Below are 53,991 nucleotides of genomic sequence, written 5' to 3'. Positions count from 1 at the left end.
GCAGAGGGGGCACGCCAGGGGGAAGGCCCGCCCCAGGGCCAGATAGGAAGGGGGGCCGGGGAACGAGAAGGAGACCGCCGGCGGGGTTCCCGGCGCCGCCGCCGGGCGGTCCGGGCGGGCCCGCTTGGCGGCGCCGTAGTCCAGCGGCCAGGGCCCGCCGCCCAGGCCGAGCCCTTCCAGTCGGCGGGCCAGATGGTCGAGCCGTTCCACGCTCCAGTACCACTCGCCCTGGTAGTGCAGGGTGCCGGTCAGGTAGTGGCCGTCCACCAGGAACTGGTCACGGCGGGCTTCCAGGGCCAGTTGGGCCTGATCCTCCGGCTGCTGACCGTGCTCGCCGGTGAGTTCCGCCAGCCGGGTTTGGTCGTCGGCCCAGAGCGCCTGGCCCAGGGCATGGGCCAGGCTCCAGAAGCGCGGGTCGCCTTCGTGTTTGAGCAGGCAGCGGGTGGCCGCCAGGGCCAGGGCCGGGTCCGGCGGGGTGGCCGGCTCGGGAAAGGTGAGGCCGTGCAGGCCGGCCAGGGCGGCGGCGTCCCGGGGAGCCAGGGCGCGCAGCATGTCCGGTTCCGGGTAGAGGTTGGCGTCCAGATAGAGCATCACCCGGGGCGTGATGCGCAGCCCGAAGTGCTCGCCGAAGGCCGGCAGCACCTGGGCCATCAGCAGGGAATAGGGGTCGTCGATGCGGAAGTAAAACACCGCTTCATGGGGCCGCCGCCGCAGCCGCCGGCGTGCTTCCAGCAGACGGCGGCGCCAGCGTTCCCGGCCCGGGCTGGTAAGCAGCCGGGCCAGGTAGGGCATCAGGCGGCGTTGCAGGCTCATCCCTGGCCCTCCGCGGTTACTGGCCGATCTGGCTGAGATCGCGCACCGCGCCGCGGTCGGCGCTGGTGGTCAGGGCCGCGTAGGCGCGCAGTGCCGTGGACACGTTGCGCTGGCGGATTTCCTTGGGCTTCCAGGCCAGCTTGCCGCGCTTCTCCATGCGCTCGCGGCGATCGGCCATTTCCTGGTCGCTCACCGCCAGCCGGATGGTGCGTTCCGGGATATCGATCTCGATGGTGTCGCCTTCCTCCACCAGACCGATGGCGCCGCCTTCCGCCGCTTCCGGGGAGGCGTGGCCGATGGACAGGCCGGAGGTGCCGCCGGAGAAACGGCCGTCGGTGAGCAGCGCGCACTGCTTGCCCAGGCCCTTGGATTTCAGGTAGCTGGTGGGGTAGAGCATTTCCTGCATGCCCGGGCCGCCTTTCGGGCCTTCGTAGCGGATCACCACCACGTCGCCGGCGACGATCTGGTCGCCGAGGATGGCGCGCACCGCCGAGTCCTGGGACTCGAACACCCGGGCGCGGCCGGTGAATTTGAGAATCGAGTCGTCCACGCCGGCGGTCTTCACGATGCAGCCGCGCTCGGCGATGTTGCCGTACAGCACCGCCAGGCCACCGTCCTTGCTGTAGGCGTGCTCATAGTCGCGGATGCAGCCTTCGGCGCGGTCCGTGTCCAGGCTGTCCCAGCGGGTGTCCTGGCTGAAGGCGGTCTGGGTGGGGATGCCCGCCGGGCCGGCGGTGAACATCTTTTTCACGCCCTCGTCGGCGGTGCGCATCACGTCGTAGTGTTCCAGGGCTTCCGCCACCGTGGCCGAGTGCACCATGGGGATGTCGTTGTGCAGCAGCCCGGCCCGGTCCAGCTCGCCGAGGATGCCCATCACGCCGCCGGCGCGGTGCACGTCTTCCATATGGTATTTCTGGGTGGCCGGCGCCACCTTGGACAGACAGGGCACCTTGCGGCTGAGCCGGTCGATATCGCTCATGGTGAAGGGCACTTCGCCTTCCTGGGCGGCGGCCAGCAGGTGCAGCACGGTGTTGGTGGAACCGCCCATGGCGATGTCCAGGCTCATGGCGTTCTCGAACGCCTTCACCGAGGCGATGTTGCGCGGCAGCACGTTCTCCATGTCCTGCTCGTAGTAGAGCCGGGCCAGATCGACGATGCGCCGGCCGGCTTCCAGGAACAGCTCGCGGCGGTCGGCGTGGGTGGCCAGCAGCGAGCCGTTGCCGGGCAGCGACAGGCCCAGGGCTTCGGTGAGGCAGTTCATGGAGTTGGCGGTGAACATGCCGGAGCAGGAACCGCAGGTGGGGCAGGCGGAGCGTTCCACCTCGGCCACGGTGGCGTCGTCCACCTTGTCGTCGGCGGCCATCACCATGGCGTCCACCAGGTCCAGCTTCTGTTCGCCCAGTTTGGTCTTGCCCGCTTCCATGGGCCCGCCGGACACGAAGATCACCGGGATGTTCAGGCGCATGGCGGCCATCAGCATGCCCGGGGTGATCTTGTCGCAGTTGGAGATGCACACCAGGGCGTCGGCGCAGTGGGCGTTGACCATGTACTCCACGGAGTCGGCGATGATGTCGCGGCTGGGCAGCGAATAGAGCATGCCGTCGTGGCCCATGGCGATGCCGTCGTCCACGGCGATGGTGTTGAACTCCTTGGCGATGCCGCCGGCCCGCTCCACTTCGCCGGCCACCAGCTGGCCCATGTCTTTCAGGTGCACATGGCCTGGCACGAACTGGGTGAAGGAGTTGGCGATGGCGATGATCGGCTTGCCGAAATCGTCGTCCTTCATGCCGGTGGCACGCCACAGGGCGCGGGCGCCGGCCATGTTGCGGCCATGGGTGGTGGTGCGGGAACGGTACTGGGGCATGGGATCCTCTGCTGCCGGGTGTTCAGGGCCGGATAGTGTAGCGCAGGCCGGCGTGGAAGGGGGAATGCGGCGTATCCGATGGCTTACGGGAAAAGACAGGGATTTCCTACAGACCGGTGCGGAGCCGCGCCTTAGGCTGAAGCATGGGTTTGGCGGAAGGAGCAGGAGCGTGTATATCCCGTTGACATATACATCCGAGGCGGCAACACTACGGGCGTCATCCTTGATGCCGGAGGTGCCCGCCATGGAAAAAACCACTGTGTTCAAAAGCAATCGTACCCAGGCGGTGCGTCTGCCCAAGGCGGTCGCCTTTCCCGATGATGTGCGTCAGGTGGACATTATCGCCGTGGGGCGCGCACGCATCATCGTGCCCGCCGGCGAGGCCTGGGACAGCTGGTTCGACGGCCCCGCCGTGAGCGCGGATTTCATGAGCGACCGGGAGCAGCCCGGCGAGCAGGAGCGCGAGGGGTTCTGATGCTGAAGTACATGCTGGATACCAATATCTGCATCTTCACCATCAAGAACCGGCCGGCGGCGGTGCGAGAGTCCTTTCGGGAGCGCCAGGGTTCCTTGTGCATCAGCAGCGTGACGCTGATGGAACTGATCTACGGCGCCGAGCGGTCCGCCCGGCGCCGGGACAATCTGGAGGTGGTGGAAGGCTTCGCCGCCCGCCTGGAGGTGTTGGACTACGGCACCGAGGCCGCCGCCCACACCGGAGACTTGCGCGCGGAGCTGGCCCGGGCGGGCACGCCCATCGGGCCCTTGGACCAGATGATCGCCGGCCACGCCCGCAGCCGCTCGCTGGTGCTGGTGACCCACAATACCCGCGAGTTCGACCGGGTGCCGGGGCTGCGCATCGAGGACTGGGCCTAGGTTACAGGCTCTTCACGAACACCTTGGAGTTACGCTGCCAGTTATACAGCGCCTGGCGCTGGGCCGGCAGCGCTTCCACGCCGGCGGGCTCGAAGCCCTGCTCGCGGAACCAGTGGGCGGTGCGGGTGGTAAGCACGAACAGTTTTTGCAGGCCCTGCTCGCGGGCGCGCCGTTCCAGGTAGCGCAGCAGTTGCAGGCCCCGTTCGCTGTTGCGGTAGTGCGGGTGCACCGCCACGCAGGCCAGTTCGCCGATGCGGTCGTCGGGAAACGGGTAGAGCGCGGCGCAGCCGATCACCATGCCGTCCCGCTCGATCAAGGCGAAGCGGTGGATTTCGTTTTCCAGCAGTTCCCGGGAGCGGCGCACCAGGGTGCCGTCCTCTTCCAGGGGGGCGAGCAGTTCCAGGATACCGCCCACGTCGTCGATGCGGGCGCCCCGCAGGGTTTCGTAGCTTTCCCGGGTGACCATGGTGCCGCAGCCGTCGCGGGTGAACAGTTCGCGCACCAGGGCGCCGTCCTGGCTGGTGTCCAGCAGGTGGGCCCGGGCCACGCCGTTGCTGGCGGCATGGCAGGCGGCGGTGAGCTGGCGGTCCACCGGGTCGGTGCTGAACTTTTCCTGGATCAGCAGACGGCCCGCTTCCTGGGGCGTCAGCTCGCGTAGCAGGCGGCCCTCGTCGTCGTCCACGCGCAGGCCATCGCCGAGCACGATCAGCTTGTCGGCGCCCAGCGCGATGGCGGCGCTGGAGGCCACCTCTTCCGCGTTCAGATTGAACAGCTCGCCGGTGGGCGAGGCGCCCAGGGGCGACAGCAGCACCACGTTGCCGCTGTCCACCTGGCGGCGGATCGCCTCCACCTGAAGGCGGCGCACCTCGCCGGTGTGCTGGTAGTCGAACCCGTTGCGCACGCCCACCGGCTTGGCGATCACGAAGTTGCCGCTGATCAGCTGGATGGTGGCGTTGTACATGGGCGAGTTGGCCAGGCCCATGGAAAACAGCCCTTCCAGTTTCAGGCGCAGGGCGCCCACGGCGGCGGTCACTTCCTCCAGGGCGGCGGCGTCGGTGATGCGGGTGTGGTTCTCGAACCGGCTTTCCAGACCGGCGGCCTCCACCCGGCGGCTGATCTGCGGCCGTGCCCCATGCACCAGCACCAGCCGCACGCCCAGGGCGTTGAGCATGGCCAGATCATGAATCAGCGCCGGCAGACGCGGGGTGTCCAGCACCTCGCCGCTGATCATCACCACGAAGGTGCGACCGCGATGGGCGTTGATATAAGGCGAAGAATTGCGGAACCAGGCGACCTGGTCGTCGGTATCGGACACGGGGCTCTCGGGGCTGGAAGTCATCGGGGAAGTATAGCCACCGAGGGGGCGCGGCAGCCACCGTAGGAACGGCTTCAGCCGCGAATTTCCCGGCGCCGGGGGCATCGCGGCTGAAGCCGTTCCTACGGTGATCCGAGGGCGGCTTGGGGGATCAGGCGCCGAACAGCCCCTTGAAGAAGTAGAAGAACAGAATCGAAAGCAGCGCGCCGGCGGGCAGGGTCACCACCCAGGAGGTGAAGATGGTGCCGATCACGCGCAGGTTGAGCGAGCCGATGCCCCGGGCCATGCCCACGCCGAGCACCGCGCCCACCAGGGTGTGGGTGGTGGAAATCGGCAGGCCGGTGCCGGAGGCCAGTACCACGGTGGTGGCGGCGCCCAGTTCGGCGGCGAAGCCCCGGCTGGGGGTCAGGGCGGTGATCTTGGTGCCCACGGTGGCCATCACCCGGGCGCCGAGCAGGGCCAGGCCGAACACGATGCCCATGGCGCCCACCAGCAGAATCCAGCTGGGCATGGCGGCTTCCGCGCCGATCACGCCTTTGTTGACGATCACGCTGTTGATGGCGGCCAGGGGGCCCACCGCGTTGGCCACGTCGTTGGAGCCGTGGGCGAACGCCATGGCGCAGGCGGTGAAGATCATCAGTACCGCGAAGATGCGCTCCACGGAGCTGAAGCGGAAGTCCTTGTCGGCTTCCGGGTCCGGCTGGATGCGCGACAGGATGGCGCCGCCGATCAGTGCCACCAGCAGGCCGCCGATCAACGCCCAGGCCAGGCTGGCGGCGAAGCTCACGTCCAGACCGATGTGCTTGAGGCCCTTCACCAGGGTCACGGCGGTGAGCACATAGCCCACCAGGAACATGTAGAAGGGCACCACCCGTTTGGCGCTCTGGAACGGGTCGTCCTGGTTGAGCACCAGCTTCTGCACGCTCTTGATCAGAAAGAAGGAAATAAAACCGGCCAGCAATGGCGAGGTGATCCAGCTGGCGACGATGGAGCCGACCTGATCCCAGTGCACCGCGTCCACGCCCACGCCCACGGCGGCGAAGCCGACGATGGCGCCGACGATGGAGTGGGTGGTGGACACCGGCCAGCCGGCCCAGGATGCCACCACCAGCCAGATGCCGGCGGCCAGCAGGGCGGCCATCATGCCGTAGATCAGGTAGTGGGGCGCTTCGCTGAACACCCCGGCGTCGACGATGCCCTTGCGCACCGTGGCGGTGACCTCGCCGCCGGCCAGGTAGGCGCCGGCGAATTCAAAGATGATGGCGATCAGTACCGCCTGTTTGACGGTGAGCGCGCCGGCGCCCACCGAGGTGCCCATGGCGTTGGCCACGTCGTTGGCACCCACGCCCCAGGCCATCAGAAAACCGAACGCGCCGGCGATAAGCAGCATCAGCATGCTGTGTTCTAGCATCCACTCCATTGAGAAACCCCTGGTCTGAGTGGCTATTAACGTGGACGGGCCCTAACGGGCCAGAAGCAGCTGCAAGCGGCCGCCCACCTTCTGGGCGCGGTCGGCCAGGTCGCCGATCCAGTCGATAATCTTGTACAGGAAAATCACGTCCACCGGCGGCAGCTCGCTTTCCAGCTTGAACAGATGGGCGCGGATCACGATCTGCTGCTCGTCGTTGGCCCGCTCCAGGCGGTCCAGTTCCTCGATCAGGTCTTCCACCAGGCGGATCTCGCGGCCACTGAAGCCGGTTTCCACCAGCTCATCCAGCTCGTTGATCGCCTTCTGGGCCTGGGCGGAGGTGTCGATGGCGCCTTGCAGGTAGTCGCCCATGGCGCCGGCCAACGCCGGGGGGATGGTCATCTGCCGGCCCAGCATCAGCCCGGCGATGTCCTTGGCCTTGTTGGCCACCTTATCCTGCACGCTGACCAGCTCCAGCAGATCGGAGCGGGGCACCGGCAGAAACAGGCTTTTCGGCAGTTTGAGGCGGAATTCCTTCTTCATGCCGTCGGCCCGGTTTTCCAGGTCGGCGATGCGCTGACGGGCGGCCTTGGCCTGTTCCCAGTTGCCGCTGCTGACGGCGGCGAAGAAGTCGCCCAGGCCCACCGCGCATTCGTGCACCGTGTCGTAGTGCTGCTGCAGGGGTTTGATGGGGGAGTGGCCAAACAGGCCGGCGATCGAGCTTCCGAAGGACATGGGGGGCACCCTGTAACGGAAAGGTCATAATTTGGGGCGCGAGTATAGAGGGGATGCCGCGACCCGTCCACGGCGCCTGGCCGCCACCGCGGCCGGCACCGGTTCAGGTTCCGCGCATTCGGGGATGGCGGCAAGCCCCGGCGCGGACTACAGTGGCCGGAAACCTAGATCGAGGGGGAATGCCGTGGCCGTCTCCACCGTGCCCGGGCACCGCCAGGGCCAGGAAGTGGACGTTCGCTGGGTGATGCGTGAACTGCTTGAGGAGCAGCGCGTCAGCCGTGAGGACTTCAATGTCATTTCCACCACCCCGCGGGAGAACAAGGAACTCAACTGGCACCCGCTGGAAGTGGTGGCCAAGTACCAGCTGGTGGACCAGAGCCACGGCCAGCGGGTGCTGGACGTGGAGTTCCTGTCCGGCTGGCTGGCGGAAAAGGGCGGCCTGCCGCTGTATCACATCGACCCGCTCAAGGTGGACGTGGACGCGGTCACCCGGGTGATGAGCTACGCCTTCGCCGAACGGCACGGCCTGGTGGCGCTGGAAAGCCGCCGGGACCGGGTGGTGGTGGCCTGCGTACAGCCGTTCCTGCTGGACTGGCGCGAGCATCTGCGCCAGGTGCTCGGCGAGCGCGAGCTGGAAACCGTGTTCGCCAACCCGGAACAGCTGCGCCGCTACCGCATCGAGTTCTACAACCTGAGCCGCTCCATCGCCGGCGCCGCCCGGGCCGGCGGCCAGGAACTGTCCGGCATCACCAACTTCGAGCAACTGCTGGAGGTGGGCAAGGGTCACCACGACGCGGACGACCAGCACATCGTCAATATCGTCGACTGGATTCTGCAGTACGCCTTCTCCCAGCGGGCCAGCGATATTCACCTGGAGCCGCGCCGGGAGCAGGGCCGGATGCGCTTCCGCATCGACGGCGTGCTCCACGATGTCTACGAACTGCCGGCGGCGATCATGGCGGCGGTGACCAGCCGCTTGAAGATTCTCTCGCGCCTCAATGTGGCGGAGAAGCGCAAACCCCAGGACGGCCGGCTCAAGACCAAGTCCCCGGACGGCGACGAGGTGGAATTGCGTATCTCCACCCTGCCCACCGCCTTCGGCGAAAAGATGGTGATGCGTATCTTCGACCCGGACGTGCTGGTGCGCAGCTTCGCCCAGCTCGGTTTCAGCCGCGAGGACCACGACCACTGGCGGGCGATGACCGCCCACACCCACGGCATCGTGTTCGTCACCGGCCCCACCGGCTCCGGCAAGACCACCACCCTGTATTCCACCCTCAAGCAACTGGCCACCAGCGAGGTCAACGTCTGCACCATCGAGGACCCCATCGAGATGGTGGAGCCCAGCTTCAATCAGATGCAGGTGCAGGCCAACATCGAGGTGGACTTCGCCCATGGCGTGAAAGCGATGCTGCGCCAGGACCCGGACATCATCATGATCGGCGAGATCCGCGACCTGGCCACCGCCGACATGGCGATCCAGGCGGCGCTCACCGGCCACCTGGTGCTCTCCACCCTGCACACCAACGACGCGCCCTCGTCGATCACCCGGCTGGTGGACCTGGGCGTGCCGCCCTATCTGCTCTCCGCCACCGTGATCGGCGTCATGGCCCAGCGCCTGGTGCGTACCCTGTGCCCCCACTGCAAGGCGGAAACCGCCCCGGACCCGGACGCCTGGAAGGAGCTGGTGCGGCCCTTCAAGATGGCCATGCCGGACACCGTTTGCCAGCCGGTGGGCTGCCTGGAATGCCGGGGCACCGGCTACCTGGGCCGCATGGGCGTGTACGAGACCATGCCGTTCAACGGCGCCCTGAAAGGGCAGGTGGGGCGCGGCGGCGATCTGGAGGCGCTCACCCGCCAGGCGGTCAAGCAGGGCATGAAACCGCTGCGCATCAGCGGGGCCCGCAAGGTGGCCCAGGGCCTCACCACCATCGAGGAGGTGATGCGCGTGACCCCGTCCCAGGATGTGTTGTTGTGACGGCCGGTGGGCGGTGCTGTATCGGGTTTATCTTCCCATTGCCCTCCCCCCTAAAGGCCGTGGACAATAGCCGCCCATGACAGAACCCGACTATTCGAGCCTGCCCGACGAACTCTCCGTGCTGGTGACCCGGCATTGGCAACGGTTCCAGGAAGTGGGCCACACGCTTCCCGACACGCTGCTCAGCGACCTGCCCCGGGTATGGGCCGGCTCCGACTATGTGGCGGAGCAGTTCATCCGCGACCCGCGCCTGGGCGAATGGCTGGCCGCCAGCCCGCTGCGCCGGCGCCTGGACGGCGGCGACCTGGCCGAACAGGTCCGCGAGGCGGTGATGGCCTGCCAGGACGAAGACGCCCTCAAGGCGGCCCTGCGCCGTCTGCGGCACCGCCATATGGTGCGGCTGATCTGGCGTGACCTGACCGGGCTGGCCGACTACCACGCCACCGTGGCCGACCTGTCGCTGCTGGCGGACACCCTGATCAGCACCGCCCTGGAGCGCCTTTACCAGTGGGCCTGCGAACGCGGCGGCGTGCCCCGGGACGAGGACGGCGAGCCGGTGAAGCTGGTGGTGCTGGCGATGGGCAAGCTGGGGGCCCGGGAGCTGAACCTGTCCTCGGACATCGACCTGATCTTCGCCTACGAGCACGAAGGCGAGATCGCCGGCGAACGGCGCTCCCTGTCCCACCATCAGTTCTTCCTGCGGCTGGGCCAGCAGCTGATCAAGGCGCTGGACCAGAACACCGCCGACGGCTTTGTGTTCCGGGTGGACATGCGCCTGCGCCCCTGGGGCAAAAGCGGTGCCCTGGCCATCGGCTTCGACGCCATGGAGCACTACTACGAAAACCAGGGCCGCGAATGGGAGCGCTACGCGCTGATCAAGATGCGCCCGGTGGCCGGTGACCTGCAGGCCGGCGCCCGCCTGATCGAGCGCCTCAACCCGTTCGTCTACCGGCGCTATATCGACTATGGCGCGTTCGAGTCCCTGCGCGAGATGAAGGGCCTGATCGAGCGCGAGGTGAACCGCAAGGGCATGCAGGCGGATGTGAAACTGGGCGCCGGCGGCATCCGTGAAGTGGAGTTCATCGTCCAGGCCTTCCAGTTGATTCGCGGTGGCCAGTTGCCGGCCCTGCGCGAGCCCAATCTGATCAAGATGCTGCCCCGGCTGACCGACGAGGGCATGCTGCCCGAGGACGTGGTGCAGGAACTGCGCGAAGCCTATGTGTTCCTGCGCGACGTGGAGCACCGTCTGCAGGCGGTGGCCGACCGCCAGACCCAGCGGCTGCCGGACGACGAGCTGGGCTGGCAGCGTCTCACCTTCGCCATGAACTTCTCCGCCCGGGCGCCGTTCGAGCGGGCCCTGCGCCGCCACCGGGAACAGGTGCGCTACCACTTCAGCCAGGTGATCGCCGATCCCCAGGAAGAGGCCCAGGTCTCCGAGGGCGACCAGGAGCTGCTGGACCTGTGGCTTGGCCAGCTGGAACGGGACGACGCCATCGCCCGCCTGCAAGGGGTGGGCGTGCAGGAGCCGGAAGAGGTGCTGGCGGCCCTGGAAGGGCTGCGCGAATCCCGCGCGGTGATGAACATGCAGCGCATCGGCCGGGAGCGCCTGGACCGGCTGATGCCGCTGCTGCTGGAAGCGCTGGGCTACCAGGGCCACGGCCGGGTCACCGCCGAGCGGCTGGTGGCCTTCGTGGAAGCGGTGGTGCGCCGCAGCGCCTACATCGCCCTGCTGGTGGAAAACCCGGGCGCCCTGACCCAGCTGGTCAAGCTGTCCGGCGCCAGCCCCTGGATCGCCGAGCGGCTGGCCCGGCACCCGGTGCTGCTCGACGAACTGCTGGACGTGAGCACCCTGTATTCGCCGCCGGGCCGGGACGAGCTGGACGACGAACTGCGCCAGCAGCTGCTGCGGGTGGCCGAGGACGACCTGGAACAGCAAATGGAGGTGCTGCGTAACTTCAAGCAGGCCCACCTGCTGCGGGTGGCCGCCTCCGAGGTCACCGAGGTGTTACCGCTGATGAAGGTCAGCGACTACCTGACCTGGCTGGCCGAGGCGATTCTCAAGCAGGTGGTGATGCTGGCCTGGGAGCCGCTGGTGGAGCGCCACGGCCGGCCGGAACGCACCGACGGCCAGCCCTGCAATCCGGATTTCGTGGTGGTGGGCTACGGCAAACTGGGCGGCATCGAACTGGGCCACAACTCCGACCTGGACCTGGTGTTCCTGCACGACGCCGCCTCCGGAGGCAACACCGACGGCGACCGGCCGGTGTCCAACGAGCAGTTCTACGCCCGCCTGGGCCAGCGCATCGTGCACATTCTCTCCACCCGCACCATGAGCGGTCAGCTCTACGAGGTGGACACCCGGCTGCGCCCCAGTGGCAGCGCCGGCCTGCTGGTTTCCTCCATGGACGCGTTCCGCAAGTACCAGCTCAACGACGCCTGGACCTGGGAACACCAGGCCCTGGTGCGCGCCCGGGTGGTGGCCGGCTGCAGCCGCGCCCGGGAGCGTTTCGAGGGCATTCGCCATGATGTGCTTTGCCGCTCCCGGGATCAGGACGCCCTGCGCCGGGACGTGCTGGCCATGCGCGAAAAGATGGTCGATCACCTGGCCGCCCGCCAGACCGGCCGTTTTCACCTCAAGCAGGACCCGGGAGGTATCGTCGATATCGAATTTATGGTGCAATATGGCGTACTTAGATGGGCCTCCTCCCACGGTGAACTGACCCGTTTCACCGACAATGTGCGGCTTCTTGAAACCCTCGCCGCTCTGGAATTGATGCCGGCCCAGGATGCCGGCCTGCTGCGGGAAGCCTACCTGGCCTACCGGTCCGCGGCTCATCGCGCTTCACTGCGCAAGGAAAAATCCATCGTCGACGACACGGAATTCCGCGATCTGCGCGAAGGCGTGCGAGCGATCTGGGACCAATGGTTCGCGGACGCCTGACGACGGCACGACGACGTTTGGCCGAGGCCGCGGGGCCGGGGCCACTTTTGATTTAGGAGACGAAGCGCCATGTCCATGGCTGATAGAGACGGTGTTATCTGGTTGGACGGTGAGCTGATCCCCTGGCGCGATGCCAAGGTGCATGTGCTCACCCATACGCTGCATTACGGCATGGGCGTGTTCGAGGGCGTGCGTGCCTATGAAACCGGGAGCGGCCCGGCCATCTTCCGTCTCAAGGAACACACCGACCGGCTGTTCAACAGCGCCAAGATCCTGTCCATGAAGGTGCCCTTCGACAAGGACCAGATCAACGAGGCGCACACCACCATGATCCGCGAGAACAAGCTGCCCCATGCTTACCTGCGGCCGCTGGTGTTCTACGGCAGCGAAGCCATGGGCCTGCGCGCCAACGGGCTCACCGTGCACGTGGCGGTGGCGGCCTGGGAATGGCCGTCCTACATGTCGCCGGAAGCGCTGGAACTGGGCATCAAGGTGCGCACCTCCAGCTACACCCGTCACCACGTCAACATCACCATGTGCAAGGCCAAGTCCACCGGCAGCTACATGAACTCCATGCTGGCGCTCAACGAGGCCCTGTCCGGCGGTGCCGACGAGGCCCTGCTGCTTGACAACGAAGGCTACGTGGCGGAAGGCTCCGGCGAGAACGTGTTCCTGATCCGTGACGGCGTGCTGTACACCCCGGAACTGACCTCCTGCCTGGATGGCATCACCCGCAAGACGATCTTCCAGCTGGCCGAGGAACGGGGCTACAAGGTGCGCGAGAAGCGCCTCACCCGCGATGAGTTCTACATCGCCGACGAAGCCTTCTTCACCGGCACCGCCGCCGAGGTCACGCCGATCCGGGAACTGGACGGCCGCATCATCGGCGAAGGCAAGCGCGGTCCCATCACCGAGGAACTGCAGTCGGTCTATTTCGATCTGGTGCGCGGCAAGTCCGAAGAGCACCGGGAATGGCTGACCTATCCGTAATCGGCTGACGGACCCGAGGCAGTGACGGACCCGGCGCGCCCGCGCATCCTGGTCGTCGGCCCGTCCTGGGTCGGCGATATGGTGATGGCGCAGACGCTGTTCGCCGATCTCCAGGCGCGGGCTGCCTGTGACATCGATGTGCTGGCACCGGCCTGGTGCCGGCCGTTGCTGTCGCGCATGCCGGAAGTGCGCCAGCCCCTGGACCTGCCGTTCGGCCATGGCGAACTGAAGCTGCGCCAGCGGCGCGCCGAAGGGCGCGCCCTGCGCGGCCGCTACGACCACGCCTATGTGTTGCCCAACTCCCTGAAATCCGCGTTGCTGCCGTTCTGGGCCGGCGTGCCCCGGCGTACCGGCTGGCGCGGTGAGATGCGATACGGGCTGCTCAACGACGTGCGCCGGCTGGACAAGGAGCGCTACCCGCTGATGGTGCAGCGCTTCGTGGCGCTGGCCCGCCCGGCGGACGCGCCGGTGCCGACCCTGGATGAAATCCGCCCGCCCCATCTGGAGGTGGACCCGGCGTCGGTGGCCGCCGCCCGCCAACAGCACGATCTGGCGGCGGACCGGCCGGTGCTGGGGCTGTGCCCCGGCGCCGAGTTCGGCCCCTCCAAGCGCTGGCCGGAACACCACTACACGGCGGTGGCCGCCGACTGGATCGAACAGGGCGGCCGGGTCTGGCTGTTCGGTTCCGCCAAGGACCGGCCGGTGGCGGACGCCATCGTCGCCGGCCTGCCGGCGGCCGCTCAGGATCAGGTGCGGGTGCTGGCCGGCGCCACCAGCCTGGAGCAGGCGGTGGATCTGCTGTCCGCCACCGACGCGGTGGTCAGCAACGACTCCGGGCTGATGCACATCGCCGCCGCCCTGGGCCGGCCGCTGGTGGCGGTGTACGGCTCCACCTCGCCGGGCTTCACGCCGCCGCTGGGGGAGAGGGTGGCCATCGAGCGCCTGGGCCTGGAGTGCAGCCCCTGTTTTCAACGAGAATGTCCGCTCAAACATCATAACTGCATGCGCCTGCTCGAGCCGGCGCGGGTAATCGCCGCTCTGCGGGGGCTGAGCGTCAAAGGGAGCTGACCCATGGCAACGCGCTGTTTTCTCGCCAGTGACTGGCGTGTCGTTTTTCTGACTCTCGGCCTGGACGATCTGGATGCCTGGTGGAACCTGCCGGACGCGGAACGGGTGGACGAGCCGAACCTGCGCTATGGCGGCGAGATGAGCGTGTTCCGGGTGCGGCTGGCGGACGGCGAGGGGCGGCTGCACAGCCTCTATATCAAGCGTCAGCGGGATCAGTTGCGCCGTGGCCTGGCCCACCCGTTGCGCGGCGAGCCCACCCTGGTGAAGGAATTTCGCGCCCTGAACCGCTGCCTCAGACGGGGCATTCCGGTGGCGCGGCCGGTGTTCTTCGACAGCGTCACCGGCGCCGACGGGCACCGCTACACGGTGCTGGTGAGCCTGGGGCTGGACGGCTTTGAAAGCCTGGACCGGCTGGACCGCCTGTCGCTGTCGCCGGTGCAGCGCTGGCGGCTGGTGCAGGACGTGGCGGATGCCGTGCGTTATATGCACAACCAGGGCTTCGCCCACCGTAACCTCTACCCGAAGCACATCTTCGTTGCCTGGCGGCCCAGCCTGGGACGCTTTGATGTGAGCTTTATCGATATGGAAAAAGCCCGCCACCCGGCCGGCAATGCCCATCGCCTGCGTGACATGGAAAGTCTGTCGCGCCGCAGCAAGGGGGTGGGGCTGCACGACCGGCTGCGTTTTTTGCAGCGCTACCTGGGCGCTTCCCACCTGAGCGACCTGGACCGCAAGCTGCTCCGGCAACTGACGCCGAAACAGCGGCGATCGTAGACACGGCATGCATGTCCTTCTGATCAAGACCTCGTCCATGGGCGATGTCATTCACACCTTGCCCGCCCTCACCGACGCCGCCGCCGCCCTGCCGGGGCTGCGCGTGGACTGGGTGGTGGAGGCGCCGTTCGCCGATCTGGCCGGCCGGCATCCGGCGGTGGAGCGGGTGCTGCCCTGCAGGCTGCGGGAGTGGCGCCGCCATCCGTTGCGGGCCCGCCGCGGCGGTGAATGGGGCGCCTTCAAGGCGGCCCTGGGTGAGCGCCACTATGACGCCGTGATCGACGCCCAGGGACTGATCAAAAGCGCCTTTCTCACCCGCCTGGCGCGGGGTCCCAAATACGGGCTGGACCGGGCCTCGGCCCGGGAACGGCTGTCCGCCCTGGTGCTCGACCACCCGCTGGCGGTGCCCCGTGGCCAGCACGCCATCACCCGGGTGCGGCGGCTGTTCGCTGAAGCCCTGGGCTACGCGCCGCCGGACGACGAACCGGACTACGGCCTGATCCGCGAGCACGTTCCCCGGGGCCTGTCCGCCCCGGGCAGTGATCTGCTGTTCTGCCATGGCACCACCTGGCCCACCAAACATTACCCGGAACCTTACTGGCGGGACCTGGCGGAACGGGCCGACGCCGCCGGGCACCGGGTCTGGCTGCCCTGGGGCAATGACATGGAAAAAGCCCGCGCCGAGCGCCTGGCCCGGGATCTGGCTGGCGTGCAGGTGCTGCCCCGGCTGTCCCTGGCGGCGCTCACCGACAAGCTGTTGCACTGGGACGCCTTCGTGGCGGTGGACACCGGCCTGGCCCATCTGGCCGCCGCCGCCGGCCTGCCCGGCATCGCCCTGTATGGCCCCACCGACCCCCGGCTCACCGGGGTGCGCGGCCCGCTCGCCCGCAGTCTGGCGGCGGATTTCCCCTGCGCGCCCTGCATGCAGGAAAAATGCACCTACCGGGGCAGCCTGGGGCGGGGCGTGGAGCCGCCGTGCTTCAGCAGCCTCAAACCGCACCGGGTGTGGCAGAGTCTGATCGAGGTGGCGGGCCCATGAACCTGGCATTCCTGTTGTTCGAATACTTTCCCTATGGCGGCCTGCAGCGCGACATGCTGGCGATTGCCGAGGCGGCGGTGGCCCGGGGCCACCGGGTGACGGTGTTCACCCGCGCCTGGCACGGCGAGGCCCCGCAGGGGCCGGCGTTGGAAACGGTGCCGGTGGGCGGCGCCAGCAATCACGCCCGTGACGCCGCCTTCGCCGCCGCCATGGGCGAGCGGCTGGCCGGGTTCGACCGGGTGGTGGGTTTCAACAAGATGCCCGGGCTGGACTGGTACTACGCCGCCGACGGCTGCCTGGCCGAGCGCTACCGGGGCCTGAAACGCTGGCTGCCCCGCTACCGCAGCAAACTGGCCATGGAGGCGGCGGTGTTCGGCGCCGGCGCGGACACCGGCATTCTCTCCATCTCGCCGCGCCAGCGGGCCCTCTACCAGCGCCACTACGGCACCGCGGACGCCCGTTTCCTGGACCTGCCGCCGGGCATCCGTCGGGACCGGCTGCTGCCGGAGGATTTCCCGCTGCGCCGGGCGCGCCTGCGCACCGAACTGGGGGTGGCGGAAACCACGCCGATGCTGCTGTTCGTCGGCTCCGGGTTTCGCACCAAGGGCCTGGACCGGGCGATTCGCGCCCTGGCCGGGCTGGCCGACGACGTGCGCCTGTTCGTGGTCGGCGACGATGACGCCGGCCCCTATGAGCGGCTGGCGGGGCGTCTCGGCGTCAGCAGCCGGGTGCGTTTCATGGGCGGGCAGGACAATGTGCCCGAATGGCTGTGGGCGGCGGACCTGCTGCTGCACCCGGCCTACGCGGAAAATACCGGCACGGTGCTGCTGGAAGCCGCCATCGCCGGGCTGCCGGTGCTGACCACCTCGGCCTGCGGATACGCTGGCTATGTGCGCGACGCGGAGATGGGCGCGGTGCTCGACGATCCGTCGCCGGAGGCGCTCACCGCCGCCGCCTCGGAACTGCTGACCCGGCCCCGGGCACTGTGGCGCGAGCGCGGCCGGACGTTCGCCGACAGCGCCGATATCTACAGCCTGGTGGAGCATGCGGTGGATGCCATCGAGGCCGCGCCCGCCGGGGAAGCCCCCCACCAGGAGGCACCATGACGCTCTACATGCGCGAGGATCTGGCCGAGGCCTGGCAGGGCCTGGACCCCCTGGAACAGGCCGCCCGCCAGGATGGCGACGTGTTCCGCGCCCGTGAGGGGCGCCGCACCCTGCGCTTCGTGGCCGGCGGCCACCACTACTTCCTCAAGTACCACGGCGGCGTGGGCTGGAAGGAAATCATCAAGAACCTTACCCAGGGCAAATTGCCGGTGCTCGGCGCCCTCTCGGAAGTGCGCGCCATCCGTGCCGTGCAGGCCGCCGGCATCGATACCCTGACCATCGCCGGCTATGGCGAGAGGGGCATCAATCCGGCCCGCCGCCGCTCGTTCCTGGTCACCGACGAGCTGATGCACACCGTCAGCCTGGAAGAGTTGGGTGAGCACTGGCGGCTGCACCCCGGGCCGGCGCCGTTCAAATGGGCGATGATCCGCCGGGTGGGCGAGATCGCCAGGGCCATGCACGACGCCGGCGTCAACCACCGGGATTTCTACCTGGGCCACTTCCTGATCGCGCGCACCGCGGTGGAGCGACACGACGCCTCGGCGCCCCTGCATCTGATCGACCTGCACCGCTCCCAGGTGCGCGCCCGGGTGCCACGGCGCTGGCGCACCAAGGACATTGGCGGCCTGTACTTCTCCACCGCCCGGCTGGACCTGACCCACCGGGATCTGCTGCGCTTCGTGCGCGCCTACACCAATATGCCGCTGCGCGAGGCGCTGGCCGACAAGGCGCGGCTGCTGGATGCCGCCCGCCGCGAGGCGGAGGGCATCTACCGCCGTTACTTCGAAACCGAGCCGGCCTTCCCGCTGCGCTTCAGCGAACATCCAGGCAAGGACATATGAGCGACCGTCCGGGCTTCTCCATCGTTATTCCCGCCTACAACTACGCCCATGTTATCGAGCGGGCCCTGGTGTCCGCGCTGCGGCAGGACTATGCCCCGTTCGAGGTGGTGGTGATCAACGACGGCTCCACCGATGACACCGAGGCGGTGCTGGCGGCGCTGGCGGAGCGGCGGCCGGAGCCGTTCCGGGTGGTGCACCAGGACAATGCCGGGCTGGCGGCGGTACGCAACCGGGGCCTGCGCGAAGCCCGCCACGACTGGCTGCTGTTTCTCGACGCCGACGACGAACTCTGCCCCGGCGCCCTGGCGCGGCTGGCGGAGACCATCCAGGCCCAGCCCCGGGCGCGGCTGATTATTGGCGGCCACGAAGCGGACAACGGCGCCCGCCGTGACCGCATCGCTCCGGCGCCGGTCAGCGACGACCCCCGGCAAAACTTCCGCGCCTATCTGGACAAGACGCTGACCATCTCCAACGGCGCCTGCGCCATGCACCGGGAGCTGTTCAGCGACACCGCCTACGACCCGGCCCTGCGCCACACCGAGGACCTGCCGGTGTTCGCCCACGCCTTGGCCCGTTACCCGGCGGCGATCAGCGCGGCGCCGGTGGCGGTGATCCACAAGCACCCGGACAGCATGCGCCACGATCTGGACGCCGCCCTGGCGGTGGGTATGGACCTGGAAGCGCTGATCTTCGACAACAACGGCCTGCCGGACTGGGCCCAGGCGGAGCGGCGGCGTTACCGGGCCCGGCGTGCCATCTCCCTGCTCAAGCTGGCCGACCGTCACGGGCGGCCGGATCTGGTGCGGCGGTTTTTCCGCATCGCGCTGCGGGCGGACTGGCGCCAGGCATTGCACCCCCGTTACCTGCGCCGCTATGTTGCCAGCCTGATGCCGGGCAAACGGGGTGGGGCTTGAGCACCGATATCGCGCAGGACTATGACGACTGGCGGGAGCTGGCCGGCCGCGACTGGAGCCGGGCGGGCCTGTTCACCGTGCTGGTGGACGGTGAGCCGTTACGCGCCGAGGCGATTCTGCGCCACCTGCCCGGCCGCCGGCTGGCGGTACGCGCCCACTGGCGCGGCGACACCGTGTTCGCCAAGCTGTTCTTCGCCGGCCACCAGGAAGAAGCCCGCCGGGAGGTGGCGCGTCACCGGGAGCTGATCGACGCCGGTCTGGCGGTGCCCGCCCTGCGCCACGAGAGTCAGGACGCCCACGGTGCCATTCTGATCACCGACTGGGTGGCCGGCCAGTCCGGCCAGGCGGCGCTGCGCGGTGAGCGGGGGCTGGCCCTGGGCGAGGACCTGCTGGATAGCCTGTTCAGTCTCTACCACGCCAATCTGCGCCAGCTCGACCTGCACCTGGACAACTTCCTGTTCGACGGCGAACGTTTCCTGGTGATCGATGCCGGTGAAATGGCGCCGCTGCCCGGCGGCCTGCGCCACGAACCGGCGATCCTCGATAACCTGGCGCTGTTCTGCGCCCAGACTCCCCTGGACCTGCGCGATGCGCTGATGGACAAGGTGGCCGAGCGGCTGCGGCGGGAAGGCCTGCGCGACGCCGGGCTTCCCGCCATGGTGCGCCGGCGCAGCAACCGCCGCCTGCGCAGCGCCATGAAAAAGTGGCGCCGGGAGTCCTCCGCCATCGGCGTCTGGGCGGAGCACGGCGAACAATGGCTGTACCGGCGGGCGCTGCCCACCGACCAGCGGGAGACCCTGGCCGCCGCCCTGCGCCACCCGGAATCCCTGCCGCTGATCAAGCAGGGCAGCCGGGTCAGCGTGTACGGCGACGACCTTTGGGTGATCAAGCACTACCGGGAAGGCGGCGCCAAGGCGCGGCTGCGGGCGCGCTGGTTCCGCACCCGGGCGGATATTTCCTGGGTAATGGGCTGGACCTGGGCGCTACTGGGCGTGCCCACGCCCCGGCCGGTGATGCTGCGGCGCCGGCCGGACGGCGGCGCGGTGATCGCCTTTCCCCGGGTGCCAGGCACCTCGCTGAGCGTGCTGATGGAAACCGACCGGGAACGGGCCCGGCGGGTGGCGCCGGTGGTGGAGCGCTGGCTGGCCCGGCTCGGCGACACCGGCTTCTGGCACGGTGACGCCAAGGCGCAGAACATTCTGGTGGACGACCAGGACCAGCCGGTCTTTATCGACCTGGACGGCGCCGGCTTCAGCGCCCTGCCGGCGCGCCGCCGCCAGCGGGCGGCCCGCGACCTGGCCCGCTTTGAGCGCAATTGGAGCCAGTTCCGCGCGCCGGAGTGATCAGGACGGCAGCGGCCGGCCCTCCATCAGCGCCAGGAAGCGGGCGTGGTAGCGCTCGATGCTGAAGTCCTGCTCGAACACCTGGTGCTGGGCATCGCGCACCGCGTCCAGCTCGCTCTGGTCGGTGCTGCCCAGCCAGGCCAGCTTGTCGCGCAGGGCCGGCACATCTTCCTTGGGAAACAGCCAGGACGGGTCGCGCAGAATCTCCGGAACGCCCCCCACCGGGGTGCCGAACACCGGCACCCCGGCGGCGATGGATTCCAGCATGGCGATGGGCAGGCCCTCGCGCAGGGACGGCATGATCAAGGCGTCGAAGGCGGACACGTAGCGATAGGCGTTGCGCCGGCCGCCGGCGAAGATCAACCGTTCCGACAGGCCCGCCTCGGCGGCGGCCCGGCGCAGCGGTTCCAGGGTCTCGCCATCGCCAATCACCACCACATAGGGCGGGTCGCTCATCTCCTTCATGGCGTCGATGAAGAAGTGGTGACCCTTCACCGGCCGCGCGCGGCCCACCGTACCGATCACCCGGTGGGCGTCCGCCGGCACGCCCAGATCCTCCCGTGCCGCCTGGCGGGGCATCAGGTGATCGCGCACGATGCGTTCGTCCACCGAGTTGGGAATGGCCACGGTGCGGTCCGCCGGGAAACCCCGTGCCAGCATGTCGTCGCGCACCGCCTCCGAACAACCCACGAAGGTCCAGTCGCGCATCAGCCAGCGGGCGAACCACAGCCGCCTTGGCTTCTTGAACTCCGACATATTGTGGATCACCGCGATCTTGCGGGTGCGCGGCAGGAACAGGGCCGCCCAGGCGGCGAACACGGCGGGCTTGATGCGGTGGGTAACGATCACGTCCGGCCGGTCGGCGCGCAGCGCGCGCAACACTTTCAGCACCGCCCCGGGGCGGATGCGCTTGATGTCCGACTTGCTCAGATCGAAGGTGCGGGTTTCGCAGCCCAGCCGCTGGCGCAGATCACCGTCGTCGCCATGCAGAATATAGAAGCTGGGGGCGTGGTCCCGGGCCGCGCGCAGCACCTCCTCGAACAGATCCACGCCTTCCACGTTGGTGTTGCGGTACTTGCAGATTTGAACCACTTTCATCGCGGGACTCCGGCGGGGTCGCTGTTCAATTGATGCACCACGGCCACCAGCAGGGCCATGGGAATCCAGACGCTGGGCCAGTTGTACAGGAACGGCGTATAGGGGTGAATGCCATCGAACAGCACCGCGGAAAAGCCGGTGGCCATGGCGGCCAGCAACAGCACCGTGCGGTGCCGGTAATGGGCCATGGCGCGCAGCGCCGCCGGCAACCACAGCAAGGTCCACAGCAGCAGCCCGGTGAAGCCGAGGAAGTACAGCAACGACAGGTAGTAGTTGTGCGGGTGGTCGTGCACCACCGGCTTGCCCTCGGCGTTGGTGATGTGCAGGTCAACGCTGCGGTTGGCCATGCCGTGGCCGAACACCGGCGCTTCCTTGATGGTTTCCCAACTGGCCGCCCACAGCGCCGGCCGCTCGCTGGCGCCGCGCTCGGTGATGATCTCCGGGTCCACCGCCACGATGGTCCCCAGCACCAGGGCCAGCACCGCCAGCGGTATCAGCAGGCGGCGGGTGCCGGTGAGGATTGGCAGCGCCACACAGCCCACCGCCAGCGCCACCAGGGTGGAGCGGCGCTGGTTGGCGGCCAGATACACCAGCAGGGTGATCGAGGTGAGCCAGGGCAGTACCCGCACCCAGCGGGCCGGCGGCAGCTGGCGGGAGGCGAAGAAGGCGAAGAACGGCAGGGTGATGCAGTACATGCTGGCGTACAGCTGATTGGTGTCGAGGATCAACCAGGGCGCGATCTCGAACCGCTCGAAGACGCCGTACAGCTGGTTATCGAAGGGCCGGCCGACGATAAAGTAATAGGCATAAAAATCCACCGCCGCCGCCAGCGCGGCGCCGGCGGTGCCGATCAGCATGGCCCGCCAGAACGCCCGGGGATAGCGGCGCACGAACAGTTCAAAGGCGCTGAACAGGGTGAACAGCTCGAGCAGCGCCCGCACGAAGCGGCTGGGATTGGGGGCCGGCGAATAGAACGTGGACAGGGTGGCGTAGAGCAGAAAGATCCACAGCAACGGCCAGCGGGTCACCAGTTCCAGCGGGCGGTGGCGGGCGGCCACCAGCACCACGATCAACGCCGGCAGGAAGAACACCGCGTCCAGGGCGTTCATCAGGCTGGTGCGCGAAGGAAACACCAGCAGCCCGGAGAACATCACGACCATGGACAGTCCGAGCCAGGCGGTGATCAGGCACTCGCGCGGCGCGGTGGACGGGGTGGGGCTGTTCATCCTGACGGCTCCAGAGGGGCTTATCGGTACGGGTTGGGCTGGCCCGGAGGTTGATGTTTGAAGCGCTTGTGCACCCACAGATACTGCTCCGGATGCTTGCGCACATAGTGTTCCACCGTGCGGTTGATACGCGCGGTGTCCGCCTCGTCGTCGCCGCTGGGAAAGTCCTCCAGCGGCGCGCCGAATTCGATCTGGTAACGGCCGCCGGGCAACCGGTAGTGGGCGCAGGGAATCACCGCCGCCTTGCCCATTTTGGCGATCCGGCTGGTGGCGGTGATGGTGGCCGCCGGCACCCCGAAGAACGGCACATACACCGCGTGGCGGGTGCCGTAATCCTGGTCCGGGGCGTACCACACCACCTCGCCCTGGCGCAGCAGCCGCACGGTCTGGCGCAGGTCGTTGCGGTCCACCGAGTGGTTCACCCAGGTGCCCCGGCCCTCGGTGATCAGCTTGTCCAGCAGCGGATTGTCATTGGGCCGATAGACCACGCTGAAACGGAAGAACTTCCCCAGCAGGCGGCTGCCCACGTCGATGGAATTGAAATGCATGCCCAGCAGCAGCACCCCCTGGCCCCGGGCCCGGGCCGCCTCCAGGTGCTCCAGCCCGGAGACGCTGAGCCGCTGGCCCAGGTCGATGCGGCGATTGTGGAAGGCACCGGCCATTTCCAGCAGGGCTTCGCCGGTACTGGTCATCACCCGCCGCGCCAGCGCCGTCCGTTCCTGCTCGGACAGCTCCGGGAAACACAACTTCAGGTTGACCAGCGTGACCCGGCGGCGGGCCCGGGCCAGATACCAGCCCAGTCGGCCCAGGCCCCGCCCGGCCGCCAGCAGCCAGTCCCAGGGCAACTGGCCGATCAGCCAGAACAGGGCCAGCCCGGCGCGGGTGGGCCACAGGCGCGGGTCCTTGGGGTCGGTGGGGCGGTTGCGACGTCTACCCATGTTCTGACTTAGCCCTGCTTGAGGGCGGGCCGGCTTTCGCGGGTGCTGAGGCTGGCCAGCATCAGCGCCAGCGGGAACCACAGGCACATCCAGCTGGGATGGAAGGGCACCAGCGTGTAGGCGCCGGCGCTGAGCATGGTGAGCAGGCCGGGCAGCACGCTGACCAGGAACACGGCGCCCTCGCGGTGTTTCTGGTCGTTGTCCGGCAGGTTCCAGGCGGGCACCGCCCAGGCGGCCAGGAACAGCAAAACGCCGACCAGGCCGGTGCTGTGCAGCACCGCCAGCAGCACGTTATTGGGGTGTGGCAGCACACGCAGGCCGCCGGGAATGCCCTCCAGCAGGGAATCGCCGCCCTCCTGGCTGAAGCCGTTGCCGAACAGCGGATGGCTGAAATACAGCTGTGCCTGACGCAGCACCTCGAAGTCCAGTGCCATGTACAGGGCCACCGCGCCGGCCAGGGCGGCCAGCAGCCGCTGGCCGTGGCGCAGCAGCACCCAGCCCAGCGCCATCACCAGCAGCATCAGGCCGGTATGCAACTGCACCGCCACCAGGAAGGTGAACCCCACCAGGGCCCCGGCGCCCCGGCGGGCGCCCTTGGGGGTGAGCCCTTCTTCCAGCGCCTGGGCCAGCAGAATAAAGGTGGGCGCCACCAGCGCCATGGTGCTGATCAGCGGGCCGGGCTGGGGCAGGTTGAAGATCAGGCTGGCGGGCTGGCTGAACAGGGGGCTGTCCAGGGGCTGGATGGTGAAATAGCTGACCATGATCACCGCCAGCACCACCATGGCGGTCATGGCACCGTTGGCCAGGGCCAGTTTCAGGGTGTGGCGGTAATAGAGGTGCAGCCAGCGCAGCATGCCCACCAGGATCACGATCTGCACCACCGCGCGCACCGTGCGCGAGCTGTTCACGTCCTCCGCCCAGCCCATGGTCAGCAGGGTCCAGCCCAGGAAGGCGTACAGCGGCACCAGCCAGGGGTCCAGCAGCAACTGGCGGTCGCCGCTGACCAGGGCACGGGTCAGCAGGGTCAGGGACGGCACGAAGAACAGCACGTCCACCACGTTCAGCAGGGCCACCCGGGAATGGAACAGAAACGGGCCGGTGAACATCACCGCGAACGAGACCGTCAGCCACAGTCTCAACCATTTGCCCTGTTGCGCGTTGTGGCGCAATGCCGTCATAGATTTCCGTCCCGTTGCGTATGGGTGCCAGTCCGGCGGGCGGGGCCGCTCGGCGAGCGGCAAAGTGTACTCAGCCCGGCTGCCGGCATCCACCGCTATGCTACACTTCGCCGCTGTCAGCACACTAGATGGAGTAGGGCAATGCCCAACCTGGAGATTCCCCCGTTCGGTCAGGCCCGGGTGCTGGTGGCGGGCGACGTCATGCTCGACCGCTACTGGCACGGCCCCACCGGCCGTATTTCGCCGGAAGCCCCGGTGCCGGTGGTGCGTGTCACCGACCTGGAGGACCGCCCCGGCGGCGCCGCCAACGTGGCGCTGAACATGGCCGCCCTGGGCGCCCGCGCCGAACTGGTGGGGGTCACCGGCGACGATGAGGCGGCGGGCATTCTCGAGGAACGGCTGGGCGCCGCCGACGTGGCCTGCGATTTCCAGAAAGTGGCGGGGCTGCCCACCATCACCAAACTGCGGGTGGTCAGCCGCCAGCAGCAGCTGCTGCGGCTGGATTTCGAGGAATCCTTCCAGGACCAGGACCCGGCGCCGTTCGCCGACAAGGTGCGTGCCCGGCTGGCCGGCTGCGGCGCCCTGGTGCTCTCCGACTACGCCAAGGGCGCCCTGCGCGACTGCCCGGGGCTGATCCGGCTGGCCCGGGAGGCCGGCGTGCCGGTGCTGGTGGACCCCAAGGGCAGCGACTTCGAGCGCTACCGGGGCGCTACCCTGCTGACCCCGAACCTGTCCGAGTTCGAGGCGGTGGTGGGCCCGGTGCCCGATGAAAAGACCCTGGCGGAAAAAGGCCAGACCCTGATGGTGGAGCTGGAGCTGGACGCCCTGCTGGTGACCCGCAGCGAGCGCGGCATGACCCTGCTGCGCGCCGGCCAGCCGGAGCGCCACCTGCCCACCCACGCCCGCGAGGTGTTCGATGTCACCGGCGCCGGTGACACCGTGATTTCCACCCTGGCGGTGGCCCTGGCCGCCGGCGCCACCCTGGAAGACGCGGTGGCGCTGGCCAATATCGCCGCCGGCATCGTGGTGGGCAAGCTCGGCACCGCCGTGGTCAGCGCCCCGGAACTGCGCCGGGCGGTGCACCAGACCGGCGGGCCGGGCCGGGGCGCCATGACCGAGGAACAGCTGCTGCTGGCCATCGAGGACGCCCGCGCCCAGGGCGAGACCATCGTCTTTACCAACGGCTGCTTCGACATCATCCACGCCGGCCACGTGGGCTACCTGGATTCCGCCCGCCGCCTGGGCGACCGGCTGGTGCTGGCGGTCAACAGCGACGAGTCGGTGAAACGGCTGAAAGGCCCGGGCCGGCCGATCAACCCGCTGGAGCGCCGCATGGCGGTGCTGGCGGCCCTGGAAGCGGTGGACTATGTGGTGGCTTTTGACACCGACACCCCGGAACCGCTGCTGGAGAAGGTCAAGCCGGACGTGCTGGTCAAAGGCGGTGATTACAGCGTGGACCAGGTGGTGGGCGCGCCCATCGTGCAGGCCTACGGCGGCCGGGTGGAAGTGCTCGACTTCGCCGAGAACATCTCCACCACCCACATCGTCCAGCGCATCCGCGGTGAACAGTAGGAGCGGCCTGTAGGAGCGGCTTCAGCCGCGATCAGCCGCGATCACCACCACGGTTGATCGCGGCTGAAGCCGCTCCTACAAGACCCTTTACAAGCCGCTGCGCCGGTACCTCGCCGGGGTCACCCCGGTCCAGCGCTGAAAAGCCCGGATAAAGGCGGCGGGCTCGCTGTAGCCCAGCCGGCCGCCGATCCGGTCCACGCTCAGTGACGAATCCGCCAGCAGGGCCCGGGCCTTGCGCAGGCGCACTTCATCGAGAAGGGTCTGATAGCTGCGGCCTTCCGCGCCGAGCCGGCGGCGGAAGCTGCGCTCCGCCAGGTCGAAGGCGGCGGCGGCCCGGGCGGCGTCCGGAAATTCCCCCAGGAACAGGTCCAGGTAGGCGGCGACCCGATCCGCCAGCCCCTCCCGGGCACCGCTCCGGCGGGCCAGCAGCGCGTCGCACTGGGAGCGGTACAGATCCTGGGCGGCCTGGTTGTGAAACGGCAGCGGCATGGCCAGGTCCCGGTTACGGATGCTGGCCTGGGCCCAGGGTTGGTCGAACTTCACCGGACAACGGAAATAGTCCTCGTAAAAGCCGGTTTCCCGGGGCCGGGGATAGGGCAACCACACCTCCCGGGGAGCCAGGTCCAGGCCCAGCTGGGTCTGCAGGTCGTTGACCAGCCGGAAGGTTCCGGTCATGTCCCGGTCGATAAGGATGCGGCGCACCGCCGGTGGCAGGGCGATGGGCTTAAGAATCAGCGCCGTGTCCTGCTCGCCGGGCACCAGCGACAGCTCGCCGTACAGATAGGTAAGCGCCTGGTAGCGCACCCCCAACTGGAAGCCCTCGAAGGCGGAGCGGCTGGTCATCAGCAGCATGGTCAGCGGCCCATAGCCGGCCAGCCCGAAACGCTGGCCCATCTCGAAGCCGAACGCCGGGTCCCCGGCCAGGGGCAGCAATTCCGTGAGCACCGCCAGCTCCCGGTCCCGCTCGATCTCGCCATTGGGGTCCAGGCGCGCCGGGTCCAGCCCGTGGCGGGCCAGCACATCGTCGCAGGCCACCCCGCGTTGGCGGAGCAGGTCCACGGTGTAGATCAGGGCGAGGATCGAGCGCTGGGACATATCTCTCTGGCCGGAATTATCAATTTTCGGGTCAGCTTAACAGCTTTTTTCCCCGCCCCGCCAAGGTAGTGTAGGCCCATCGAAAAGGCGCCCGGGCCAACCCGGCCGGTACCACCCGTGAATGGGAGAACAACATGAACAGTCGAGTAAACCCGAATAATCAGGCCGTGAAGGTGGCCATTGTCGGCGGTGGCTTCGGTGGCCTGTGCATGGCCATCAAGCTGCGCGAGGCCGGCATCGAGGACTTCGTGGTGCTGGAGAAGGCCGGCGAGCTGGGCGGCACCTGGCGGGAAAACACCTACCCGGGCTGCGCCTGCGACGTGCAGTCGCACCTGTATTCCTATTCCTTCGAGGGCAACCCGGACTGGTCCGCCCGCTATAGCGGCTGGAAGGAAATCCAGGATTACATCCTGGCCACCGTGGCCAAACACGGCATTCGCGAGCGCACCCGTTTCCACGCCCAGGTCACCGGCGCCCACTTTGACGAGGCCCGTGCCCGCTGGACCCTGGATCTCACCGACGGCAGCCAGGTGGAATGCCAGCACTGGGTACTGGCCAGCGGCCCGCTGCATGTGCCGCAGATTCCCAAGTTCCCCGGCATGGAGCGGTTCCAGGGCAAGGTGTTCCACTCCTCCCAGTGGGACCACGACTACGACCTGGCCGGCAAGAAGGTGGTGTCCGTGGGCACCGGCGCCAGCGCCATCCAGTATGTGCCGCAAATCGCCCCGTTGGTGGAACAACTCACCGTGGTGCAGCGCACTCCGGGCTGGATCATCCCCCGGGATGAGCGCCGCTACAGTGCTCTCAGCAAGACCCTGTTCCGCCGCTTCCCGGCCCTGCGCAAGCTGCACCGGGCGCGGCTCTACTGGAGCAATGAATCCCGGGTGCTGCCGATTTTCCACCCGCGCCTGGCCTCGCTGCTGGAGAAAGCGGTTAAGCAGTTCATCCGCTTCCAGGTGAAAGACAAGGACACCGCCCGCCGGCTCACCCCCAGCTACACCCTGGGCTGCAAGCGCATCATGATCTCCAACCGCTACTACCCCACCTTCAACCGGGACAACGTGGAACTGGTCACCGAGGGCGTGAAGGAAGTACGCGAGCACAGCATCGTGTTCAGCGACGGCAGCGAGCGGGACATGGACTGCCTGGTGCTGGGCACCGGCTTCGTGGTGGACCCGCGCATCTACATGCAGGGCTTCCCCATCGTCGGGCGCGGCGGCCGCACTCTCCAGGAGGACTGGAAGGACGCCTCCGAGGCCTATCTGGGCGTCACCGTGGCCGGCTACCCGAACCTGTTCCAGATGGTCGGGCCGAACACCGGCCTGGGACACAATTCCATTGTCTTCATGATCGAGTGCCAGGCCCGCTACATCGTCGATGCGATCCAGCAGGTGGACGCCCGGGGCGTGGACTGCCTGGACGTGAAGCGCTCGGAAATGGACGTGTTCAACGAGAAACTGCAGCGCGACGTGGCCGGCACCGTCTGGCAGCAGGGCGGCTGCAGCAGCTGGTACCAGCAGGCGGACGGCAAGAACGTGGCGATCTGGCCCTACGCCACCTGGCGCTACTGGCTCAAGACCCGCCAGGTGGACGCCGGCAAGTACCATTGGGAAAAAGCCCGGCAACCCGTCCCCACATTGTAGGAGCGGCTTTAGCCGCGATCCGGCGTGCGTAATGATCCCGGCGCCGGATCGCGGCTAAAGCCGCTCCTACAAGGCCAACGCCAAGGCCAACGCCAAGGCCAACGCCAAGGCCAACGCCAAGGCCAACGCCAAGGCCAACGCCAAGGCCAACGCCAAGGCCAACGCCAAGGCCAACGCCAAGGCCAACGCCAAGGCCAACGCCAAGGCCAACGCCAAGGCCAACGCCAAGGCCAACGCCAAGGCCAACGCCAAGGCCAACGCCTGGGCGCTGCGGCTTGGGTTCTTTCCGGGATGGGGTTAGGCTTGGGCTCCACGCTCAGGAGCGCCCATGGACGACCGCAAACCGGAAATCATCGACACCCGGCTGATCGCCAAAAGCCGGCTGTTCGGCATCGAGGAGATGCACCTGCGCTTCAGCAACGGCGAGGAGCGCACCTACGAGCGCCTGCGCACGCCGCCGATTGCCGGGGTGATGTGCGTGCCGATGCTGGACCGGGACACGGTGGTGCTGATCCGGGAATACGGCGCCGGCGTGGAGGACTACCAGCTGACCCTGCCCAAGGGCGCCGTGGAACACGGCGAGGACTGGCGCGAGGCCGCCAACCGGGAACTCAAGGAAGAGGCCGGCTACGGCGCCCGCAAGCTCACCCTGCTCAAGCGCATGACCCTGTCGCCGGGCTATATGGGCCACCATATCCGCGTGATCCTGGCCGAGGATCTCTACGAAGAGAAACTGCCCGGTGACGAGCCGGAACCGCTGGAAGTGATCCCCTGGAAACTGTCCGACCTGGACCGTCTGCTGGAACGGGACGACGTCACCGAGGCCCGGGTGATCGCCGCTCTGCTGATGACCCAGCGCCTGCTGAACAATCGTTGATGAACAACCGCTGATGAACCCCTTCTGATGGAAGCCCCCATGACCGACCTGCACGACCTGCTGGACCCGGTGGCCGGCATCGCCGCCGACGCCGCCGCCGCCATTCTTGAGATCTACGATCGCGGCGACGTGGACGTGGACCGCAAGGACGACGACAGCCCGATCACCGCCGCCGACCGCGCCGCCCATAACCTGATCGTCGCCGGCCTCACCGCCCTGACCCCGGACATTCCGGTGTTCTCCGAGGAATCCGGTGGCATCGACTACGCCGACCGCAAGGACTGGACGCGCTTCTGGCTGGTGGACCCGCTGGACGGCACCAAGGAATTCATCAAGCGCAACGGCGAGTTCACCGTCAACATCGCCCTGGTGGAACAGGGCCGGCCGGTGCTCGGCGTGGTCCATGTGCCGGTCACCGGCGTGGTCTACCTGGGCGGGGAAGGGCTGGGCGCCTTCAAGGAGGAGAACGGCCAGCGCAGCGCCATTCACTGCCGTGAACGGCACTCGCCGGTGATTCTGGTGGCCAGCCGCAGCCACGGTGGCAGCCCGCGCATGGACGTGCTGGAGGCGCTGATCGCGCAACGGCTGGGTGCCGTGGACAAGACCTCCATGGGCTCGTCCCTGAAACTGTGTCTGGTGGCCGAGGGCAAGGCCGACCTCTACCCGCGCCTGGCGCCCACCAGCGAATGGGACACCGCCGCCGCCCACGCCGTGGTCAACGCCGCCGGCGGCCATGTGGTCAACACCGACTTCCAGCCGCTGGTCTACAACAAGGAAGACATTCTCAACCCGCACTTCCTGGTGCTTGGCCAGCCGGTGGACGACTGGCGCTTTATCCATTCCGCCGTGGAGAGATAGGGCAATCGCGGCTGAAGCCGCTCCTACGGTGGCGCGCATTGCCCTGTAGGAGCGGCTTCAGCCGCGATCAAGATGGAACCAAATGCCCGTAGGAGCGGCCGGGCGGCGTTTCGCTTCAGCCGCGATCAGCCCCTCACCCCGCCCAAGCCGGCAGCATCCCCAGCAACGTGGGCTGCAGCTGCTGGCTCAACCAATGGGCCCCCACCGCCGCCATGGACAGCTGCATCATCGGCAGCATGATGCCCAGCGCCAGGACGTTCACCAGTATCTTCTGCCGAATCCGGCCACTCCACAGCATCAGAGCGACCACCGCGAACACCATCAGCGGTATCGCCAGCAGCCCGGACAGGTCCGGCAGAGCGGGCAGGGTAAGTGAAAAGGATGAGAGCGGCAGATCGGTCATGGGTGAACACTCGGTACGGTTAGTAAGTCAAGATTACCAAGTGCTGCATTAATGTAAGGTGAATGCCTTCAAAGTGTGTCACAAAATAATATCAAAGTGCTATTAGACGGCATGGGTCTTATTTATGGCACATGCGTGCTACTTTTCCGGCCGTTCCTCCAGATAGCGGCGCAGGGCCTCCCGGTCCGGCACCGTCACCCGCCCATAGCTGAAGGCGATCAGCCCCTCCCGCTCCAGGGCCTTGAGCACCCGGTGCACGCCCTGGCGGGTCATGCCCATCATGTTGGCGATGTGCTCGCGGGTCAGTTTGAAGGTCACCGGCCCGTCCCCGGTTTCACCGGGCTCGTGCATCTGCGCCAGAAACAACAGCCGCCGGCCCACCCGGCCGGGCATATCGCGCAGGGCGTTGTCCTCGATGATGGAGATCGCCGACCACAGCCGCCGGCTGAGCATGTCCAGGGTGCGCGGATAGGCTTCCGGGTAGCGGGCCAGCAGGTCCCGGTAGCCCTGGCCCGGCACCTCCACCAGCTCACCGTCGCTGTGGGCGGTGGCGCCGAACACCCGGGGCACGCCCGGGGAGAACACGGTGTCGCCGAACCAGGCGCCGGGCTCGAACAGGGTCAGCATGATTTCCCGGCCGTCACTGCTGGTGGAGCTGATCCGCACGCTGCCGGCGCCCACCACCGACAGGGCCGACTGCACCTCGCCGCGCGCGTAGAGCACCTCGTTGGCGCGGAACGGCCGTACCCGGGCCATGGCGGCGGCCTCGCGCAGCGCCTGCTCCGGCAGACCGGAGAGCAGTGAGCAACCGCTCAGGACCCGCAGATTGTGTTCCGACCGGCCGTCGGTGTGGGTTTCGGACATCAGGCGACCCGGTAAGTGTCAAACCGTTGACAGTCTGGCGGCCCCGCCGGTTCTAGACTGCCGGCATAGCAAAATAAAAGAGCCAGCGGGCCGTCGCCCGTACCGGGTACCGGTCCCTCAAGCCAGGAGAGCATCATGCACGAGCAAGAACCCCGCGCCCAGTTCAAACACATGGAAGAAGGCACCGCCGAGGATTGGCAAATCATTTCCCAGGCGTTTGGCGGCTTCGCCCGCGAACTGCCGGACCGGGTGATCGATCATCTGCGTTTGCTGGAAGGTGACTGCGGTGGCTTCCCGGTGGACCGCCTGACCCATTGTCTGCAGACCGCCACCCTGGCCCACCAGGACGGCCGCGACGAGGAATATGTGGTGTGTGCGCTGCTTCACGACATCGGTGACACCCTGGGCCCGTACAACCACGCCGACGTGGCCGCCAGCCTGCTGGAGCCCTTCGTCAGCGAGGAAAACCACTGGATGGTCAAGCACCACGCCATCTTCCAGGGCTACTACTTCTTCGATCACCTGGGCCTGGATCGTGACCTGCGCGAGCAGTTCCGAGACCACCCCTGCTTCGCGCGTACCGAGGAATTCTGCGCCAAATACGACGCCGCCGCCTTCGACCCGGACCAGGAAACCCTGCCGCTGTCGTTCTTCGAGCCGATGCTGCGCCGGGTGATGGCCAAGCCCAAGCGCTCCCTGTACAAGAAGAGCTTCGACTCCGAGCCCGCCGCCGCGCAAAACGCCTGATCGTTGCCGCGCCGCGCCGTGTGACACGGCGCGGTCCCCAGTTTGGGTGTACACACCAAACTGTCAGAAAGAACGAAATATTTCAGCCATCCCCGAGTCATAACCGGGCCGTAAGGTAAGCCCCGCGTAAACAGTCCTTACTCGGGAGACTCACCATGAATACCCTGCATCCGGCCCGGTGGCGTGCCACCTGGCTGACGTTTTTGCTGTGCCTTTTTCTCTCCGCCTGCGGCGGCGACAGCAGCTCCAGCGATGCTGGCGGCGGCGCCACGCCACCGGACGCCGGCGGCCCGTCCGCCAACGCCTTCACCCTGGCGGTGCTGCCGGATACCCAGAAATATTCCCGCTATTCGCCGGAGCGTTATACCGTTCAGACGCAATGGATCGCCGACCATTACCAGGAGGAGAACATCAAGTTCACCGTGCATCTGGGCGATGTGGTCGACCGCCCCGGTGTGCCCGAGGAATGGGTGGAGGCCCGCGCCGCCATGCAGATCCTGGAAGCCAACCCGGAAACCCCCTACAGCGTGCTGGCCGGCAACCACGACGTGATGAACAGCGGTCAGTGGGACGACCAGCGCACCCTGGCCAATGAACCTTTCCTGCAGCAGTTTCCGGCGTCCCTGCAGGCGTCCAACTTCAGCACCTTCCAGGGCACCGACGAAACCGGCTTCAACAGCTATCACCTGTTCCAGGCCGGCGACCGCGAGTACCTGGTGCTGGCCCTGGACTGGCTGCCGTCGCAGCAAACCGTGTCTTGGGTACAGGGCGTGCTCGATCAGCACCCGGACACCCCCACCATTCTCACCACCCATCAGCTGCTGGGCATCGGCTCCGACGGCAAAACCGCCGTGTTCACTCCGCTGGGCAAACAGCTGTGGGAAGACCTGATCAGCACCAACGACCAGATTTTCCTGACCGTCAGCGGCCACAACCACGGTGAAGCCACCCTGATCGGCAAGAACCAATACGGCCGCGACGTGGTGATGGTGGTGGTGGACTACCAGTCCGGTTTCTGGGGTGGCAATGGCATGATGCAGCTGGTGAGTTTCAACGAAGCGGACCAGCAACTGGATTTCCGCTCCTACTCGCCCTGGGTGGCGTCGATTCCGGAGGCCGAGCGTCAGCCCCAGGACGAGCTGTCCCGTTGGGAGTTCAGTGTGCCGATGAACTTCGAGCGCCGCTTCGCCGATCTCAATCAGGGCTCCGTGTCCGACTCGCCGGGCAACATCGAAGGCACCGAAGCCTACTGGATTCTCGACGACGACCACCGCATCACCCGCGCCGACGGTTCGGTGCAGTTCATGGATGCCTCCGGCCACGGCAACACCCTGGAGCTGGTGGACTACAACGATCCCCAGGGCGAGCAAAGCGACTTCTTCGAGCTGCGTGATGAAAAGCCGCCGTTCGGCTACGCCACCGGCACCGCCACCTTCCGTGGCAACAACGACATCGGGGGTTACTACCTGACCACCGGTGGTCCCGGCCTGACCTTCGAAAACAGCGCCTCCGGCAAACCCGGTTTCCTGCCGCAATACACCATTGAAGCCATCGTGCGGCTGCCGTCGGATTGGCAGCGGGATAACAACAAGTGGTCCGGCATTCTCAACCACGAACCGGGCATCACCCAGGTCTGCCAGTACCACGAAGTGTCCTGTTCCGGCAGCGATGCGTCCCTGGGCCTGAACGTTTCATCCCTGAAGGAATTCCAGTGGGTCAGCACCTCCCAGAACGGCAAGGGTCAGGACAACTGGTCCTGGGAAGTGGGCAACGATTACTGGTACCACATCGCCCTGGTGAACGATGGCGAGCGGGTGCAGATGTACGTGGACGGTTCTCTGACCATGCGTACCGGTGTGGATCAGCAGCAGGGGCTGATGGTGGAGCCGGGCCAGCCCTGGAACATCGGCATCAACAGCTGGCAGGGCAGCCCGGGCAATCTGTTCGCCGGCGACATCGCCGAGATCCGCATCAACAACCGGGCGCTGGATCGCAGCGAGTGGCTGTACAACCAATAAGGCACCGCCTCACCTCTTCAAGCGCCCTGCGGGGCGCTTTTTTTATGCGCTCGCTTTTGCGGGGGAGGTGCCCTCGATCCGGGCCGCGTCTCGGTGTGGGCCCCCTTCCGGGAACGCCGTGAACCCGTCCATGGGGGCTCCCTTTCGAACGTCCTGTTCTCAAGGGTCCCGGAAGAGGGCCCACACCGAGACGCTACGAGGTAGCGTCTCGCGCGGCTTTGTAGTTGGGGGAGGAGGGGCTGTAGGAGCGACTTCAGTCGCGATTGAAGATGGCACCGCCGCTGATCGCGGCTAAAGCCGAACCGCCGCCCGGCCGTTCCTACAGCAATACACGGCGGGCTCCAGGGGGGCCGGGAAGAATCCCTGTAGGAGCGACTTCAGTCGCGATTGAAGATGGCACCACCGCTGATCGCGACTGAAGCGGAATGCCGCCCAGCCGCTCCTACGGCAGATCCAAAAGGCCGAGGAGGGCGTCGGTGTCCAGGTGCTGGTCGATGATGTCGGCGAGGCGGTCCAGGTCGTGCTGGCGGTGGGCGTGGTAATCGACGGCGGCGGAGGCGTCGGCCAGGCCGGCCCAGCGTAGCAGGGCGTCGGTGGCGCCGGGGTGGTCGAACAGGCCGTGCAGGTAGGTGCCGCGGATACGGTCGTCGTCGCTGATGGCGCCATCGGCCCGGCCTTCCAGGCGCAGCAGCGGGTGGTCCAGGGCCGGGCCTTCGCTGACGCCATTGTGGATCTCGTAACCGTGGATCGGCACGCCGTCCGGCAGCAGGGTGCCGCTCACGTTGCGCAGCTGTTTACCGCCGACCAGGGTGGTGCGCAGGGCCAGCCAGCCCAGGCCGTCATCGCCGCCGGGTTCACCTTCCAAACCCTGCGGGTCCTCGATGCGTTGGCCCAGCATCTGGAAGCCGCCGCAGATGCCCAGCACCTTGCCACCGTAGCGCAGGTGCCGTTCGATCTCCCGGTCCCAACCCTGCTCGCGCAGGAACGCCAGGTCGGCGCGGCTGGCCTTGCTGCCGGGCAGGATCACCAGGTCCGCCGCCGGCCAGGGCCGGCCCATTTCCGCGAAGCGCAGTTCCACGCCGGGGTGCAGGCGCAGGGGATCGAAGTCGTTGTGGTTGCTCATGCGCGGCAGCAGCGGCACCGTCACCTTGAGCGCGCCGTCGCCGTGGTCGCCGCCGCCGGCCACCGCATCCTCCGCGTCCAGCATCAGACCGTGCAGGTAGGGCAGCACCCCCAGGACCGGTTTGCCGGTACGTTGCTCCAACCAGTCAAGGCCGCTTTGTAACAGCGCCGGGTCGCCGCGAAAGCGGTTGATCACGAAGCCGCGAATGCGCGCCTGCTCCTCCGGCGGCAGCACCGCCAGGGTGCCGACGATTTGCGCGAACACCCCGCCCCGGTCGATGTCCGCCACCAGGATCACCGGGCAATCGGCCAGCTCGGCGAAGCCCATATTGGCGATGTCGTTGGCGCGCAGATTGATCTCCGCCGGGCTGCCGGCGCCCTCGGCGATCACCACGTCATAGCGGGCGGACAGCGCCTGCCAGGCAGCGCGCACCGCGTCCCGGGCGGTGGCCTTGAAGGCGTGATAGTCCAGGGCATCCATATTGCCGTGCACTTGCCCGCGCAGAATCACCTGGGCGCCCCGGTCGGTCTGCGGCTTCAACAGCACCGGGTTCATATCCGAATGCAACGGCACCCCCGCCGCCAACGCCTGCAACGCGGTGGACCGGCCCACCTCGCCACCGTCCTCGCTCACCGCGCTGTTCAACGCCATGTTCTGCGCCTTGAACGGCGCCACCCGCACCCCCCGCCGCGCCAACCACCGGCACAACGCCGCCACCACCAGCGTCTTGCCAGCGTCGGAGGTGGTGCCCTGAACCATCAATGTCGTCATGACAGGCCGCCCTGGTTTTTTGTAGGAGCGGCTTCAGCCGCGATGGGGTGGGGACGAGTTGAAAGTTACAAGTTAAAAGTTAAAAGGTCCTGGCGGAAAGGCTTTCCCGCGGCCCACGGCCGTGCAAGCGGTGCGGTTCATCCCTATTACCCTCAAGCGCGGGCACGGCGGTACAAAGCCGGACACCCCGATCCGCGTTTCAACTTTTAACTTTCAACTGTTCTTACAACTCCACGCCCTTTTGAGCCCGAACCCCCTGATCCTTGAACGCATGCTTGACCACTTTCATTTCCGTGACCGTGTCCGCCAGTTCGATCAGCGGTTTGGGGGCGTAGCGGCCGGTGACCACCGCGTGTTGCATGGGCGGGCGGTTTTGCAGGTCGTCGAGGACCGTGTCCAAGTCCAGGTACTCGTAGCGCAGGGCGATGTTCAGTTCGTCCAGCAGCACCAGGTGGTAGCTCTCGTCGCGGAGCATGGCGCGGGCGATGTCCCAGGCCGCCTGGGCGGCGGCCAGGTCCCGTTCCCGGTCCTGGGTGTCCCAGGTGTAGCCTTCGCCCATGACGTGGTAGTCCACGTTGGGCAGGTCGCGGAAGAAGGCTTCCTCACCGGTGCTGAAGGCGCCCTTGATGAACTGCACCACGCCCACTTTCATGCCGTGGCCCAGGGCCCGGGCCAGCATGCCGAAGCCGGAGCTGCTCTTGCCCTTGCCCGGGCCGGTGAGCACCAGCAGCACGCCCTGGTCCTTGTCGGCGCGGGCGATGCGCTCCTGCATGATTTGTTGTTTCTTCGCCATGCGTTCGGCGTGGCGTCGCGGGGTTTTGGCGTCTTCGCGCATGGGGATCTCCTGTTATTCGGAACCGACGGAAAGGGAAAAACGGCCGTCGAAAATCGACGCCACCAGGGCCGGCGCCGAAGCAAAGTAACCGTGGAAGAAGCTGGCCACCAGACCGTTTTTCACGAACACTGGTTCGCCGCCGGTGCCGCTTTGTTTCTCGCTGAACAGTTGCGCCGCCGGCCCGTTTTCCAGGGTGCCGTGGTGGAAGGTATGGCCGCGCAGTTCGTCATCGCCCAGGCGCAGGGCGTGCATGCCCAACCCCTGGAGCTTGCCGGTGAGCCGGGCGGTGCCGGACAGCAGGCCGAAGCCTTGATGGGCTTCGCCATCACCGTCCACCACGGTGTCCATGCAGCTCATCAGGCCGCCGCATTCCGCCAGGATCGGTTTGCCGGCGTCATGGTGGGCGCGGATCGCCCCGTGCATGGAGGTGTTGGCGGCCAGGGTGGCACCGTGCAGTTCCGGATAGCCGCCGGGCAGCCACAGCGCGTCCACCGGCGGCAGGGCGGTGTCGTTCAGGGGCGAGAAGAAGTGGAGCTCCGCGCCCAGCTCGCGCAGCAGGTCCAGGTTGGCCGGATAGAGAAACGCGAAGGCGGCGTCCCGGGCCACGCCGATGCGCCGGCCGGCCAGCAACGGTGGTGGCGGGGTCGGTCGCGGGGCGGAAAAGGTGACCGGTTCCGGCAGCCGGTCCAGGCCGGCCTCGGCCAGCACCCGGGCGGCCTGGTCCAGGCGCTCGTCCAGGTCCGCCAGTTCACCGGCCTGTATCAGACCCAGATGCCGCTCCGGCAGGGTCAGGGCATCGTGGCGTGGCACCGCGCCGAGCAGGGTCAGGTCCGCCGGCAGGCCCTCGGCGAGCAGGGCGCCATGGCGCGGGCTGGCCACCCGGTTGGCGATTACCTCACGCACCGTCAGGTCCTCCCGGTAGCGGGCCAGGCCCAGGGCCACCGCGCCGAAGGTCTGGGCCATGCCCCAGGCGTCGATGACGGGAAGCGCCGGGATGCCCGCCAGCACCGCCAGGTCCGCGCTGGACGGGGTGCCGTCGAACAGGCCCATGGCCCCTTCCACCAGAATCAGGTCGGCCTGTTCGGCGGCCTCCGCCAGCCGCCAGCGGCATTCCGCTTCGCCGGTCATCCAGGGTTGCAACTGGTACACCGGCGCGCCGCTGGCCCGCTCCAGCACCATCGGGTCCAGATAGTCCGGGCCGAACTTGAACACCCGCACCTGGCGGCCGGCATTGCGGTGCAGCCGGGCCAGGGCGGCGGTGATCAGGGATTTGCCCTGGCCGGAACCGGGAGCGCTGATCAGCGCCGCCGGAGCGCGGCCGTGGAAATGGCCGGAGTCAGTCATGCGGATCTCCCAGGGCCGGGTCGGCGGGCACGAACACCGGCGCGCCGTCCACCCGGGCCATGGTCAGGGGTTGCCCGTACAGGCGCGCCAGAGCGCCGGGCTCCAGCATCGCCTCGGCGGGCCCGTAACAATGCTGGCCGTCCGGGAACAGCAGCAACAGATGGTCGCACCAGCGCGCCGCCAGATTCAGGTCGTGCAGGCCCATGACCACGGCGGCGCCGCGCTCGGCCTGATCGCGCAGCAGTTTCATCACCGCCACCTGGTGGTGCAGGTCCAGGTGGTTGGTGGGTTCGTCCGCCAGCCACACCGCCGGGGTCTGGGCCAGGGCGGTGGCGATGGCCACCCGCTGGCGCTCGCCGCCGGACAGGGTGGTCACCAGCCGGTCGGCCAGATGATCCACGGACAAAGCGGCCAGGGCCTGTTGTGTGCGGGCCAGGTCCTCGGCCCCTTCCCGCCGCCACGGCGACAGGAACGGGTGGCGACCAATCATGGCGGTCTCCAGTACCGTGGCCGGGAAACCGTCCTGGCGATCCTGGAACACCACCGCCAGCCGTTGCGCCACGGTCCGGCGTTTCAGGGCATCCAGGGGCGTGTCATCCAGGTGGACCCGGCCGGCCCGGGGCGCGCGCAGCCCCGCCAGGGTGTGCAACAGCGTGGTCTTGCCGACCCCGTTCGGGCCCAGCACGCCCCAGCGCTGGCCCGGCGCCACCCGCAGGGTGAGCGGCCGGCCACTGGCGCGGCCGGGAATATCGATGACCAGGTCCTGCGTGGTCAGCACCGTCATCAGCGGCTCCGGTACAACAGCAGCAGGAAGGTGGGCACGCCGAGCAGGGCGGTAATCACCCCCACCGGCAGCTGCTGGGGGGCCAGCAGGGTGCGTGCCAGGGTGTCCGCCAGGGTCAGCAGGGCGCCGCCGGCCAGCACGCTGGCCGGCAGAATCAGGCGCTGATCGTTGCCCAGCGCCAGGCGCAGCATGTGCGGCACCACCAGACCCACGAAGCCGACGCTGCCGGCGGTGCTTACCGCCATCGCCGTGAGCGCGCTGGCCAGCACGTAAACGGTGATCTCCAGAGGACGCACCGCCACGCCCAGGGAGGCCGCCTGTAGCGGTCCGCGGGCCAGCACGTTGAGCCCGCGGGCCAGCGGCAACACCAGCAGCGTTGCCGGCACCAGCAGCAGCCAGGCCGGCCATGGCGAACGGGCATAGCTGAGATCCCCCATCAGCCAGTAGAGCATGCCCGGCAGCCGCTCCGCCGGGCTGAGGGTAAGCAGGAAGGTGACCACCGCGCCCCAGCCGGCGGCCACCACCACCCCGGTGAGCAGCAGCCTGGTGGGGGTCCAGCCGCCGACGCCCTGGGCCAGACCGAACACCAGCAGGGTGGAAAGCAGCGCCCCGGCGAAGGCGGCGCCGGGGACCCAGATGGCGGCCAGTCCCACCAGCATGGCGCCCAGGGCACCCACCGCCGCGCCGCCGGACAGGCCCAGCACATAGGGATCCGCCAGGGGGTTGCGCAGCAATACCTGCATCAGCGCCCCGGCCAGCCCCAGCAGGCCGCCGGTGGCGAACGCCGCCAGCGCCCGGGGCAGGCGCAGGGACAGCACCAATTCCCGGTGCAGCGGGTCGCCGCCGCCGGTGAGCGCCGCCCAAAGCTGCGCGGCGCTGATCGGCACGCTGCCCACCGCCAGCGACAGCCCCAGTGCCAGGGCGCCGGCCACCGCCAGCAGCGCCAGGGCCAGCAGGCCCCGGCCATTAACGGCGGGCACGGGCCCGCTCCAGGTGGTCGCACAGTTGCCGGGTGCCTTCCAGCATCTGCGGGGTGGGACGCTGCAGGGTGGACGGCGGCACGAAGAACAGGTTGTCCCGTTGCACGGCGGTAAGCGCCGGGAAGCGTTTCCACGGTTCCAGCCAGGCCGGATTGTCCTCGCCCATGCCGCCGGCCACGATCGCTTCCGGGTTGGCGGCGATCACCGCCTCGGTGCCGACCCGGGGGGCCAGCCCGTGCAGGTCGGCGAACACATTGATGCCGCCGCAGGTACGGATCGCCTCGCTGATCAGGTGCTCGCCGTTGACCGTCATCAGCGGTTCTTCCCAGACCTCATAGAACACCGTCACCGGCGCGGCGTCGGCGAAGCGCCGGCGCAGCGCGCCGATGCCGTCCCGGAAACGGGCGGCGGCGGCGTTGCCGGCCTGCTCCGTGCCGGCCAGCACCGCCAGGCGCTCCAGGGTGTCGGCCACATCGGTGAAGCGCAGAGGTTCGCCGCGGTAGACGGTGAGCCCCAGGTCCTCCAGGCGGTCCACCTGGGTGCCCGGGTTGCCGCTGATCCAGGCCACCACCAGGTCCGGTTTCAGAGCGAGAATGGCTTCCAGATCCAGGCGCTTGTAGCTGCCCACCCGGGGCAGTTTCTTGGCCGCCGGCGGGAAGTCGCTGTAGCTCACCGCGCCCACCAGGCGCTCGCCGGCGCCGGCGTCGAACAGCAGTTCGGTGGCGCCCGGGGACAGGGCCACGATGCGCTCCGCCGGCTGTTCCAGGCACACCCGCCGGTCCGCGTCGTCGTCCACGCACACCCGCGCGGAGGCCGCCGTGGCAAGCAGCGACAGGCTCAGGGCGAGCAGCGCGGTGGGGCGAATCATGGCGGTCTCCGGTCAGTGCAGGTCGTAGCGCAGGCTCAGCATGACGAACCGACCGGCGTTGAGATAGTCCCAGCCGGCGAAGTTGGTGGCCGTGGCGTAGCGCTTGTCGAGCACGTTCTTGACGGTCAGGCGGGTGGACCAGCGGGGCGTGAACCGCCAGCCGGCACGCAGGTCGAGAATACCGTAGCCGCCCAGCGGTTCCTGGTTGGCCGCGTCGTTGTAGCGGTCGCCCTTGAGCACCAGGCTGCCGCCCAGGGACAGGTCACCCAGATCCCGGTCCAGGTCCAGCCGCAGGCTACGCTTGGAGCGCCGTTGCAGCACCTTGTCGGTTTCCCGGTCGCGGGGGGCCTGGGCGGTCACCGCCGCCGCCAGCCGCCATTGGTTGAGTTCCAACCCGCCGCTCAGTTCGGCGCCGCGGATGCGCGCCTCGTTGACGTTATAAGGCGCATAGAGGCCACCCAGGTTGGCGTAGGCGATCAGGTCCTCCACATCGGTCTGGTACACCGCCAGGTCCCAGAACCAGGTCTGGAACTGGCCGCGCACACCCAGTTCCACGCTTTCCGAGCTTTCCGGTTCCAGGGCGTCGTTGCCGAAGCCGGGGTAGTAGAGGTCGTTGAAGGTGGGCGCCCGGAAGGCGGTGCCATAGCTGGCGCGCAGACGATGACGGGGCGTTACCTTGTAGCCCAGCGCCACGCCGCCGGTGGTTTTGTGGCCGAAGGCCTCGTTGTCGTCATAGCGGCCGCTGGCCTGCAGGTCCAGGTCGCCGAAGTCGAGCAGCACCTGGGCGAAGCCGCCGGAGTTATCGCGCTCGTCTTCCGCGTACCGGGTGGTGCTGTCGATGCTGTCACGCAGAAAATCGCCGCCCACTACCAGCCGGTGCTCGCCCAGCAGAAAAATGTTCTGCCAGTTGGCGGCGCGGCTGCGGGTATTGAAGACGCTGTCCTGGTTGCCGTCGGTGAAGCTTTCGTTCTCGTCGCGGGCGTCGCTGATCAGCAGCTTGCTTTGCCAGCTGTCGGTGACCCAGAGGTTGCCTTTGACGCCGGCGACCTGCAGCACATAGTCGGTTTCCTTGCGCTGCTCCGGGGTGCTGCCTTCGAATTCCGTGGTGCCCTCGGCACGAAAGCCGAACACGCCCAGCTCGGCGTCGTTGTCGAAGCGATGGGTCAGATGCACGACGCCGGAGGTGTTGTCGTAGCCCCGTTCCTCGCTGTGTTCCCGGAGGGTATCGCCGTCGGTATCGAAGCGGTCCACGGAAAGGCTGTAGCGGGTGCCGTCGCTCTCACCGGCAGCGCCGGCGGCCAGCCGCCGGCTGTTCATATTGCCGGCGCCGGTTTCCACCCAGGCGCCCGGATTGGTGCTGCCGTCGGTGAACACCTGCACCACGCCGCCCACGGCGTCGGCGCCGTAGAGGCTGCCACGGGGCCCGCGCACGATTTCCACCCGCTGAATCAATGACGGCGGCAAAAACTGCCAGGACGGGCTGCCGGCGGTGGCGGAACGCAGCCGCACACCGTCCACCAGCAGCAGGGTGGAGCTGCTGCCGGTGCCGCGCAGAAACAGGCTGGAGGTCTTGCCAAAACTGCCGTTGCCGACCATGTCCACGCCGGGCTGGCCGCGCAGCACCTCGCTGAATTCCATTGGCTGCTGGCGGCGCAGTTGTTCTTCATCGATCACGGTCACCGACGACAGGGAGGCATCGGCGGTGCGGCTGGTCAGGGTGGGGGTCACCACCACCGGGTCCAGAGCGGCCACTTGCAGGGGCCTGTGGTCTTCGGTGTCGGCCGCCGTCGCCACGGCCGGTGTCAGGACGGAAACACAAACAGGCAGGACGGCCATCGCCGTCGAAGCACGGAAAAACATGATTAGAAAGATCCCCTCTCACCGAGCTCACCCGCACGGCGTGATTACGATTGTCGGGGGGAGCGGGCGGTAAACAGGGGCCGGGCGGCTCCGTGTCACGCCGCCGTCGCCCTCCGCGACGCCAGGTCGGCACCGGCGGGGCCGGTATCCGTCTCCTTGCGGCCGGTATCCGGGCTGATGAGAGGGATGCGTTCCCGGGGCCATCGCCTTCCCGTGTGAAACACACAGTGGCGACTCCGATGGCCTTGCTCTCAATCACCGTTGCGGGGGCAGCGTCGGGCTGGCGCGGGTGCGCGTCACCGACTTCCCGTTTAACCCCGCCGTCGCGGGGCACCGTAAGGAGCGCGAAAACTAGCAAGGGAAGGGGCAATAATCAACGACGGTGCGCGGTTTTACCGCCGTTATCACCGCGATCCGCCAGTTTAAAGCGCGATGAACGTCAGGCCTCGGCCAGCGCCGCCGCCAGGTGGCGCCAGCCGGCCTGGTCGCCGGGCAGCCCCAGGCGCAGGCCGTCGGGTTGTTGCCAGAGGCGGGTGAGTACGGCCTGGCGGGCCAGGCGTTGGTGGTAACCGGCGGCGTTGGCGGTGGGGCACCAGGCGAACAGGTCGCTGTCGCCCTGGGGGTTCAGGCCGTGTTCCTGGAGCAGGGCGTCCAGCCGTTGCCGGTCGTCGCGCAGCCGCCGGCGGGTGTCGGCTTGCCAGTCGCGGTCCGCCAGGGCCGTGGCCATGACGTGGCGGGCCGGGTGGCTGAGGGCCCAGGGGCCGAGCCGTTCGTCGAGAGCCCGGCACAGGGCGGTTGGGCCCGCCATCAGGCCGGCGCGCAGGCCGGCCAGGCCGAAGAACTTGCCCAGGGAGCGCAGCACCACCAGCCCCGGTGCGCCCAGGTGGGGCACCAGGGATGTGGCGGGGCTGGCTTCGATAAAGGCTTCGTCCACCAGCAGCCAGCCGTCCCGTTTCGCCAGTTGCCGATGCCAGCCGAGCAGGGTGTGGGTGTCCAGGGTGGCGCCGGTGGGGTTGTTGGGATGAATCCACACCAGGGCGTCCAGGTCCGGCAGGGCGGCGGGCACCTGTTCCGCCGTCAGCGGCACCAGCCGGTGGCCGGCCCGCTGCCAGGCGGCGGCGTGTTCCTGGTAGCCCGGCGCCGGCACGCCCACCCGGCCCGGGCGGCGCAGCCAGGGCAGGGTTTGCAGGGCGGCCTGGCTGCCGGCCACCGGCAGGCAGCCGGCGTGGGCGGGTAGGTCCAGCCAAGTGCGGGCGATGGTCTCCAGGCCGTCATCGTCCTCCGGCAGCCGCCGCCAGACCCGCTCCGGGATCGCCGGCACCGGGTAGCCGTGGGGGTTGATGCCGGTGGACAGGTCCAGCCAGTCCGAGGCCGGGATGCCCCAGTGGCGGGCGGCGTGGTTAAGGCGGCCGCCGTGGTCCGGGCGCGGGCCACTCATGGCGCCGCTCCGGCGCACAGCGCGATCAGCACGGCCACCGACAGCCACAGCAACATGGCCCGTCGTACCAGCGCCAGCGCCGCGTCGATGGTGGCCGCGTCCGGCGCCGGGCCCTGGCCCAGCCGGGGGCGTTGCTTGAGCGCGCCGTGGTAGGGCGCCGGGCCGCCCAGGGTGACGCCCAGGGCGCCGGCCCCGGCGGCCATCACCGGGCCGGCGTTGGGGCTGTCCCAGAGCGGTGCCTGGCGGCGCCAGCAGCGCAGCGCCGGGGTCAGGTGGCCGCACAGGCCATAGCTGAGGGCGGTGAGCCGGGCCGGCACCCAGTTCAACACATCGTCCAGCCGCGCGGCGGCCTTGCCGAAGCGTTCGTAACGGGGCGTGCGGTAGCCCCACAGGGCGTCCAGGGTGTTGACGATGCGGTGCAGCAGCACCCCGGGCAGGCCCGCGACCAGAAACCAGAACAGGCTGGCGAACACCGCGTCGGCGCCGTTTTCCAGCATCGATTCGGTGGCCGCCCGGGCCACGCCTTCCGGGTCCAGGGCATCGCTGTCGCGGCTGACGATGCGGGCCACCTGGCGGCGCGCCTCCGGCAGGTCGCCGGCGGCCAGCGGCGCCGCCACCGCCCGGCCGTGCTCGGCCAGGCTGCGGGCGCCCAGGGCCAGCCACAGGCCCAGCACCTGCAGCGGCCACAGCAGCCACCAGGGCAACCACAGGGTCAGCGCCAGGGCGGCCAGCACCGGTGGCAGGGCCAGCAGCGCCACCGCCAGGGCGCCGCGGCCCAGGTCGCCCCGGGCGCGGCGATTGAGCCGCTGTTCCAGCCGGTTGGCGGCCCGCCCCAGGGCTCCCAACGGGTGGCCGCGACCGGGTTCACCCAGTACCCGGTCCAGGGCCACGGCGGCGATGGCGGCGAGGGTCAGGCTCCACATCGAGGGGGCTTCCGAGCAGTGAAAAGAGGCGCAGTGTAGCGGCAAGCGGTTACCGAAGGCACCTTGACAGTCCGCAAAGCCGGGAAGAGGATTGGCGCGCTTCTGTGACCACCCCGAGGACGCCGCGTGACCGATTCCGCCTGCTGGCAAGCCCCCATCGCCACCCCCTGCCCGGAGCACCGGGAGCGGGCCCTGGCCCGCCAGGCCCGCCTGACCAAGCCGCCGGGTTCCCTGGGCCGGCTGGAAGACGTGGCGGTGGAACTGGCGGCCCTGCAGGCCAGCGACCGGCCGGACATGGACGCGGTGGCGGTCACCGTGTTCGCCGCCGACCACGGTGTCTGCGCCGAGGGCGTGTCGGCGTTTCCCCAGGCAGTGACCGGGCAGATGATCGCCAATTTCGTCACCGGCGGCGCGGCCATCAGCGTGCTGGCCCGGCACATCGACGCGCGTTTGGAAGTGGTCAACCTGGGCACCGTGGCGCCGCCGCCGGTGAGCGACGGGGTGGTGGACGAAACCATCGCCCCGGGCACCGACAATCTGGCGGTCCGTCCGGCCATGAGCATGGAGCAATTGGAGGCCGCCCTGGCCGCCGGTGACCGGGCCGCGGCCCGTGCCGCCGAGTCCGGGGCGCGGCTTTTCGTGGGCGGCGAGATGGGCATCGGCAATACCACCAGCGCCAGCGCCGTGGCCTGCGCCCTGCTGGGCAAGCCGGCCCGTTCCCTGACCGGCCCGGGCACCGGTCTGGACCGCTACGGCGTGGGCCGCAAGGTGGCGGTGATCGAGCGCGCCCTGCGCCGCCATGCGGACCCCCGCGATCCACTGCAGGCGCTGGCCCTGGTGGGCGGCTTCGAGATCGCCGCCCTGGCCGGTGCCTTTATCGGCGCCGCCGCCCGTGGTCTGGTGGTGCTGGTGGACGGCTTTATCGTCACCGTGGCGGCCCTGGCGGCGGTGCGCCTGCGCCCGGAACTGCGCCCCTGGCTGCTGTTTTCCCACCAGTCCGCCGAGCCCGGCCATGTGCGGCTGCTGCAGACCCTGGAGGCGGAGCCGCTGCTGTGCCTGGGCCTGCGTCTGGGCGAGGGTTCCGGCGCCGCCCTGGCGGTGCCGCTGCTGCGCCAGGCCTGCGCGCTGCACAATGAGATGGCCACCTTCGAGGACGCCGGCGTCCAGGACCGCCCATGAGCGCGCCGGGCACCACCACCTGGTTCGACCTGCTGCGCCACGGCGAGCCGGACGGTGGCCCCAAATACCGGGGCCACCGGGACGACCCCCTGAGCCCGCTGGGCTGGCGGCAGATGCAGGCGGCCATCGGCGCCGACGACCGCTGGGACCATATCCTCACCTCGCCCCTGCGCCGCTGCCGGGAGTTCGCCGAGCGGTTGGCCGCCGAGCGCGGCCTGCCCTGCACCGTGGTGGATGGCTTCAAGGAAATCTCCTTCGGCGCCTGGGAAGGGCTGACCACGGAGCAGGTGGCCGAGCGCTTCGGCGACGGCCAGGCCCGGTTCTGGTCCGACCCGGAACGGCACGGCCCGGAGGGCGGCGAACCGATTCTGGATTTTCACCGGCGCATCGGTCAGACCTGGGCCCACTGGCGGGAAGCCCTGGCCGGCCAGCGGGTGTTGCTGGTGTGCCACGGCGGAGTGATCCGCATGACCCTGGCCCATGTGATGGGCCTGCCGCCGGGCCGTGCCCTGGGCGCTTTTCTGGTGCCCTACGCCAACCGTTCCCGGGTGCGCCTGGATGTCACCGACCAGGGCCTGTTGGGCTGCCTGGTCAGCCATGGCACCGTGGAGGCCGGACCGTGAGCCGGCGCGGGCAGCCGGCCCTGCTGGCCCTGTCGCTGCTGACCCGGCTGCCGGTGCGGGTGGCGACGCCGGTGGACCCACGCGACCAGGGCCGGTCGGTGGCCTGGTACCCGGCGGTGGGCTTGCTGATCGGCCTGCTGTCGTGGGCGCTGGCGACGCTGCTGGCCGGTGCCCCGCCGTGGCCGGCGGCGGCGCTGGTGCTGGTGGTCTGGGTGGGGCTCACCGGGGCTTTGCATCTGGACGGTCTGGCGGACAGCGCCGACGCCTGGCTGGGCGGCTACGGCGACCGGGCCCGCACCCTGGCCATCATGAAGGACCCCTATTGCGGGCCCGCCGGGGCGGTGGCCCTGCTGCTGGTGCTGTTGGTCAAGGCGGCGGCGCTGGCGGCTCTGCTGGAGAGCGGCGCGATCACGGTGCTGCTGGTGGCGCCGGTGCTGGCCCGGGCCGCCTGCGCCGGGCTGTTCCTGGCGCTGCCCTATGTACGAGAGCAGGGACTGGGCAGCGGGCAGGCCCTGCATACCGCGCGGCGGGCGGTGGGCCTGATGTTGCTGGCGGCGGCGCTGCTGGCGGTGTTGCTCGGGCAGGGATCGGCGGTGCTGGTGGCCGGCGTGGTGTTCATCGGTGGCGTGGTGTTGATGCGTCAACGGCTGGGCGGCTTCACCGGGGATACCGCGGGGGCGCTGGTGGAGGTGGTGGAGGCTGCTGTGCTGCTGGCGGCGGCGTTAGTGCTCTAACCCTGATCGCGACTGAAGTCGCTCCTACAACGTGCTTGCTGTAGGAGCGACTTCAGTCGCGATCCGGAGGTAAAGCCAGGCCCTTAAGCACCTGGGGCAGGCCGGCCACGGTCATCACCACCCGCTGCGCCCGGGCCGCCAGTTCCTGATTCAGCCAGCCCAGCTCGTCGGCGAAGCGGCGTGTCAGCGGGTCCATGCCGATCAGCCCCAGCCCCACCTCATTGCTGACCACGATCACCTGGCCGGGATAGGCGGGTAGCGCTTCCAGAAAGGCGGGGCGCTGGCGGTCGAATTCCTTCTCCCCGGCCAGCAGCAGGTTGCTCACCCACAGGCTCATGCAATCGATCAGCACGGTGGGCGCCGGCGCCCGCCGGGCCAGGTCGTTGAGGGCGGCGCCCAGCGCCAGCGGTTCTTCCAACAGGGACCAGTGCGCCGGACGCCGTTGCCGGTGGCGGCGGATGCGCTCGCGCATCTCGCCGTCGCCGGGCTCGGCGGTGGCCAGGTACAGCACCGGGCCGCCGCCATCGGCGGCCCGCCGTTCGGCCAGGCCGCTCTTGCCGGAGCGCACCCCGCCCAGAATCAGTTCAAGAGGCATGGAAGGAAAGGGAGGGGGCTCAGACCCCGAGCCGGCGGGCCATGGTGTCCATCACCTGGCGCCAGGCATCGGCGCCGGCCGGGCCCACTTCCTCGAAGGCGTGCAGCAGCAGGTCGTGCTGGATGCCGGTGAGGCGCTGTTCCAGCTCGGCGCCGGCTTCGGTGAGGCTCAGACGTTTGACGCGTTTGTCGGAGCCGTCGCGGGTCACCGCCACCAGCTCCTTTTCCACCAGGGTCTTGAGCGGCTTATGGATAGCCTGCTTGGTGAGCCGCATGGTATCCACCAGCTCGTTGACGCTGAGGTTGTTGTTATGGCCGATAAAGAACAGCAGGCGGTGGTGGATGCGTGACAGCCCCTGATCCTTGAGAATATTGTCCGGTTCCGCCACCAGACCGCGAAACGCGAAGTGCAAGGTTACCAGACTGTCGTTCAAGTGCTCCCGCGAAGCATCATCGACCATATTGACTCACCACCCTGTTTCATAGCTATATAGGTCACAAAGGTTGACCTTAGAGGAGTACCGATGCAACCCGTTTCGATCAAGCCGGACACCTTCGCGCGGCAATGGCTGGACGCCTGGAACCGGCACAGCCTGGAGGACATTCTGGCCCATTACCAGGACGACGTGGTGTTCCGCTCGCCCATGATTCCCCGTATCACCGGTGCCCGGGAGGGTATTCTACGCGGGAAATCGGCTCTGCGCGCCTATTGGGGTCAGGCGCTCGCCGCCCTGCCCGACCTGCGCTTCGAGTTGCTGGACGTGCTGTCGGGTTATCAGAGCGTGACCCTCTATTACAAGGGACATCGGGGTAACGTAGCGGAAACCTTTCTGTTTGGCGACCAGGCCCTGGTGCGCGAGTCCATCGCCTGCTACGCCGCCGGCTGACCGCCGTCCCCTGCCTTCAAACCGCGTAGTTTAACGGATTCGCGCCGAACTGGTGTGAACGGTATCGGCCGGGAAGGTTCCCGAAAACCGCACCGATGGCGGTGGGGATGAACAAAAAAACCGCCGGCGCAGGGGCGCCGGCGGTTGTCGTTGCAGCGCGGCGTTGGCCGCGCTCGGTGGCGGTTCAGTCGAACAGGCTTTCCACCTGGTACACCGCGGTGGTGCCACTCACCTCATTGCCCACCACCAGCAGGGCGGTGCCGCCGGGGGCGTCCTTGGCGGGGATGAACACCAGACCCTCGGGGCCCAGATCGCCCACCGAGGCCAGCACCGTACCCGGGTCCTCGGTGGTCCAGTCATCGCGGGTGTTCAGGTAGTCCACGCGCACCGGCGCGGCGGGGTCGGTGACGTCGTACACCAGCACGCCGCCCATCCGCTCCAGCCCCAGGAACAGGAACGTCTTGTCGCCCAGATGGCCCAGGGTCAGCCCTTCCGGCTCCGGGCCCTTGGCGTCGCTGCGGCTGTCGAAGTCGTCGCCTTCGTCATGGCCGGAGTTGAAGTAGTCCTGGCACGGAATGGTGCGCTGGGTGCCGAGCTTGCACTCGTCGCTGGCCAGGAACTGTTCGATGGCGTCGCCGGAGTCGAACACCAGCTCACCGTCCTCGCTCCAGATCGAGAAGGAGCGGGCGCCGTAGGCGTACAGTTTGTCGTACATCAGACGGTCGCCGTTCAGGTTGTCCTCGACGCCGTCGGCGGTGAACAGCACCGGGTTGCCGTTGCCGTCCTTGCGGTAGCCTTCGGTCCAGGTAATGTTCAGGCGGCCCAGCACCTCGTCCTCGCGGCAGTTGCCGGGATCGCCGGCGGTGGCGCCGCAGTAGCCGAAGGTGTCCGGATTAAGCAGGGCACCGGCGGCCAGCTCGCGCAGTTGCGGCGGCAGGTCGTCGCCACAGCGGCGGTCGAAGCCTTTGGCGTTGACCAGATGCTTGACCCGGAATTCCTCCACGAAGCCCTGGCTGGCGTCGCCGGCGCAGCCGCTGCCTTCGGTGCCCCAGTAGGCGTCGTTGTCTTCGCCCCAGGCGCGGGCATCGCCCTCGTTGGCGGTGACCAGGTAGGTGCTGCCACCGGCGCTGTAGGCGTGGATGGAGTCCGGCTGATACAGGCCGACCACGCCCGGGTAGGTGCGGATATTGATGGCGTCGTCCCTGTCGCTGGCGTCGATGCCGTTGCCGTCCTGGCCCAGATCCTTCTCGCCCAGGGGCAGGATGTCGGTGACCGTGGCGCTGGCGATATCCAGCTTGGCCAGGGCGTTGTTCTCCTGCAGGGTCACCCAGGCGGTGGTGCTGTCGGCGGACACCGCGATGTATTCCGGTTCCAGGTCCTCGGCGACGCTGGCGTTGGGGCCGTAGATGCGCACGCCGGCGGCCTTCAGGTCCGCTTTCTGGCTGTTGAAGGCGGTGAAGGTGGCGCGGGCTTCCACCGGGGACGCCGGGTCGCGGATATCGATGACGCTGATCGAGCCTTCCGGGTCCATGCTGTAGTCGTCGCCGGGCTCGCCCTCATTGGCGGTGAGCACATAGTGGCCATCCGGGGTGAACGCCACCATGTCCGGCAGCGCGCCCACGCCCACGAAGCTGATGCGCTCCAGGGTGTTGGCGTCGTACAGGGCCAGGAAGCCGGTGTCGGTCTTGCTGCCGGCCTGCACGGCCACCGCCACCAGATCACCTTGCACGGCCACGCTGTTCACTTCCGAGCCGGCGGAAATGTCGCCGGTGAGCAGGGTGTCTTCCAGGGTCGGGTTGGCCGGGTCCGCCAGACTGAGAATGTCCAGGGCGCCCTTGTTGGCGTTGACCACGAACAGACGCTGGGAGCCGGCGTGGTAGGCGGGAATCTCCGCCGCCGATTGATCAAACTGGCCGCTGCTGTGACGACCCAGGAAGCTCAACTTCACGCTGGAGGGCGTGGGCTCCGCCACCGGCGGGTTGGCGCCGCCGTCGTTGTTGTTGCTGTCGCCGCCGCAACCGGCCAGCAGGGTGGAGGCCAGCAGCGTACCGGCGCCAAGGGCAAGCCAGGGTTTCATAAAAACACCTCGTCATTATTCGTTCACGGATACCCGGGTAGTGGGCCGCAGATCCATGACAAGGGGATGACGGTTTTTTTAAGAACGGCGCAAGGACTGGCGACGGGGCGGGATTGGTCCCGGGCCCTGGGACGATGTGTCCAATGTTGAGGGTGGTTTGCCCGGATTAGACTGGGGCCGAGATCTCACAACGAGTGGAAATAATGGATTGGGTCCCGATCGTCTTTCTTACGTTCAAGGTGCTTGTGTTCGGCACGGGTATGTTCTTCGCCATCAAGTGGCATTACGACAAAGGCAAGAAAAAGAAAGAGGCGGAGAAAAACGGATAGGCTCCGTTCCCCGCCTTTGGAGTAAAACGGTTGGCGCCGCCTTTGGGCGGCGCACGGGATCAACCTTCAGTCGTCCTTCAACAACCGGCGCAATACCTTACCCGCCGGCGTGGCCGGCAGCTTATCGATAAAGGCCACCTGGCGCGGGTACTTGTAGGCGGCCATATGCTCCTTGGCCCAGTCGATCAGCTCGCTCTCGCTGACCTTGCCCTGGTACTCGGGCTTGAGCACCACGAACAGCTTCACCGTTTCGCCGCGCTGATCGTCCGGTATGCCGATGGCGGCGGACTGGGAAATAGCCGGGTGATCGAGCATCAGCGCTTCCACGTCCTCCGGGAACACACTGTAGCCGGAGCACTTGATCATCTCCTTGATGCGGCCGGTGAAGAACAGATAGCCCTCTTCATCGAGATAGCCCACGTCACCGGTGTACACGGCACCGCCGCGCAGGGTTTCGGCGGTGGCCTCGTCACGCTTCCAGTAGCCCTTGAACACCGCCTTGTTGCGCACCACGATCTCGCCGCTCTGATTCGGCGCGCACTCCGCGCCGGTGCCGGTATCCAGGATGCGGATCTGATTCTCCGCCATGGGCACCCCGCAGCTGCCCCACTTGATGCGGTCCTTGGGCATGAAGGTGTCGGAGGTATGGGTCTCGCTCAGGCCGTAGGCCGCTTCGTGGGTCTGGCAGCCGGTCAGTGCCTTCCATTCGCCGGCCAGTTTTTCGGTGAGGGGAATGCCGAAACTGGTGCAGGGATTGTTGGTCAGCGAGGTCAGGTCCCGCTGCGCCACGCCGGGCAGGTCGAGAATGGCGCGCAGCATGGGCGCGATGCTGTACCAGTTGCGTACCCGGTATTGCTCGATGGCGTCCACGGTGGTGGCCGGATCGAAGCGCGCCAGGATCACCAGGGTCTGGCGCGCGTACACCGGCTGGTAAACGCCGAAGTTCATGCCGGCGATATGGCACAGCGGCGCGATGCCCAGGCTCACCGTGTTCTCGGCCATGCGGTTGGCGGTGAACGACACCGCCATCTTGAACAGGCTGGAGCCGTAGCTGAGCATGGCGCCCTTGGGCCGGCCGGTGGTGCCGGACGTAAAGGTCATCAGGCCCACGCCGTTCCACAGATCCACCGGCTCGAACCGTTGCAGCGGCGCGGTGTTCGCCAGAATTTCCTTGAGGTCGTCGGTGCCCGCCGCCGCCGGGGCATCGCCCAGCAACTCCTTGGGCACCGTCAGGGTGGGCTGGTCCGGCAGGTAATCGGCGTAGGCGGTGGTCACCACCGTGGCCAGGGTCGGCACCTGGTCGCGTACCTCGGCGACGATGGGATACAAATCCCGGGCCACCACCAGCGCCTTGGTCTCCGCGTTGCTCAACTGGTACGCCACCTCGGCGGCTTTGTACTGTGGATTCACCGGCGTCACCATGGCGCCCAGGGCCTGCACCGCATAGTGGGCGAAGATGTATTGCGGACAGTTCTGCATGAACAACGCCACCCGGTCGCCGGGCCCCACGCCCCGCTCGCGCAGATGGGCGGCCAGCCGCCGCACCGCATCCCCGGTCTCCGCCCAGGTGATCTCGGTGCCGTAATAAATATAGGCCACCCGATCCGGCACCTCCTCGGCGTGCTGGAACAGATACTCATGCAGCGGCTTTTCGCCACGCAGATAGGAAACGCTATCGCCGGCCCAAACCGAGCCAGGCACCGGCACCGGCTCAAACCCGGCTGCGGAAACGGTGGACATCTTTGTTCTCCTTAATGCTTAAAAACGTTTGGCGCGAAACGGAACATCACCGCCGCCGCCGCTACTACGACGTTCTCTCATGCCCCTGCCCCCGCCCTGTAGGAGCGGCTTCAGCCGCGATGCCGTTGGCACCGCCGTTGATCGCGACTGAAGTCGCTCCTACAGCCCCTACCTACAAAGCCGCGCGAGACGCTACCTCGAAGCGTCTCGGCGAGGGCCCCCTTCCGGGACCGTGGATTGTAGGAGCGGCTTCAGCCGCGATGCCGGTGGCACCGTCGTTGATCGCGACTGAAGTCGCTCCTACAGCCCCTACCTACAAAGCCGCGCGAGACGCTACCTCGAAGCGTCTCGGCGTGGGCCCCCTTCCGGGACCCTTGAGAAC

General features: G+C 68.1%; 48 protein-coding genes and 1 riboswitch. Of the genes, 22 read left to right on the top strand and 26 right to left on the bottom strand.

The genetic code is table 11. The features are described 5' to 3' along the window. Both FGS76_RS13595 and ilvD read right to left on the bottom strand, forming a co-directional pair. Nucleotides 1-813 (bottom strand): thioredoxin domain-containing protein (locus FGS76_RS13595; protein WP_476726666.1); only part of this gene is annotated, 813 nt, incomplete at its 3' end. 16 nt (nt 814-829) lie between these two features. Beyond that, the gene (gene ilvD, locus FGS76_RS13590) at nt 830-2,677 is read right to left on the bottom strand and encodes a dihydroxy-acid dehydratase (protein ID WP_138773206.1); all 1,848 of its coding nucleotides are present in this window, start codon (nt 2,675-2,677) and stop codon (nt 830-832) included. Nucleotides 2,678-2,921: 244 nt separating this feature from the next. Here ilvD and vapB point away from each other — a divergent pair, with 244 nt between their 5' ends. Both vapB and vapC read left to right on the top strand, forming a co-directional pair. Beyond that, the gene (gene vapB, locus FGS76_RS13585) at nt 2,922-3,152 is read left to right on the top strand and encodes a type II toxin-antitoxin system VapB family antitoxin (protein WP_138773205.1); all 231 of its coding nucleotides are present in this window, start codon (nt 2,922-2,924) and stop codon (nt 3,150-3,152) included. Then, nucleotides 3,152-3,550, top strand: a complete 399-nt coding sequence (vapC, locus tag FGS76_RS13580; RefSeq protein WP_138773204.1) for a type II toxin-antitoxin system tRNA(fMet)-specific endonuclease VapC — start codon at nt 3,152-3,154, stop codon at nt 3,548-3,550. Before vapB ends, vapC begins: the two co-directional genes overlap by 1 nt. Nucleotide 3,551: 1 nt before the next feature. Here vapC and argA read toward each other — a convergent pair whose 3' ends face one another. The 3 genes from argA to FGS76_RS13565 form a co-directional block, all read right to left on the bottom strand. Next, a complete protein-coding gene (gene argA / locus FGS76_RS13575) occupies nt 3,552-4,889 on the bottom strand; it encodes an amino-acid N-acetyltransferase (RefSeq protein WP_138773203.1) in 1,338 nt (445 codons plus the stop codon). 127 nt (nt 4,890-5,016) lie between these two features. Then, a complete protein-coding gene (locus FGS76_RS13570; protein WP_138773202.1) occupies nt 5,017-6,285 on the bottom strand; it encodes an inorganic phosphate transporter in 1,269 nt (422 codons plus the stop codon). Between the two features lie 42 nt (nt 6,286-6,327). Then, nucleotides 6,328-7,008, bottom strand: a complete 681-nt coding sequence (locus FGS76_RS13565) for a TIGR00153 family protein (RefSeq protein WP_138773201.1) — start codon at nt 7,006-7,008, stop codon at nt 6,328-6,330. A 184-nt stretch (nt 7,009-7,192) separates the two neighbouring features. On the opposite strand from FGS76_RS13565, the gene tfpB reads away from it, so the two are divergent. The 10 genes from tfpB to FGS76_RS13515 all read left to right on the top strand — a co-directional run bounded on the left by tfpB (nt 7,193) and on the right by FGS76_RS13515 (nt 20,003). Then, on the top strand, nt 7,193-8,986 hold the full coding sequence (gene tfpB / locus FGS76_RS13560; RefSeq protein ID WP_476726665.1) for a type IV pilus assembly ATPase TfpB: 1,794 nt from the start codon (nt 7,193-7,195) through the stop codon (nt 8,984-8,986). Nucleotides 8,987-9,062: 76 nt separating this feature from the next. Next, on the top strand, nt 9,063-11,927 hold the full coding sequence (gene glnE, locus FGS76_RS13555; protein WP_138773199.1) for a bifunctional [glutamate--ammonia ligase]-adenylyl-L-tyrosine phosphorylase/[glutamate--ammonia-ligase] adenylyltransferase: 2,865 nt from the start codon (nt 9,063-9,065) through the stop codon (nt 11,925-11,927). A gap of 69 nt (nt 11,928-11,996) precedes the next feature. Then, entirely contained in the window at nt 11,997-12,917 is a 921-nt protein-coding gene (locus FGS76_RS13550) for a branched-chain amino acid transaminase (RefSeq protein ID WP_138773198.1), read from the top strand. A gap of 21 nt (nt 12,918-12,938) precedes the next feature. Continuing rightward, a complete protein-coding gene (gene waaF, locus FGS76_RS13545) occupies nt 12,939-13,985 on the top strand; it encodes a lipopolysaccharide heptosyltransferase II (protein ID WP_205717265.1) in 1,047 nt (348 codons plus the stop codon). 3 nt (nt 13,986-13,988) lie between these two features. Beyond that, entirely contained in the window at nt 13,989-14,759 is a 771-nt protein-coding gene (locus FGS76_RS13540) for a lipopolysaccharide kinase InaA family protein (RefSeq protein WP_138773197.1), read from the top strand. Nucleotides 14,760-14,766: 7 nt separating this feature from the next. Then, nucleotides 14,767-15,798 (top strand): lipopolysaccharide heptosyltransferase I, encoded by a 1,032-nt coding sequence (waaC, locus tag FGS76_RS13535; RefSeq protein WP_138773196.1) that lies wholly within the window; start codon nt 14,767-14,769, stop codon nt 15,796-15,798. Continuing rightward, on the top strand, nt 15,795-16,904 hold the full coding sequence (locus tag FGS76_RS13530) for a glycosyltransferase family 4 protein (RefSeq protein WP_138773195.1): 1,110 nt from the start codon (nt 15,795-15,797) through the stop codon (nt 16,902-16,904). Before waaC ends, FGS76_RS13530 begins: the two co-directional genes overlap by 4 nt. After that, nucleotides 16,901-17,746 carry a lipopolysaccharide core heptose(I) kinase RfaP gene (gene rfaP, locus FGS76_RS13525; protein WP_138773194.1) on the top strand — a complete coding sequence of 282 codons (846 nt, stop codon included), beginning with the start codon at nt 16,901-16,903 and terminating at the stop codon, nt 17,744-17,746. Before FGS76_RS13530 ends, rfaP begins: the two co-directional genes overlap by 4 nt. Then, nucleotides 17,743-18,660, top strand: coding sequence for a glycosyltransferase family 2 protein (locus FGS76_RS13520; RefSeq protein ID WP_138773193.1), 918 nt, complete (start codon nt 17,743-17,745; stop codon nt 18,658-18,660). The genes rfaP and FGS76_RS13520 overlap by 4 nt, the downstream gene beginning before the upstream one ends. Continuing rightward, nucleotides 18,657-20,003 carry a phosphotransferase gene (locus tag FGS76_RS13515; protein WP_138773192.1) on the top strand — a complete coding sequence of 449 codons (1,347 nt, stop codon included), beginning with the start codon at nt 18,657-18,659 and terminating at the stop codon, nt 20,001-20,003. Before FGS76_RS13520 ends, FGS76_RS13515 begins: the two co-directional genes overlap by 4 nt. Here FGS76_RS13515 and FGS76_RS13510 read toward each other — a convergent pair whose 3' ends face one another. From FGS76_RS13510 to FGS76_RS13495, 4 genes are read right to left on the bottom strand one after another with little or no spacing between them, the layout of a single operon-like run. Further along, the gene (locus FGS76_RS13510; RefSeq protein ID WP_138773191.1) at nt 20,004-21,101 is read right to left on the bottom strand and encodes a glycosyltransferase; all 1,098 of its coding nucleotides are present in this window, start codon (nt 21,099-21,101) and stop codon (nt 20,004-20,006) included. It abuts the gene before it with no gap. Beyond that, nucleotides 21,098-22,327: an O-antigen ligase family protein gene (locus FGS76_RS13505; RefSeq protein ID WP_138773190.1), complete on the bottom strand. Its 1,230-nt coding sequence runs from the start codon at nt 22,325-22,327 to the stop codon at nt 21,098-21,100. The genes FGS76_RS13510 and FGS76_RS13505 overlap by 4 nt, the downstream gene beginning before the upstream one ends. 20 nt (nt 22,328-22,347) lie before the next feature. After that, on the bottom strand, nt 22,348-23,265 hold the full coding sequence (lpxL, locus tag FGS76_RS13500) for an LpxL/LpxP family Kdo(2)-lipid IV(A) lauroyl/palmitoleoyl acyltransferase (RefSeq protein ID WP_138773189.1): 918 nt from the start codon (nt 23,263-23,265) through the stop codon (nt 22,348-22,350). 8 nt (nt 23,266-23,273) lie between these two features. After that, nucleotides 23,274-24,443, bottom strand: a complete 1,170-nt coding sequence (locus FGS76_RS13495; RefSeq protein ID WP_138773188.1) for a hypothetical protein — start codon at nt 24,441-24,443, stop codon at nt 23,274-23,276. A 141-nt stretch (nt 24,444-24,584) separates the two neighbouring features. Between FGS76_RS13495 and hldE the strand changes: the two genes are divergently transcribed. Continuing rightward, nucleotides 24,585-26,015 (top strand): bifunctional D-glycero-beta-D-manno-heptose-7-phosphate kinase/D-glycero-beta-D-manno-heptose 1-phosphate adenylyltransferase HldE, encoded by a 1,431-nt coding sequence (gene hldE / locus FGS76_RS13490; protein ID WP_138773187.1) that lies wholly within the window; start codon nt 24,585-24,587, stop codon nt 26,013-26,015. A gap of 87 nt (nt 26,016-26,102) precedes the next feature. Here hldE and FGS76_RS13485 read toward each other — a convergent pair whose 3' ends face one another. Further along, nucleotides 26,103-27,110, bottom strand: coding sequence for an AraC family transcriptional regulator (locus tag FGS76_RS13485; RefSeq protein WP_138773186.1), 1,008 nt, complete (start codon nt 27,108-27,110; stop codon nt 26,103-26,105). Nucleotides 27,111-27,244: 134 nt separating this feature from the next. Here FGS76_RS13485 and FGS76_RS13480 point away from each other — a divergent pair, with 134 nt between their 5' ends. Next, complete coding sequence (locus tag FGS76_RS13480) at nt 27,245-28,753, top strand: flavin-containing monooxygenase (protein WP_138773185.1); 1,509 nt, start codon at nt 27,245-27,247, stop codon at nt 28,751-28,753. Between the two features lie 66 nt (nt 28,754-28,819). On the opposite strand, the gene FGS76_RS13475 is transcribed toward FGS76_RS13480, so the two are convergent. Further along, entirely contained in the window at nt 28,820-29,005 is a 186-nt protein-coding gene (locus tag FGS76_RS13475) for a hypothetical protein (protein WP_170214474.1), read from the bottom strand. 76 nt (nt 29,006-29,081) lie between these two features. Between FGS76_RS13475 and nudE the strand changes: the two genes are divergently transcribed. Together nudE and cysQ are read left to right on the top strand one after the other, a co-directional pair. Next, nucleotides 29,082-29,630, top strand: coding sequence for an ADP compounds hydrolase NudE (gene nudE, locus FGS76_RS13470; RefSeq protein ID WP_138773184.1), 549 nt, complete (start codon nt 29,082-29,084; stop codon nt 29,628-29,630). A gap of 39 nt (nt 29,631-29,669) precedes the next feature. Beyond that, the gene (gene cysQ / locus FGS76_RS13465; protein WP_138773183.1) at nt 29,670-30,488 is read left to right on the top strand and encodes a 3'(2'),5'-bisphosphate nucleotidase CysQ; all 819 of its coding nucleotides are present in this window, start codon (nt 29,670-29,672) and stop codon (nt 30,486-30,488) included. A gap of 133 nt (nt 30,489-30,621) precedes the next feature. On the opposite strand, the gene FGS76_RS13460 is transcribed toward cysQ, so the two are convergent. Both FGS76_RS13460 and FGS76_RS13455 read right to left on the bottom strand, forming a co-directional pair. Next, nucleotides 30,622-30,891 carry a hypothetical protein gene (locus tag FGS76_RS13460; RefSeq protein WP_138773182.1) on the bottom strand — a complete coding sequence of 90 codons (270 nt, stop codon included), beginning with the start codon at nt 30,889-30,891 and terminating at the stop codon, nt 30,622-30,624. A gap of 138 nt (nt 30,892-31,029) precedes the next feature. Beyond that, nucleotides 31,030-31,755: a Crp/Fnr family transcriptional regulator gene (locus FGS76_RS13455; RefSeq protein ID WP_138773181.1), complete on the bottom strand. Its 726-nt coding sequence runs from the start codon at nt 31,753-31,755 to the stop codon at nt 31,030-31,032. 135 nt (nt 31,756-31,890) lie between these two features. Here FGS76_RS13455 and FGS76_RS13450 point away from each other — a divergent pair, with 135 nt between their 5' ends. Both FGS76_RS13450 and FGS76_RS13445 read left to right on the top strand, forming a co-directional pair. Further along, nucleotides 31,891-32,502 carry an HD domain-containing protein gene (locus FGS76_RS13450; RefSeq protein WP_138773180.1) on the top strand — a complete coding sequence of 204 codons (612 nt, stop codon included), beginning with the start codon at nt 31,891-31,893 and terminating at the stop codon, nt 32,500-32,502. Nucleotides 32,503-32,657: 155 nt separating this feature from the next. Beyond that, the gene (locus tag FGS76_RS13445; RefSeq protein ID WP_138773179.1) at nt 32,658-34,520 is read left to right on the top strand and encodes a LamG-like jellyroll fold domain-containing protein; all 1,863 of its coding nucleotides are present in this window, start codon (nt 32,658-32,660) and stop codon (nt 34,518-34,520) included. 442 nt (nt 34,521-34,962) lie between these two features. Here the strand turns inward: FGS76_RS13445 and FGS76_RS13440 are convergent, their stop codons facing one another. The 9 genes from FGS76_RS13440 to cbiB all read right to left on the bottom strand — a co-directional run bounded on the left by FGS76_RS13440 (nt 34,963) and on the right by cbiB (nt 45,446). Further along, entirely contained in the window at nt 34,963-36,414 is a 1,452-nt protein-coding gene (locus FGS76_RS13440) for a cobyric acid synthase (protein WP_138773178.1), read from the bottom strand. Between the two features lie 223 nt (nt 36,415-36,637). Then, nucleotides 36,638-37,249 (bottom strand): cob(I)yrinic acid a,c-diamide adenosyltransferase, encoded by a 612-nt coding sequence (gene cobO / locus FGS76_RS13435; protein ID WP_138773177.1) that lies wholly within the window; start codon nt 37,247-37,249, stop codon nt 36,638-36,640. 12 nt (nt 37,250-37,261) lie between these two features. Beyond that, nucleotides 37,262-38,593, bottom strand: coding sequence for a cobyrinic acid a,c-diamide synthase CobB (locus FGS76_RS13430; RefSeq protein WP_138773176.1), 1,332 nt, complete (start codon nt 38,591-38,593; stop codon nt 37,262-37,264). Next, nucleotides 38,586-39,377, bottom strand: a complete 792-nt coding sequence (locus FGS76_RS13425; protein WP_138773175.1) for an ABC transporter ATP-binding protein — start codon at nt 39,375-39,377, stop codon at nt 38,586-38,588. The genes FGS76_RS13430 and FGS76_RS13425 overlap by 8 nt, the downstream gene beginning before the upstream one ends. Next, nucleotides 39,377-40,357, bottom strand: coding sequence for a FecCD family ABC transporter permease (locus tag FGS76_RS13420; RefSeq protein WP_205717264.1), 981 nt, complete (start codon nt 40,355-40,357; stop codon nt 39,377-39,379). The genes FGS76_RS13425 and FGS76_RS13420 overlap by 1 nt, the downstream gene beginning before the upstream one ends. Then, nucleotides 40,344-41,225: a cobalamin-binding protein gene (locus tag FGS76_RS13415; protein ID WP_138773174.1), complete on the bottom strand. Its 882-nt coding sequence runs from the start codon at nt 41,223-41,225 to the stop codon at nt 40,344-40,346. Before FGS76_RS13415 ends, FGS76_RS13420 begins: the two co-directional genes overlap by 14 nt. Nucleotides 41,226-41,237: 12 nt before the next feature. Then, nucleotides 41,238-43,019: a TonB-dependent receptor domain-containing protein gene (locus FGS76_RS13410; protein ID WP_338081334.1), complete on the bottom strand. Its 1,782-nt coding sequence runs from the start codon at nt 43,017-43,019 to the stop codon at nt 41,238-41,240. A gap of 209 nt (nt 43,020-43,228) precedes the next feature. Continuing rightward, a riboswitch (cobalamin riboswitch) is annotated at nt 43,229-43,438 on the bottom strand. 86 nt (nt 43,439-43,524) lie between these two features. Further along, on the bottom strand, nt 43,525-44,523 hold the full coding sequence (cobD, locus tag FGS76_RS13405; protein ID WP_138773172.1) for a threonine-phosphate decarboxylase CobD: 999 nt from the start codon (nt 44,521-44,523) through the stop codon (nt 43,525-43,527). Further along, nucleotides 44,520-45,446 carry an adenosylcobinamide-phosphate synthase CbiB gene (gene cbiB, locus FGS76_RS13400; protein WP_138773171.1) on the bottom strand — a complete coding sequence of 309 codons (927 nt, stop codon included), beginning with the start codon at nt 45,444-45,446 and terminating at the stop codon, nt 44,520-44,522. The genes cobD and cbiB overlap by 4 nt, the downstream gene beginning before the upstream one ends. Before the next feature lie 126 nt (nt 45,447-45,572). On the opposite strand from cbiB, the gene cobT reads away from it, so the two are divergent. The 3 genes from cobT to FGS76_RS13385 are packed head-to-tail and all read left to right on the top strand — an operon-like array spanning nt 45,573 to nt 47,982. Continuing rightward, nucleotides 45,573-46,625, top strand: coding sequence for a nicotinate-nucleotide--dimethylbenzimidazole phosphoribosyltransferase (gene cobT / locus FGS76_RS13395; RefSeq protein ID WP_138773170.1), 1,053 nt, complete (start codon nt 45,573-45,575; stop codon nt 46,623-46,625). Next, a complete protein-coding gene (locus FGS76_RS13390) occupies nt 46,622-47,248 on the top strand; it encodes a histidine phosphatase family protein (RefSeq protein ID WP_138773169.1) in 627 nt (208 codons plus the stop codon). The genes cobT and FGS76_RS13390 overlap by 4 nt, the downstream gene beginning before the upstream one ends. Next, on the top strand, nt 47,245-47,982 hold the full coding sequence (locus tag FGS76_RS13385) for an adenosylcobinamide-GDP ribazoletransferase (RefSeq protein WP_138773168.1): 738 nt from the start codon (nt 47,245-47,247) through the stop codon (nt 47,980-47,982). The genes FGS76_RS13390 and FGS76_RS13385 overlap by 4 nt, the downstream gene beginning before the upstream one ends. 52 nt (nt 47,983-48,034) lie before the next feature. Here the strand turns inward: FGS76_RS13385 and cobU are convergent, their stop codons facing one another. Next, on the bottom strand, nt 48,035-48,577 hold the full coding sequence (gene cobU / locus FGS76_RS13380; protein WP_138773167.1) for a bifunctional adenosylcobinamide kinase/adenosylcobinamide-phosphate guanylyltransferase: 543 nt from the start codon (nt 48,575-48,577) through the stop codon (nt 48,035-48,037). A gap of 19 nt (nt 48,578-48,596) precedes the next feature. Beyond that, nucleotides 48,597-49,037 (bottom strand): MarR family winged helix-turn-helix transcriptional regulator, encoded by a 441-nt coding sequence (locus FGS76_RS13375; RefSeq protein WP_138773166.1) that lies wholly within the window; start codon nt 49,035-49,037, stop codon nt 48,597-48,599. A gap of 63 nt (nt 49,038-49,100) precedes the next feature. Between FGS76_RS13375 and FGS76_RS13370 the strand changes: the two genes are divergently transcribed. Continuing rightward, on the top strand, nt 49,101-49,463 hold the full coding sequence (locus FGS76_RS13370) for a nuclear transport factor 2 family protein (protein ID WP_138773165.1): 363 nt from the start codon (nt 49,101-49,103) through the stop codon (nt 49,461-49,463). A gap of 184 nt (nt 49,464-49,647) precedes the next feature. Here the strand turns inward: FGS76_RS13370 and FGS76_RS13365 are convergent, their stop codons facing one another. Together FGS76_RS13365 and FGS76_RS13360 are read right to left on the bottom strand one after the other, a co-directional pair. Further along, a complete protein-coding gene (locus tag FGS76_RS13365; RefSeq protein ID WP_138773164.1) occupies nt 49,648-51,540 on the bottom strand; it encodes a choice-of-anchor I family protein in 1,893 nt (630 codons plus the stop codon). 395 nt (nt 51,541-51,935) lie between these two features. Next, nucleotides 51,936-53,609, bottom strand: a complete 1,674-nt coding sequence (locus FGS76_RS13360; RefSeq protein ID WP_138773163.1) for an AMP-binding protein — start codon at nt 53,607-53,609, stop codon at nt 51,936-51,938. Nucleotides 53,610-53,991 lie beyond the last annotated feature (382 nt).

Origin of the sequence: Alloalcanivorax gelatiniphagus (genome assembly GCF_005938655.1) — a bacterium.
Classification (GTDB): domain Bacteria; phylum Pseudomonadota; class Gammaproteobacteria; order Pseudomonadales; family Alcanivoracaceae; genus Alloalcanivorax; species Alloalcanivorax gelatiniphagus.
Note: the sequence above shows the minus strand (reverse complement) of the source record. Positions and strands in the feature narration are given on the sequence as shown.

Coding starts and splice junctions, on each gene's coding strand:
- ilvD (WP_138773206.1), bottom strand. CDS start 2,677: ATGCCCCAGTACCGTTCCCGCACCACCACCCATGGCCGCAACATGGCC.
- vapB (WP_138773205.1), top strand. CDS start 2,922: ATGGAAAAAACCACTGTGTTCAAAAGCAATCGTACCCAGGCGGTGCGT.
- vapC (WP_138773204.1), top strand. CDS start 3,152: ATGCTGAAGTACATGCTGGATACCAATATCTGCATCTTCACCATCAAG.
- argA (WP_138773203.1), bottom strand. CDS start 4,889: ATGACTTCCAGCCCCGAGAGCCCCGTGTCCGATACCGACGACCAGGTC.
- FGS76_RS13570 (WP_138773202.1), bottom strand. CDS start 6,285: ATGGAGTGGATGCTAGAACACAGCATGCTGATGCTGCTTATCGCCGGC.
- FGS76_RS13565 (WP_138773201.1), bottom strand. CDS start 7,008: ATGTCCTTCGGAAGCTCGATCGCCGGCCTGTTTGGCCACTCCCCCATC.
- glnE (WP_138773199.1), top strand. CDS start 9,063: ATGACAGAACCCGACTATTCGAGCCTGCCCGACGAACTCTCCGTGCTG.
- FGS76_RS13550 (WP_138773198.1), top strand. CDS start 11,997: ATGTCCATGGCTGATAGAGACGGTGTTATCTGGTTGGACGGTGAGCTG.
- FGS76_RS13540 (WP_138773197.1), top strand. CDS start 13,989: ATGGCAACGCGCTGTTTTCTCGCCAGTGACTGGCGTGTCGTTTTTCTG.
- waaC (WP_138773196.1), top strand. CDS start 14,767: ATGCATGTCCTTCTGATCAAGACCTCGTCCATGGGCGATGTCATTCAC.
- FGS76_RS13530 (WP_138773195.1), top strand. CDS start 15,795: ATGAACCTGGCATTCCTGTTGTTCGAATACTTTCCCTATGGCGGCCTG.
- rfaP (WP_138773194.1), top strand. CDS start 16,901: ATGACGCTCTACATGCGCGAGGATCTGGCCGAGGCCTGGCAGGGCCTG.
- FGS76_RS13520 (WP_138773193.1), top strand. CDS start 17,743: ATGAGCGACCGTCCGGGCTTCTCCATCGTTATTCCCGCCTACAACTAC.
- FGS76_RS13510 (WP_138773191.1), bottom strand. CDS start 21,101: ATGAAAGTGGTTCAAATCTGCAAGTACCGCAACACCAACGTGGAAGGC.
- FGS76_RS13505 (WP_138773190.1), bottom strand. CDS start 22,327: ATGAACAGCCCCACCCCGTCCACCGCGCCGCGCGAGTGCCTGATCACC.
- lpxL (WP_138773189.1), bottom strand. CDS start 23,265: ATGGGTAGACGTCGCAACCGCCCCACCGACCCCAAGGACCCGCGCCTG.
- FGS76_RS13495 (WP_138773188.1), bottom strand. CDS start 24,443: ATGACGGCATTGCGCCACAACGCGCAACAGGGCAAATGGTTGAGACTG.
- hldE (WP_138773187.1), top strand. CDS start 24,585: ATGCCCAACCTGGAGATTCCCCCGTTCGGTCAGGCCCGGGTGCTGGTG.
- FGS76_RS13485 (WP_138773186.1), bottom strand. CDS start 27,110: ATGTCCCAGCGCTCGATCCTCGCCCTGATCTACACCGTGGACCTGCTC.
- FGS76_RS13480 (WP_138773185.1), top strand. CDS start 27,245: ATGAACAGTCGAGTAAACCCGAATAATCAGGCCGTGAAGGTGGCCATT.
- nudE (WP_138773184.1), top strand. CDS start 29,082: ATGGACGACCGCAAACCGGAAATCATCGACACCCGGCTGATCGCCAAA.
- cysQ (WP_138773183.1), top strand. CDS start 29,670: ATGACCGACCTGCACGACCTGCTGGACCCGGTGGCCGGCATCGCCGCC.
- FGS76_RS13460 (WP_138773182.1), bottom strand. CDS start 30,891: ATGACCGATCTGCCGCTCTCATCCTTTTCACTTACCCTGCCCGCTCTG.
- FGS76_RS13455 (WP_138773181.1), bottom strand. CDS start 31,755: ATGTCCGAAACCCACACCGACGGCCGGTCGGAACACAATCTGCGGGTC.
- FGS76_RS13450 (WP_138773180.1), top strand. CDS start 31,891: ATGCACGAGCAAGAACCCCGCGCCCAGTTCAAACACATGGAAGAAGGC.
- FGS76_RS13445 (WP_138773179.1), top strand. CDS start 32,658: ATGAATACCCTGCATCCGGCCCGGTGGCGTGCCACCTGGCTGACGTTT.
- FGS76_RS13440 (WP_138773178.1), bottom strand. CDS start 36,414: ATGACGACATTGATGGTTCAGGGCACCACCTCCGACGCTGGCAAGACG.
- cobO (WP_138773177.1), bottom strand. CDS start 37,249: ATGCGCGAAGACGCCAAAACCCCGCGACGCCACGCCGAACGCATGGCG.
- FGS76_RS13430 (WP_138773176.1), bottom strand. CDS start 38,593: ATGACTGACTCCGGCCATTTCCACGGCCGCGCTCCGGCGGCGCTGATC.
- FGS76_RS13425 (WP_138773175.1), bottom strand. CDS start 39,377: ATGACGGTGCTGACCACGCAGGACCTGGTCATCGATATTCCCGGCCGC.
- FGS76_RS13415 (WP_138773174.1), bottom strand. CDS start 41,225: ATGATTCGCCCCACCGCGCTGCTCGCCCTGAGCCTGTCGCTGCTTGCC.
- cobD (WP_138773172.1), bottom strand. CDS start 44,523: ATGAGTGGCCCGCGCCCGGACCACGGCGGCCGCCTTAACCACGCCGCC.
- cbiB (WP_138773171.1), bottom strand. CDS start 45,446: ATGTGGAGCCTGACCCTCGCCGCCATCGCCGCCGTGGCCCTGGACCGG.
- FGS76_RS13390 (WP_138773169.1), top strand. CDS start 46,622: ATGAGCGCGCCGGGCACCACCACCTGGTTCGACCTGCTGCGCCACGGC.
- cobU (WP_138773167.1), bottom strand. CDS start 48,577: ATGCCTCTTGAACTGATTCTGGGCGGGGTGCGCTCCGGCAAGAGCGGC.
- FGS76_RS13375 (WP_138773166.1), bottom strand. CDS start 49,037: ATGGTCGATGATGCTTCGCGGGAGCACTTGAACGACAGTCTGGTAACC.
- FGS76_RS13370 (WP_138773165.1), top strand. CDS start 49,101: ATGCAACCCGTTTCGATCAAGCCGGACACCTTCGCGCGGCAATGGCTG.
- FGS76_RS13365 (WP_138773164.1), bottom strand. CDS start 51,540: ATGAAACCCTGGCTTGCCCTTGGCGCCGGTACGCTGCTGGCCTCCACC.
- FGS76_RS13360 (WP_138773163.1), bottom strand. CDS start 53,609: ATGTCCACCGTTTCCGCAGCCGGGTTTGAGCCGGTGCCGGTGCCTGGC.